The sequence below is a fragment of the Klebsiella sp. CN_Kp113 genome (assembly GCF_040064585.1).
In the GTDB taxonomy this organism is placed as follows: Bacteria; Pseudomonadota; Gammaproteobacteria; order Enterobacterales; family Enterobacteriaceae; genus Klebsiella; species Klebsiella michiganensis.
The window spans coordinates 1-56,633 of the sequence record NZ_JBEAID010000030.1 but is presented as its reverse complement, the minus strand read 5'-3'; the positions used below and the strand labels follow the sequence as shown (position 1 = coordinate 56,633).

Genomic DNA, 56,633 nt, shown 5'->3' with positions numbered 1-56,633 from the left:
TTATTAAACACCGCCACGCGATCGGACATCGACAGGGCTTCGCCCTGATCGTGGGTCACAAAAATAAAGGTAATGCCCAGCGCCTGCTGCAGTTTCTTTAGCTCCAGCTGCATCTGTTCACGCAGTTTTAAATCCAGCGCCCCGAGCGGCTCATCCAGCAGCAGGACGCGCGGCTGATTCACCAGCGCGCGGGCGATCGCCACCCGCTGGCGCTGGCCGCCGGAAAGCTGCGATGGCCTGCGCGCGTGGACAAACGCGAGCGCGACCTTCTCCAGCGCCTCCAGCGCGCGGGCATGCCGCGCTTTCTTACCGACGCCTTTGACCATCAGCCCGTAGGCGACGTTATCGAGGACCGACATATGAGGAAACAGCGCGTAATCCTGGAACACCGTATTCACGTCGCGCTGCCACGGCGGCAGTTCGCTGGTCGCTTTACCAAAAATGCGAATGGCGCCGCCCGAAAGCTGTTCAAACCCGGCAATCAGGCGCAGGCAGGTGGTTTTGCCGGAGCCGGAGGGCCCCAGCATGGAGAAAAATTCGCCATCGCGAATGGCGATGCTGACGCCGTCCACCGCCCGCACGTCGCCGTACAGCCGCGAAACATTATCGAACTCTACCGCGTGCATGTTCTTCGCCTCCGGCGACTTAACGACCGCCCATAATCGCAATGTAATCCTGGGTCCAGCGGCTATAGGGAACAAATTTCCCGCCTTCCGCTACCGGCGTTTTCCAGAACGCGATTTTGGCAAATTCGTTGTAACCATTGGTCTCGCAGCCTTTGCCCCCCAGCAGCGCGCTGGCTTTGCACCCCTCGGGTACCACCGGTAGCGAACCAAACCAGGCCGCGACATCCCCCTGCACTTTCGGCGTCAGCGACCAGTTCATCCATTTATAGGCGCAGACCGGGTGTTTCGCGTCGCTATGCAGCATGGTGGTATCCGCCCAGCCGGTGACGCCCTCTTTCGGGAAAACGGTCGCAATCGGCTGGCCTTCCGCCTTCAGACCGTTGGCCTGATAGGGCCAGGCGCTGGAGGCCACGACGCCTTCGTTTTTAAAATCGCTCATCTGTACGGTGGTATCGTGCCAGTAGCGATGAATCAGGGCGTGCTGATCGCGCAGCACCTTGAGTACCGCCTGATATTGCGCTTCGGTAAGCTGATAGGGGTCACTGATACCCAGCTGCGGCTGGGTGGCTTTGACGAACAGCGCGGCATCGGCAATATAAATCGGCCCGTCATAGGCCTGCACGCGGCCCAGGTTGGTTTTACCATCCGGCAGGTTTTGTTTGACGAACACCACGCTCCAGCTGTCCGGCGGCGTCGGGAAGGTTTTCGTGTTGTACATTAGCAGGTTCGGCCCCCACTGGTAGGGAGTGCCGTAAACCTTACCGTTGACGTTGAACCACGCGCCATTTTCCACGCGCGGGTCGAGGGATTTCCAGTTAGCGATCAGCGCGGTGTCAATCGGCTGCACGCGCTTGCCCATAATCAGGCGCAGCGAGGCGTCGCCGGACGCGGTGACCAGGTCATAACCGCCTTTCGCCATCAGGCTGACCATCTCGTCGGACGTGGCGGCGGTTTTGACGTTGACCTGACAGCCGGATTCTTTTTCAAACTGAGTTACCCAGTCGTAGCTTTTATCGGTCTGTCCCCGTTCGATATATCCCGGCCAGGCGATAATATCGAGACGGCCTTCGCCTTTATCGAGAGATGTCGGCGGCTCGGCGGCCTGCGCCGTCAGGCAAACCATACCCAGCACGCAAAGGCTGCCACGGGCAATTTTTTTGCTCATCGGGTCTTACTCCTGTCACAAGAAAATGAGCGGCAGCCATGCCGTAAAAATATCTCCCTTAATAACAGTAGACGGCGCGCTATGGCCTCCCGGGGAAATTTATTCAGGTTGTGACAAGGGGCGCATTACGCACAAAACGTGCGACACGGGCTGACTTTGCGGATTATAGACAAGCGGTTAGCGAGTTAATATGACTATGCAAATTTCATATGGTTTACCGCGAAACAATAATAACGGGCATGATATTCAGCCTGCGTCAGCGGCATATTTTTAAGGAAAGGGATAACCGCTGGATATAAACAAAACCCCGGATAAATGAAAAAACCGTTTTCTCTGCCGCCGCGGTTTTTTGCCGGGTGGCGGCCGGACCGGTCAGGGATATTCTGCGCTTGCCCGGGCGCCAATAAACTTCCCCTGCCCGGGCAAGCGGACCGCCATCCCAGCTACGCCAGCATCTCGCGAATCAGTTCGCCCAGCCGCTTAACCCCCTGCTCCTCTCTTTCGCCCCAGCCCCACGCGGTATTAAAGCGAAAAAATGCGGTCCAGCTGGCGGAGGTGGAAAACATTTTCCCCGGCGCAATGCTGATATTATACGCCAGCGCGCGGGCGCTCAGCTCCCCCGCGTCGCTCCCGGCGGGGAGCTCAAGCCAGAGAAAATAGCCGCTGTCGCTATGATGGATTTTCACCTCAGCGGGCAGATGGCGCAGCAGCGCCTGCCAGGCCAGCTGCTTGCGCTCGGCAAGCTGGCGGCGCAAACGCCGCAAATGGGCGTCATAGCGCTTGGTCGAGAGGTAATCCACCAGCGCCAGCTGCATGGGTGAACTGGTTGAGAGCGTGCTCATCAGCTGTAGCTGCTGAATGCGTCGGGCGTGCCTGCCCGCCGCCACCCAACCAATGCGGAACCCGGGCACCAGGCACTTGGAAAAAGAGCTGCAGTGCAGCGTCATATCGTCGCGATCCCAGTACTTTGCCGGCAGCGGTTTCTCGCGGCCGAAATAGAGCTCGCTGTAGACATCATCTTCAATCAGCATCACCTTGTAGCGCGCCAGCAGCGCGACCAGCTGCGTTTTTTTCTCCGCGCTGAGGGTAAAGCCGAGCGGATTTTGCCCGTTGGTCATCAGCCAGCAGGCTTTAACCGGGTAATTCTGCAACGCCTGCTCCAGCGCGTCGAGGTCAATGCCCTCTTTGACATCGGTCGCCACCGACAGCGCCTTCAGGCGCAGCCTCTCCAGCGCCTGCAGCGCCCCGTAGAAGCAGGGGTTTTCCACAACGACCCAATCGCCCGGTTCAGTGACGGCCTGCAGGCTAAGGTTCAACGCCTCCAGCGCTCCGGCGGTGATGACGATTTCATCCGGCGAGATATTCATTCCCTGCAGCGCGTAGCGGCGGGCAATGGCATGGCGGAGTTCATCATTCCCCGGCGGCAGGTTTTCAATCACGCTCATGGCGGTGGCGGTTTTGCTGACCTGCGCCAGAGAGCGGTTAAGCTGCGGCAGCGGAAACAGGCGCGGATCGGGAAAAGCGGAGGCAAAGGGCAGCATGGACGCCTGACGGCTGGCCTGCAGCACCTCGAAGATGTAGGTATTGATATCAACGGACTCATCGCGCGTCACCTGGGCGGGCGGCTCAGGCTGACGCTGTTTGATCGGCTGCGGCGCGACATAATAGCCGGACTGCGGGCGGGCAATGATCCGGCCCTGGCTTTCCAGCAGCTGGTAGGCGTGGCTGACGGTCATGAAACTCATCCCGCTGCTGACCACCTGTTCACGCAGTGAGGGCAGCCGGTCGCCGGGTAACCACACCCCAAGGCCAATCTGTTCGGTAATCTGCTGCGCCAGCTGCTGGTACTTTTTCATATAACAATCCGCAAGAAAATGTCAGCACAATTGTATATCAGTTTATAAAATAGGCCAGTATTTATATACTGACCTATTTACAAAGATTGGCATTGGCGATAGCACGAATTACTTACAGCTAAGCCATTCGTTTATTGCTCATATATCCACCTGATGCAGAATAAACTCAGGTGATTAAACGATAAGCTATTATTTAAAATAGCATAACCATCCCACTAACAACCAGTATCCAGAAAAAAGTCATAATTAACAAAACAGTACATAAGCCACGAAGTCCATTAGTCGACACAATCACATCCTCTGTAAAATATAATCAATAAATACACTATCCAATAACAACCCATAAAATTACGGGTATGTATTAAACATATCCTTAACTCAGCGCTCAAATCAGGCTGAGTTAAAATCCCAGATTAAAACCCACAGCATACGAAACCAGCGTTAATGAAGGCATACGTGCGTGCAGTAAAAACAATCAATTATTTTATTGTAGGATTGATACACAATTTATGAATTATTCAGCACATCTATATTTATAATAGATATATAAATATTGCTTACCCAAAGGAACGTTTAAATGCTGACTTGCAGCGCTAACGTCTAATTAAAATAACATACTATCCGCGGGTGTGAAATAGCTTGATTTTAGAAAAAAAGGATTTATCACAAGATAACCGAAACTCAAATCCATAACTGTTATAGATAAAAACAGGGTTTCTGTTCCTGCTAACCGCCATGGTGGAGGCCTAGAATTGCGCTGAATCAATTTTATTGCGGAGTTCTGCATGTTCGGTCTTGATGCATTCCACCTGGCGCGGATCCAGTTCGCCTTCACCGTGTCATTTCATATCATCTTCCCCGCCATCACCATCGGGTTAGCCAGCTACCTGGCGGTTCTCGAAGGCTTATGGTTAAAAACGAAAAACCCGACCTGGCGCTCGCTCTACCACTTCTGGTCGAAAATCTTCGCCGTCAACTTCGGCATGGGAGTGGTCTCAGGTCTGGTCATGGCCTACCAGTTTGGTACCAACTGGAGCGGATTCTCCGAGTTTGCCGGGAGCATAACCGGCCCGCTGCTGACCTACGAAGTTCTGACCGCCTTCTTCCTTGAAGCAGGATTCCTCGGCGTCATGCTGTTCGGCTGGAACCGCGTCGGGCCGGGCCTGCACTTCTTCGCCACCTGCATGGTGGCGCTGGGGACGATAATCTCCACCTTCTGGATCCTCGCGTCCAATAGCTGGATGCAAACGCCGCAGGGGTTTGAGATCGTCAATGGCCAGGTGGTGCCGGTGGACTGGTTCGCGGTTATCTTTAACCCGTCGTTTCCCTACCGTCTGCTGCATATGTCGGTGGCGGCCTTTCTCAGCAGCGCGCTGTTCGTCGGCGCATCGGCAGCCTGGCACCTGCTGCGCGGCAACAACACGCCCGCCGTTCGCGCGATGTTCTCCATGGCGCTGTGGATGACGCTGATTGTCGCCCCGGTTCAGGCCATGATTGGCGATATGCACGGGCTGAATACGCTCAAGCACCAGCCGGCGAAAATCGCCGCTATCGAGGGTCACTGGGAGAATATCCCCGGAGAACCCACCCCGCTGCTGCTGTTCGGCTGGCCGGATATGCAGCAGGAACGGACGCGCTATGGTCTGGAAATCCCGGCCCTCGGCAGCCTGATCCTCACCCACAGCCTGGATAAACAGGTTCCCGCGCTGAAAGAGTTCGCGGCGGAAGATCGCCCTAACGCCACCATCGTGTTCTGGTCCTTCCGTCTGATGGCCGGCCTCGGCATGCTGATGATCCTGCTCGGCGCGCTGGCCCTGTGGCTGCGCTATCGCGGTCGCCTCTATCACTCCCGACCCTTTTTACGCTTTGCGCTATGGATGGGGCCATCGGGGCTTATCGCTATCCTCGCGGGCTGGGTGACCACCGAGGTGGGCCGCCAGCCGTGGGTCGTCTACGGCGTACAGCGTACCGCAGATGCCGTCTCCGCTCATGGCGACCTGCATATGTCCATCAGTCTGCTGACGTTTATCGTCGTCTACGCTTCGGTATTCGGCGTCGGTTATAGCTATATGCTGCGTCTGATTCGCAAAGGGCCGCAGGACGCTCAGCCGCCTGGCGCCGGTACGCCTGCCCGCCCGCTTTCCGCCGCAACGGACCATGTACAGCAGAAGGAGTCCTGGTAATGGGTATCGATTTATCGGTTATTTGGTTTGTCATCATCGTCTTCGCCACCCTGATGTATATCGTGATGGACGGCTTCGACCTGGGCATTGGCATTTTATTCAGTACCACGCGGGACGCGGCGGATCGCGACGTCATGGTGAACAGCGTCGCGCCGGTCTGGGATGGCAATGAGACCTGGCTGGTACTCGGCGGCGCGGGCCTGTTTGGCGCTTTTCCGCTGGCCTATGCGGTAATTATCGACGCGCTGGCGATCCCCCTTACCCTGATGCTGATCGGGCTTATTTTCCGCGGCGTCGCTTTTGAATTCCGCTTTAACGCGACGCCATCGCACCGCCCGTTCTGGGATCGCGCCTTTATGGGCGGTTCGATTCTGGCCACCTTCACCCAGGGGATGGTCGTCGGCGCGGTGATCAACGGCTTCGCGGTCAGCGGCCGCAGCTTCAGCGGCGGGATGTTTGACTGGTTTACGCCGTTTACCCTGTTCTGCGGCCTGGGACTGTGCATTGCGTATGCGCTACTGGGCGCCAGCTGGCTGGTGATGAAGAGCGAGAATGCGCTCCACCGCAATATGCGCGTGACCGCGCGCGGTTTGCTGCTGGCGCTGCTGGCGGTAATTGTCGCCATCAGCATCTGGACCCCGCTGGCGCAGACGGCCATCGCCGAGCGCTGGTTTAGCTTGCCAAATCTCTTCTTCCTGCTGCCGGTACCGCTGCTGGTCGCGGCGATAAGCGCCTGGCTGTGGCGAGCGCTGCGCAACAGCGCCAGCCACCTGCTGCCGTTTGTCCTCACGCTGGGGCTGATCTTTCTCGGCTTTAGCGGGCTGGGGATCAGTATCTGGCCGTATATTATTCCACCGGGCATCACCCTCTGGCAGGCCGCCGCGCCGCCGCAAAGCCAGGGCTTTATGCTGGTTGGCGCGCTGCTTATTCTGCCGGTGATCCTCGGCTACACCTTCTGGAGCTACTACGTTTTTCGCGGCAAAGTTCAACACGGCGAGGGGTATCACTGATGCAACGAGTATGGCTTAAGCGCACGTTATGGATGGTGGTCCTGTGGGGAGGCAGCGTGCTGGCGCTGGCGGCGGTAAGCATGGGATTTCGGCTGCTGATGACGGCCGCCGGGCTGAAGGCCTGATCCGCCCGTCACGTAATGTTATTCGGCCCGATGGCGACACCATCGGGCTTTTTTTCGCCATCCGTCAGGCGATGCTGACAAAGCCTTTTCTCTTCTTTGCCAACCGACGTAATAAGCTCACCCAGCCCCTGGCATAGTAGCCTCATTCGCCGATAGCATGGAAAAAGAGATGTTCAGAAGAAGCGTTTCAACATTACTGCTGGCGTGCGCCCTGTTTTCCGGGCACGTGCTGGCCCGCCAGCACGGACACGATTTCTTCCCGGTACAGAGTCTCGAACAGCAGTTACAGCACGAAGCCGATAGCGACGAGCTGCGCAGCCAGGCGGAAGACGCCGCCTCCGACCTGCGCGAGCAGCACCACTGGCAGAATGCGCGGAAACCAAAAATGCATCACTACCAGTAGCGATTTCGTTATCAGGCGCCCTTGCGTTTCGGCAGGGTTTTCATCAGCTCATCGGGACTCACGGACGCCACGATGCTGCCCGGCAGCGGCATTTTCAGGATATGGTTTTTTATCTTGCCGACCACGTGCATTTCGCATGGGCGGCAGTCAAACTTCAGCGTCAGCACTTCATCGCCGTGGATCAGCTGCATTGGCGTCGCTTTCCAGCTTTTAATCGAACCTTTGGCCTGTTTCGGACACAGGTTGAAGGCAAAGCGCAGGCAGTGCTTGGTAATCATGACCGGCACGTCGCCCTTCTCTTCATGAGCTTCATAGGCGGCGTCGATCAGCTGGACGCCGTAACGTTGATAAAACTCGCGCGCTTTGTGGTTGTAGACGTTAGCCAGAAACGACAGATGCGTTTCCGGATAGACCGGCGGCGGCACCGAAACCGGCTTGCGGCTGCCGCGCACCACGGCCTTCAGACGCGCATCATCAAGCATTTCCGCCGTTTCACGGCGCAGCTGGTTCAGCAGACTGTTTGGCACGAACAGCGCGCCGGGCAGGTTAATCTCAACGTTGCGCGAATAGTAAAGGGTCTGGCCGAGCTTCGCCACGCCATCGCGCAGGTTCGCCAGCGCTTTCTCCGCCTGGGTCGCCTCGGCAAACTCGCCGTCCAGCGTGTGGGTGACGCTCACGCCCTCTTCGCTGGTCATCGTCAGGACCAGCTGCTCCTGCCAGCCGCTCAGTTCGATATCGACGGCGATGCGGCGCTCGCTGGAGGTTTTCAGCAGCGCCTGCTGCCAGTTATGATCGAGGTTGCGGTTTAACGGCTGATGCGGACGAACTTTGTGTAAATCCGCGGGCATCTCGTTCGGCCATACGCGATAGCGGTTTTCGCCGGTTTTCTCCACCGTGTTGGCGCGAAAGCCGACGATTTCACGTTTGATCATCACGTTCAGGCCGTCGCCGTTGGTCAGCGTTTCGCTCACCTCAACGTCGAGAAAATCTTTACCGACTTTCAGGACTTCCCCCACCGGCAGACCAATAAACTTCGGCGAGTCAAACGCGCCAATATCGCCTTTGCGCGCGTTGACAAAATAGTCGGTGCTGCCGCGATGGAAGGTCTTATCCGTTGACGGAACAAAGAAGTGTTCGGTACGCCCCGCCGAGGCGCGGGCCAGGTCGCCGCGATCGTCAATGATGGCGTCGAGCATCTGGCGATAGTGCGCGGTGATGTTCTTCACATAGCTCATATCTTTGTAGCGGCCTTCAATCTTGAAGGAACGTACCCCGGCATCGATCAGCGCGGCCAGGTTGGCGGTCTGATCGTTGTCTTTCATCGACAGCAGGTGCTTTTCATACGCCACCACGCGGCCCTGGTCATCTTTCAGGGTATAGGGCAGACGGCAGGCCTGCGAGCAGTCGCCGCGGTTGGCGCTGCGCCCGGTCTGAGCATGGGAAATATTGCACTGGCCGGAATAGGCCACGCACAGCGCGCCGTGGATGAAGAACTCAATGGTCGCGTCGGTGTTATCGTAAATCGCTTTGATCTGCTGAAGATTCAGCTCGCGGGCGAGCACGATTTGGCTGAAGCCGACGTCGGAGAGAAATTTCGCTTTCTCAACGCTGCGGATATCGCACTGGGTGCTGGCGTGCAGCTCAATCGGCGGAATATCCAGCTCCATGACCCCCATATCCTGGACAATCAGCGCGTCCACGCCGGTTTCATACAGGTCGGTTATCAGGCGCTGCGCCGGCTCCAGCTCATCATCATGAAGAATGGTGTTCAGGGTCACGAACACTTTCGCGCCGTAGCGATGGGCAAACGGTACCAGACCGGCGATATCGCTCAGGCTGTTGCTGGCGTTGTGGCGCGCGCCAAAGCCCGGCCCGCCGATGTAGACCGCATCCGCGCCGTGTAAAATCGCTTCACGGGCGATCCCGGCATCGCGGGCAGGACTCAGTAGTTCAAGATGATGGTTTTGCAGGCGCATACGCTCGTCGTTATCCATTATAGGGGGTCGAAATGGCGGCTATTGTAGTCAGAACCTGGCGCAGACCAAAACATTTTCCATCGCCGCCGCGGAAGGAATTTTCAGTTTTTAGCAAAGCATTGAAGGAAAAGATATTTCCCAGAAAAAGTGCCTAAGGATAGAGTCATCACGTATTCCGGATTTTCCTCGTCACGTTGTGATTTGTTGTCTCAGTCATTTGCCTGGCCGCGAGTTTACTCGCGGCTTTTTTATTTCGGGTAGTGGATCAGCGAATGAAAATGGGCAGTCTGCCCACCGCTATTGCGATAGGCGTGCGCTAAATCGCCGGCGAAACGCCGCCCTTCCCCTGGCTGCAGCGATTGCCAGCTGTCCTGCAGGCAAAGATCCAGCACGCCGCTAATCACCACCACATGTTCGATAACCCCTTGCTCATGCGGCGTTGACTCACTCAGCGCGCCCGGGGCCAGGGTGATGGAGAAGTGATCGAAGCGCAGCACCGGGTCCCAAGGGAATAGCGGCGTGACCACCATGGCCTGCTGCTGGGGATCAAATGCCGTCGGTTCACCGGCCTCATCGGCAACGATAAAGGCGGAAAACGGCACGTTAAGCCCGGTGGCGATTTTCCATAACGTCGCTACCGTCGGGCTGGATTCGTTGCGTTCAATCTGGCCCAGCATGGCCTTCGACACGCCGGTCTCTTCCGCCAGGCGCGACAGGCTCCAGCCGCGCTGCTGGCGCAGCGTTTTTAACGTTGCCGACAGGTGTTGCGCAATATCCATTCAACCTCCCAATAATATCTGAAGGAATTATACGCACATTCACCTGATTCTACAGGGAATTGACGTATAGCGCTCACCCGGGCTCCGCTATCCAGGTCTGGCGTTGCCGAAAAGCCAGTTGTGCGTTATAACGCACAATGCTACATTATACCGACCGTTATAACGCACAAGGCACCCCATGCGCTCTTTCACTCTCCCTTTTCCGAGTCTACTCGCCGGCTTCGTCGCCGTGCTGGTCGGCTATGCCAGCTCTGCCGCCATTATCTGGCAGGCAGCGGCGGCGGCAGGCGCCGATGCTGCGCAAATCGCTGGCTGGATGACCGCCTTAGGTCTGGGAATGGGCATCAGCACCCTGGCCCTCACCGTCTGGCGAAAGGTGCCCATCCTGACGGCCTGGTCAACGCCCGGCGCGGCGCTGCTGGTCAGCGGCCTGCAGGGGGTCACGCTCTCCCAGGCGGTTGGCGTCTTTATTTTTGCCAACGCCTTAATCGTGCTTTGCGGCATCACCGGCATATTTGCCCGGCTCATGAAGATTATTCCCCATTCGCTGGCGGCGGCGATGCTGGCCGGCATATTGCTGCGCTTTGGCATGCAGGCTTTCGCCAGCCTGCAGGCTAATCTGCTGTTATGCGGCAGTATGTTAGCCGTATGGTTACTGTGCAAAGCCTGGCTTCCCCGCTTCGCGGTTGTCGCCGCCCTGCTGACAGGAAGCGCGGTGGCCGGATTGAGCGGAGAGGTGACAACGTCACAAATAAGCTTCAGCATTGTCGCCCCTTCCTGGATCGCCCCTGAATTTACGCCGGCGCTGTTGATCAGCGTCGGTATACCGTTTTTCCTCGTCACCATGGCGTCGCAAAACGCCCCCGGCTTCGCCACCCTCCAGGCCTCGGGCTATCGGGTCCCCGCTTCAACGCTTATTGTCGCCACCGGCGGCCTGGCGCTGCTGCTGTCGCCTTTCGGGGTCTACTCGATCTGCATCGCCGCCATTACGGCCGCGATTTGCCAGAGCCCGGAAGCCCATCCGGACCCGCAAAAACGCTGGCTCGCGGCGGCGGCGGCGGGCGTGTTTTATCTGCTGGCGGGGATATTTGGCGGCTCAATCACCTCGTTGATGTCGGCGCTGCCGATAGCGTGGGTCCAGATGCTTGCCGGGCTGGCGCTGCTCGGTACCATCGGCGGCAGCCTGTTTCAGGCATTGAATCATGAGAGTGAGCGCGATGCGGCGGTAGTGACGTTTCTGGTCACCGCCAGCGGCGTGACGCTGGCCGGTATCGGCTCAGCGTTTTGGGGGCTGGTTCTCGGCGGCGTCAGCTACGTTTTGCTGTCAACGCTGCGCCGCGCGTAGCTGCGAGGGCGTCAGGCCGGTGGCGCTTTTCACCCGGTTGCTGAAGTGGCTGGCGCTGCTAAAACCGCAGGCCATGGCGATATCGGTTAACGGCAGCCGACTCTGGCTAATCAGCGACTGCGCTTTAACCATCCGGCGCTGCATAACGTACTGATGCGGCGCCATCTTCATCGACTGGCGAAACATCCGCGCAAAATGGTATTCGCTTAACGCCGCTTCCTGCGCCAGATCGGCAAGAGTGAGCGGCTGGTCGAGGTTCTCCTCAATCCATGCCAGCAGATTGCGCAAGACGTGCGGCGCCAGCCCGCCGGTCACCGTCGGTAAACGCCACTGAACGTTCGAATAGTGCTGAATCAGGTGAGTGAGCAGCAGCGTGCTGGCCGAACTCAACGTTAGCTGATTCGCCTGCTGCTGCCAGTCGTTGTCGAGGAGAAACTGGCGGTAGACGGCGGTGATTTTGTCATCGCTGGAAAACGTTTTCTCCTGCAGCGTGAACGAGGCCGGGCTGCGGTCCCAAATCTGCTCGCCTACCCGGCGCAGGTGCTCATCGGTGCAGTAAAGATGCACAAAAGAGAGATCGCCGCGGATATCCCAGGTGCTCTCATCGCCTTTCGGCATCAGGCAAAAACGATCCGGCCCGCCGCCGTTTTTCCAGCCGTGGGGCGTTTTTTGGTAGCTTTCGTAGCCATCGGCAATATAGAGGCTCAGGGTATGGTGGTCGCTTTGTACCGTGATGGTATCAAGATTGTTATACCACGCCGCCAGCTGAATACCGGAGTTGAGGTTCACCGTCCCCCGCAGCACGGCATTTTTTTGACGCAATGTTTCGAAAGTCCCGTAAGCCATAGCCTTCACAGTTCAGATTCCGCAGATCGCTAGTCTAAGAAGAGTCGCCGGCAGATACCAGCATTCCCCCGCCGCTAATGAAAAATAAGCGCAAGAATTTGCAAGTCGGCGACAAGCTGATGACAGCGCCGAATTCGCCCAAGCCGCACAATGACCGGTACAACACTCACAGGAGAGACATTTTGAACGCATTACTCTACGGGTTGGTCGTGGTTATCTGGGGCACCACCTGGATTGCTATCTTTTTGCAGCAGGGGCCGGTTGCCGCGCCGGTGTCTATTTTCTGGCGCTTCGCCGTCGCCAGCGTCGCGATGTTGACCATTCTGCTGGTTACCCGCCGCCTGCGCCCGCTGGCCGCGCGCGACCATCTCTTTTGCCTGCTACAGGGCTGCTGCGTTTTCTGCTTTAATTTCTGGTGTTTCTATACCGCCGCCGCGTATATCAATACCGGGCTGGAGTCGGTGATCTTCTCCATGGCGGTGTTGTTTAACGCCATCAATAGCTTTCTCTTCTATCGCCAGCAGCCTCCGGGCCGATTCTGGCTGGCCGCCGCGCTGGGGCTGGCGGGGATCGTGACGCTATTCTGGGATGATTTATGGGCCAGCGGCCTGAACGCCTCGCTCCTGCTGGGTATTGCCCTCAGCGCATTGGGCACCTATGGGTTTTCGCTCGGCAATATGCTCAGCATCCGCCACCAGCGCCGCGGTCTGGAGACGTTGACCACCAACAGCTGGGCCATGCTTTACGGCACCCTGGTCATGGGCGCAATCGCGCTGGTTCGCGGTGATAATTTCGCGCCGCAGTGGACCCTCAGCTATATGGGCGCGCTACTGTATCTCGCCGTGTTTGGCTCGGTGATTGCTTTTGGCGCCTATTTTACGCTGGTGGGGCGAATCGGCGCGGGTAAAGCGGCATACAGCACCCTGCTGTTTCCACTCGTCGCGCTGACCATTTCGACTTTTTATGAAGGTTACGTCTGGCACAGTAGCGCCGTGGCCGGACTGGCGCTGATCCTGGTCGGAAATCTGGTGATGTTCGCTCGCCCGGAGCAGTGGCTGCTGCGGCGCAGGCTGGCCTGGGTTCGCACGGATCGCTGCTGACGCTCTCGCTGCCGTCGAGGAGAAATGAAAAAGGCGCTATCAACCACTAGCGCCTTTATTCACGGCTACGCCTGATTAACGGTTATTGGGGTCGAATTTCACCGCGTCAATCGCCATATCATCAATGACCTGCTTCAGGGTCTCGACGGTGAGCGGCGTATTTTCGTTGGACAGGTTTTTACCTTCGCCCTTACGGACCACTTTGATAACCGGCTTTTTGGTCGCCGCATCAATCAGCTCCCCTTCAAAAAACAGGTTGGTGTCCATGGTACGGTGGCCCGTTGCCGCCTGCGTACCGGCGATAATCATCGCCACCGGAATCACTTCGTAGAACTGCAGCCCTTCTTTGCTGGAATCCACGCCGGTGATGGCGCCGCGGAAGATCAGGCTGCGCTTGCCCGGGGTGGTTGCCAGCGGTTTACGCTCGGAAATAGCCTGTTTCATCTCTTTATTGGTGTAATTCAGGATATCCCTGAGCGCCTTCTCGCCCACCTGGGTGGTGGGTTTTGGTACCGGGTAATAGGTGATCGGGTTATAGACGATATTGTCATAGTTGCTCGGATTGTAATCCGGCGAAATCCAGCGCAGTTCCGGTTTGCCGGACGCCGAGGTGGTTTCTTTTAAGTTAGAGTAATCTTTTAAAAATCCCGAATATTGTTCCGGCTGAGCGATTTTGGATGAGCAGCCGGCCAATGCTAACAGGCCAGCAAGCGCGGCGACTTTAAAAAATAACGGAGTACGCATATAGGTTAATCCCTGTGAATACCATTTATCGGCAAGAGTTATAGCAAATAACAGGGGTAAGTTTTGTGGCAAAAGCGGTGCTACGTCAAGTAGCTGGAAAAAATAAACCCGCCGTTACCGGCGGGCCGTGATTGGCTGTTTATCTGATATCAACCTGATAAAAAATATGCTTGCCAAAGGGGTCTATTTCGTAGCCTGACACGTTTTTACGCACCGGTTCAAATATTGTCGAGTGGGCAATCATGACTGCCGGCATCTGGTCATGCATCATCTGCTGCGCCTGGCGATAGAGCGCTTCGCGTTTTTGGCGATCGGTTATCGATTTTGCCTCGGCGATAATTTTATCAAACGGCTGATAGCACCATTTTGCCGAGTTTGACCCGCCGTTCGCCGACTGGCAGGTAAAGAGTGGGCCGAAGAAGTTATCCGGATCGCCGGTCGCGGTCGTCCAGCCCATCAGCGCCGCCTGATGTTCGCCATCCTTCACCCGCTTTAAGTATTCACCCCACTCATAGGTTGTGATTTTCGTTTGCACGCCAATTTTCGCCCAGTCGGCCTGGATCATTTCGGCCATGCGTTTGGCGTTCGGGTTATAGGGTCGCTGCACCGGCATCGCCCACAGATCGATGGTAATTGGCCCCGCAACGCCCGATTCCGCCAGCAGCGCTTTGGCTTTCTGCGGGTCGTAGTCATAATCCTTCAGCTGGCTATCCGCGCTCCATACGCCCGGCGGCAGCAGGTTTTTCGCCGCCGTACCGGTACCGTGGAACACCGCTTCAATGATCGCCGGTTTATTGATCGCCATCGCTAAGGCCTGACGCACCTTAACGTTGTCCAGCGGCGCTTTTTGGGTGTTAAACGCCAGGAAACCGGTGTTAAGGCCCGCTTTGCTCATCAGGTTGATCGCGTTGTTCTCTTTCATTCGCGGCAGGTCGGCCGGATTGGGGAACGGCATCACCTGACACTCGTTTTTCTCCAGCTTGGCGTAGCGCACCGAGGCGTCCGGCGTGATACTAAAAATGAGACGATCGATATGCGCCTTCCCCTGCCAGTATTCCGGGAACGCGGTGAAAAGAATTCGGGAATCTTTTTGATATTGCGCGAGTTTGAAAGGTCCGGTACCAATCGGGTCCATATCCACGCGCTCTGGCGTGCCGGCTTTTAGCATCGCATCGGCATATTCCGCCGATAAAATAGAAGCGAAATACCAGGCAAGATCGGCCACAAAGGGCGCTTCGGGATGGGCCAGCGTGAAACGCACCGTATATTCATCAGGCTTATCAATCGCGGTAATTAACTGGCCAAATTCGAGGCTTTCAAAATTGGAGTAATTGCCGCTGGAGATATTATGATAAGGATGGTGAGGATCTTTTTGCCGCATAAACGAAAAAATAACGTCGTCGGCATTAAAATCGCGGCTGGGTTTAAAATATTTATTACTCTGGAATTTAACGCCTTTGCGTAAATGAAAAGTATAAACTTTCCCATCTTCGCTGACTTCCCAGCTTTCGGCGAGGCTCGGCACCAGTTCTGTGGTGCCGGCTTTGAAATCGACCAGCCGGTTATAGACCGGCACCGCGCTGACGTCCACGCTGGTCCCGGAGGTGTAGAGCTGCGGGTTAAAGTTTTCCGGCGATCCTTCTGAACAGTAGACCAGCGTTTTTGCGCTAATGGCCGAGCTGGCCGTCAGGGCCGCTAACGCCAGAGCAAGCGTCGTGAATCTGCGTTGCATAGGTTTTCCTTTTTCATTTGTCAGCTAATGAATAGCTTGTTGTTTTCCCTTCCATACATAACACTAAAGCCTGATTGCAAACACCTGAAAACTCGAATAAAGAAGGAATCACTATGTCATCAGCCCTGGCCAGTCAATTAACCCAACGCTTCTTTCGCTACCTGGCGATAACCAGCCAAAGCGACCCGCGAGCCACGACGCTGCCTACCACCGCCGGGCAACACGCGATGGCGCAGGCCCTTGCGGATGAGCTACGCCAGCTGGGGCTGGATGAGATTGTGATTGACGAGCGCGCCACCGTCACGGCGGTGAAAAAGGGCAACGTCGCAGGCGCGCCGCGGATTGGCTTTATTACCCACATCGATACCGTTGACGTCGGTTTGTCGCCGGATATTCATCCACAAATTCTGCGTTTTACTGGTGAAGATCTCTGTTTGAACAGGGATAAAGATATCTGGCTGCGCGTTGCGGAACATCCGGAAATCCTCGCTTATCCCAATGAAGAGATTATTTTCAGCGACGGCACCAGCGTGCTCGGGGCGGATAACAAGTCCGCCGTTACGGTGGTGATGACGGTGCTGGAAAACCTGACGGCGGAACACCGCCACGGCGACATCGTGGTCGCGTTTGTGCCGGATGAAGAAGTGGGCCTGCGCGGCGCGAAGGCGCTGGATCTCGCGCGCTTTGCCGTCGATTTTGCCTGGACCATCGACTGCTGCGAGCTCGGCGAAATCGTCTATGAAAACTTTAACGCCGCCGCGGCGGAGATTCGCTTTACCGGCGTGACCGCTCACCCTATGTCGTCAAAGGGGGTGCTGGTGAACCCGCTGCTGATGGCCACCGATTACATGAGCCATTTCGATCGCCAGCAAACGCCGGAGCATACCGCCGGACGCGAGGGCTATGTTTGGTTTAACGGTATCCAGGGCGATCAAAACAGCACCCTGCTGCAGGCCAGCATTCGCGATTTCGACCTCGAAAGTTTTCATCGCCGTAAGCAGCAAATTAGCGAGGTGGCGCAGAAAATCGCCGCGCAGTATCCGACCGGTAAGGTGGAATTTCACATCAGCGATACCTATAGCAACATCAGCAATGCCATTGGCGAAGACCGTCGCGCCGTTGATCTGATGTTCGAAGCGATGGAAAGCTTAGGCATTACGCCGAAACCGACGCCGATGCGCGGCGGCACCGACGGCGCGGCCCTGTCGGCAAAAGGCGTATTAACGCCCAACTTCTTTACCGGCGCGCACAACTTCCACTCGAAATTTGAGTTTCTGCCGCTGCGCGCCTTTGAGGCCTCTTATCAGACCGCGTTACAGCTCTGCCTGTTAGCGGCGCGTTAAGCCGGTTTGCGCGCCAGCATCGTGGCGAAACGCAGCTTAATCCGGTTCCCGCTGGCGTCGGTGCGGTGGAGTTCACCGACGTCTTCGTTATATTTGAGTAACGTCCAGCCTTCATAATTATTGCGCAGCTCTCCCGGTTTAAACGCGAACGGGAAGCCGACGCTGCACGGATAATCGTCGGTATCCATAGCCGCAACAATCAGATTGTAGCCGCCGGGTCTGGTGCAGCGCTGCATGTTAGCAATCAGACCCGGGATGGTCTTCGCGTCGAGGAACATCATCACCACGGTCGAAAGAATAAAGTCATACTCGCCGTCAAAGCTGAGGGCGTTAAGGTCCTTAATCGCCGTCCGCAGATTCTCCAGCCCTTCCGCCTGACGAATGCGCTCAAGATTTCCGATGCTGGCCGGATTTTTATCCCACGCGGTGACATCAAACCCGTTGGCCGCGAGGTAGAGGCTATTGCGCCCGTTGCCGCAGCCCAGATCCAGCGCCTTGCCCGGCGCGATCAGGGTGGCGGCGTGCAGCACCTCAGAGTGGGTGCGGGTCATCCCGTATTTATCGGTGAAGTAATTTTCGTCACGAAGCGTCATGGTTAATCCTTATTTTTTAATAATGTGTCGCGCTCAACGCGAATCAGCAGTTTACCGCGCATCAGCAGCAGGAAGGTACGAATCAGCAGCAGCCCGACGATCAGATTGGTGAAGAGAAACAGCGGGAGCACGAGGGTATGGAAAAAGCCGTCCGGATGCTGATGACCGAGATGCAGGCCGGTGGTCGCCAGCGCGGAGATGCCGAACGAGAAGCTCCAGAACGAGGCGTTAAACGGCTGGCGCAGGTACCACGGCATCAGGCGCAGCATAAACAGCAGCTGCAGCAGACCATAGCCGAACAGCAGCTTAGCGAAGGTATCCGCCTCGCCGCCGTTCACGCTCAGCCAGGCGCTGCACGCCACCAGCGCCGGCGCCAGCTGAATGCCGAGGGCGGTGCGCATGGCCATCGGCAGTTCGCCGTCGCTGCGCAGGCGCTGCAGAATCACCGGTTCAAGGCTAAGCCAGGAGAATAAGCCGGCGCCCAGAAACACCAGTCCGGCGTCGGTAAAGCCCAGCGCGCCACAGGCCATGGCGCTGATAAAGTTATTCGCCACCGTCGGCAGATAGAGACCCGGGGTGGTCGCCTCATTGGGATGCTTCCCCCGCCATAGCCCGGCGCTCTGCCAGGCCGCATAGCTTAGCTGCAGCACTACGCCAATCGCGAATAACACCAGCGAGAGCGGCCGCAGCCAGGGAACAAAGCCGATGGCCACCAGCATGGTCGTCGCCGGAAACAGGCTGACAAAACTGCTGGCCACCGGATGGCGCATCTCCTGCAGTACGCTGTGCGGGAAACGGACCGCCCGGCTGATAAACGCCAGCGCCAGCAGCGCCCAGATGACCGTCGCCGTGACCACCAGACCGTCGCCGACGATCCGGCTCACCGGCCAGATGGTGCTGGCGTAGCGCCAGGCGAAGCCCATGCCGATAATGCCCAGAACCATACCAAAATAGCCCGCCGGGAGATTCAGCACCCGGCTTGTGCCCAGCTTTTTATTCATTTTGTTTAAATTTTCAATTTATCTTAAGTTGCATTCTAAAGGAACCTTCAAAAACGCGCTACGGCGTTTTTTGCTATGTTTATGTTAACCATACGTAATGAGAAAGGCAGATGCGCAAATATTACCTCAGCGAGAAGGTTCGCCAGTTTCACTATGAAGCCGACGGAAACAAACATAGCGTCAATCTGCGGCAAATTGTCGCCTTACGCGATTTCGCTGACGTGAAGCGCGGCGATGAAGGCGGCTGGCTGGACAATGAAGCAGCCCTGAGCCACGAAGGCGAGTGCTGGATTTATGACCCGAATAGCGCGGTGTTTGCCGGTGCGAAAATCGAGGGCAATGCCCGCTTAACCGGCGAGTGCATTATCAGCCATGGCGCCATCGTCAGCGATAACGCGCGACTGGACAGCGTGCAGGCAAGCCACTGCGCGCGTATAAGTGACAACGTCACCGTTTCGCATTCGCAGATTCGGGGTTATTGTCACCTGGCCGACAATGCGCAGATCCTCCCCCACTCGCTTATTATCGCCGCCCAGGGTCTGACCGCCGACAGCGACAAAATCCTGCGCATTTATCAGCGGGCAACGGTCAGCGCTTCGCGCATCGTTCACCAGGCGCAAGTTTACGGCGATGCGTTTGTCGAACACGTGTTTGTTGAGCATCGGGCGGAAATCTTCGATTGCGCGCGGCTGGAGGGTAACGACGAAAACGACGTCTGGGTCTGCGATAACGCGCGAGTTTATGGCCACGCGAGGATTATCGCCGGGCGGGGAGAGGACGCCATCCCCACCCTGCGCTACAGCTCGCAGGTGGCGGAGCACGCGGTGGTCGAAGGCAACTGCCTGCTGAAGCATCGGGTGATGGTCGGCGGGCATGCGCACCTGCGCGGCGGGCCGATTCTGCTGGACGATAGCGTGTTAATTGAAGGGCATGCGGTGATTTGCGGCGATGTGGTGATTGAACATCAGGTGACGATCGGCGACAGGGCGCGAATTGAAGCCAGCGCGGGCGACGCCATTTCGATCAGAGGGGAGAAAGTGATAAACGGCGACGAACTTTTTACCCGCACGCCCATTGTCGGCTTTCTATAACCTTTGCTCCCGACCGCGTGATTTATCAGCTTCAGGCCCCTGCGCGCTGTTCCCCGGGGGGGCGGCGCTCAATGCGCCTTGCCGGGGCTACATCTCAGCGCGGCCCATAGCCCGGGCAAGGCGTCAGCCGCGAGCCGGGAATTGCCCGGTGTCACAATCAATAATGCGCCCGTAGATATTCTGGTCATCGTACGAACCGTTCAGATACTCGGCCTGCTTCAGGCACCCTTCGAGGGTGAAACCGTTACGCAGGGCGACCTGATTGCTTCTCTGGTTTGCTACCCGACATTTAATCACGAAGCGGCGAACCGTCCCGCTGCGGGCAAAAGCGTCCATCAGCGCCTGCAGCGCCTGAGAAAGCAGCCCCTGCCCCTGGTGGCTTTCATCTATCCAGTAGCCGATGTATGCGGTCTTATTGATCGGCTCAATCTGGTTAAACGACAGCACGCCGACGATCTCTTCTCGCAGAAAGAGCAAAAACATTTTGGCGTAACCACGCTGATGCAGCATCACGTTGCCCTGCACGTGGCGGCGAGTTTCGTCTTCGTGACTGACGTCAGCGGGCCAGCTCAGCGAGTGCTGGAGCCAGCGCTGGTTCTTGATCACCAGCTGATGCAGCTCAGCGACGTGGCTTTCATCCACAGAGCGCAGAGAAAGCGACTCGGTGACGGGGATAGTTTCTCTCGCAGGCGCGTTTTCGTCAGTCATAATGGACTCTGATTAATAGTCTGATTAAAAAACAAACGCCCGCTAAGTTACCTTAACGGGCGGAATAAAGGGCAATTATTTCATTACCCGATCGTCAACATAGTTACGCTTGTCTGGCGCTGGCGGGAAGTACTGATACAGCCAGGTTTCGCTGATCGCTTCCCCCTGGCAGCGCAGGAACATGCGCATTTCGACCGGGTCGGTCGAATCCGAGGTCGGGTACCAGTCAAACTGGATGCGATAGCCATCAAACGGTTCCACGTAGAGAATTTCTATCTGTTTCGCTTCGCCGCTCGACAGGGTAATCACCGGCTCAATGCCTCTTGGCGCCGCGGCCTTCAGGTCGCCGCCGACAAAATCGATAGCAAAACGACGGGTCCATTTATCCGGGTAGTGCTCACCCGGCGCCCAGCCTTCAGGGAAACCGCCCATTCCGGTGCGCGTGGCCAATACCCGCGCCAGCGGCGAACGGATCGGCGGCTGCGCGCTCCAGTAGAGTCGATAGCGGAAGTCCAGCTCATCCCCGGTTTTAACCGGCTTCTCGGGCTGCCAGAAGCAAACGATATTGTCCAGCGTTTCACCGGTCGTCGGGATCTCCATCAGGTTGACGGCCCCTTTACCCCACTGGTTGCGCGGCTCCACCCACAGGCTCGGGCGCTTGTTATACCAGCCCATGATGTCCTGATAGTGGGAGAAGTCGCGATCCAGCTGCAGCAGGCCAAAACCGCGCGGATTTTTATCCTGGAAAGCGTTGAACTGCAGCTTCTGCGGGTTGTTCAGCGGGCGGCACACCCACTCGCCGTTGCCCAGCCACATCGACAGGCGGTCGGAGTCGTGGATCTGCGGATGGATAGTGTCGCACATCCGCCGTTCGTTATTGCCGCAGCTGAACATACTGGTCATCGGCGCGATGCCCAGCTGTTTGATGTCTTTACGCGCGTAGATGTGGTTTTCCACATCCATAATCACCTGCGTCTCCTGACAGTTAACCACGAACTTATAGGCGCCGGTGACGCTTGGGCTGTCGAGCAGCGCATAGACGGTAAATACCGTAGCCCCCGGTTTCACGGTCTCAAACCAGAAGGAGGTGAAGTCCGGGAACTCTTCCGGCGTATCGGTAAAGGTATCGATCGCCAGGCCGCGGGCGGAAAGACCGTACTGGTAAGTGCTGTCTACCGCGCGGAAGTAGCTCGCGCCGAGGAAGGCGACGATATCGCGGCGCGCCAGCTCCGGCGCCTTAAACACGCGGAACCCGGCAAAGCCGAGATCGCTCTGGCCTTCCAGCTGTTTGGTGTCGACGCCGGCGTCATTATATTTAAACAGCTCGGGACGGAAGTGAATTTCCCGCGCCTGCTGGGTTTGTGAATCAAGGGAGAACATCCGTACGCGGCGGCGGAACCCCATCCCGACGTGGAAGAACTGAATATCCAGCTTGCGCTCTTCGATATTACTCCACAGGGAGTGCGCAGCATCATACTGAATGCTGTTGTAGGCCTGCGGGGTCAGGTTTGCCAGGGTTGGCGGCAGATCGCGCGGCGCGCCGCCCCAGGGCTGACGCGCAAGATCGTGGGCCATCGACTGAAGTACGGAATAGTCAAAGCGACGGGTCTGGCCGTCGGCAATTCCCGAGTCCTCGGCGAAGGCCGCTTTCGAGAATAGAGAGGCAACTCCTGACGTTCCGCATACGGCGGCAACAGCCATGGAAGATTTGAGAAAACGTCTGCGGTTCATGCCTGAGAGAGCATCCTTCTTCATATGTGAATTGAGACGCGACGTAACAAACCCATGCGTCGTGAATGTCGCTCACTCTAGACAAAAATGATTGATAATCCAATTGTTGACGGCAGAAATGCGTGAAAAAAATATGTCCACCGGACCAGACCGAATTACCGATATCCGGGGGCGGCGATGATTTCGCCAACCGGCGGCGCTTCATGCTGAATCAGGAAGCGGCCAGACGAACGCTGGCCGCGCAGGCGATTATTTTTGCTGCAGAAGATTAAAACTGGTCATCAGGTTGCGATAATCCGGAATATGGTTGGAGAACAGCGTTCCCAGCCCTTCGATATCATTACGCCAGTCGCGGTGTAGTTCACAGGCAACGCCAAACCACGACATCAGCTGTACCCCGGCCTGCGACATACGATCCCAGGCGGCATCGCGGGTAATCGGGTTAAAGGTACCGGAAGCGTCGGTCACCACAAACACCTCAAACCCCTCTTCAATGGCCGAAAGCGCCGGAAAGGCCACGCAAACTTCCGTCACCACCCCGGCAATAATCAGCTGCTTTTTGCCCGTCGCTTTGACTGCTTTAACAAAATCTTCGTTATCCCAGGCGTTAATATTACCCGGGCGCGCGATATAGGGCGCATCGGGGAATTGCGCTTTCAGCTCCGGCACCAGCGGGCCATTGGGGCCGTTCTCAAAGCTGGTGGTTAAGATAGTCGGCAGACCGAAGTACTTCGCCAGGTCGCCAAGGGCAAGGACGTTGTTCTTGAATTTATCGGGATCGATATCGCGTACCAGAGAGAGTAATCCGGTCTGGTGATCGACCAGCAGCACGGCGGCATCACTTTTATCCAGACGAACATACGGTTTGGCCATGGTTTCTTCCTCATTTTAACGTCAGATCTTCCGTCAGAACGCAGGTTCTGCGGATGCAGGGTTAACAGAGCCGATCTTAGTGTAATCGCTGGCTGAGGATTAGCCGCCTAAAGTGGGACGCATTGTTCCATTTGCAGAACGTACCGCGGCAAACGGAGATCTTCCGGACAGCGTTAATCCAGCGTCACATGGTGCTTCATCACCCGCCGAAACAGCGCCAGACGCGCGCGCATAAAACGGTTTTCCACTTTAAAACCGGCCCGCTTGTGCAAACCGATACGCAACAGACGGTCCCGTCCGCGCACGCTGGCGGGCCAGCGCACCGGCCCGGAGAGCTCGTGGCAGCCGTTACCCGCTACACGGGCAAAGCTAGCCCAATAGTCGGCAACCCGGGCGGCAAAGGTCCGGTCGCGCTCGTTCGCATACTGTCGTACCGGCTCGGCAAGGTCGAGATTGTCAAAAACGTACGCCACTTCATTACCGTGCCACGCGCCGTGCGGATAGGTTTGGTGTTCCGCCTCGGCAACGTAGTCAAACCAGTATCGCCAGCACGGTTGCCCTACCCGCTGCTGCGCCTGCATCACCACGTAACCCAGGGTGGTAAAGGCCATATCGCGGCAGACTTCACGCCCTAATGCCTCATCGCCCTTGACGCCGGGATAGAGCAGCTTAATCAAACCGAGACCAAAACGGCGTTCGCGGCGAAGCTTCTGGATCTGCCCGGCGATATCGACGCCAAACACCGCCATGACGCTGGCCTCATCGCTGTTCGAGCCGATCATCACCGGCAGCGGGTGCTGACGCCCGCTAAAAAAAGTCTCCAGCATCGGCTGCGGCAGTACGGCATCGCCAACAATGGGCGCCGGGCCGATGGTAAGCGGCGCGGTCAGCGACCAGAACGCGTCCGCCGGAATCGCCCGCAGCTGTTCGGCGCTGGCCTGCGGTAAAGAGAAGTGCTCCGCGATGAGCTGCCCTTTGGCCAGCGCCTTTTCCCGCGGCAGATCCGGCAAGGTATAGCCGCTCTGAATAATCGCCTTATGGAACAGCCCTCTGGATTTTGGCGAAACCATGAGCGACAGCACGCTGCGCGCCCCGGCGGACTCGCCGAACAGCGTCACGTTGGCCGCATCGCCGCCGAAGGCATGAATGTTCTCCTGAACCCACTGCAGGGCGGCGATCTGATCGAGCAGCGCGAAATTATAGATGCGCTCCCCCTCTTCTTTCTCCAGCGCCGGATGGGCAAAAAAGCCCAGATGCCCCAGCCGGTAGTTAACCGTGACTACCACCACGTCACGGGAGGCTAAGGCTTTACCGTCATAGGGCGGTAAGCTTCCCGCGCCGATGGTATAGCCGCCGCCGTGTAGCCAGACCATCACCGGCAGCGGCTGCGCGCGCGAAGCGGGTGACCAGACGTTAAGGTACAGGCAATCCTCGGAAAAGCGGCCGGGATCGCCGCCGCCGAGCTCACGACAGTACTCAATATCCTGCCAGCTGGAGGCCGAGAAATTCTCCGCCCTGCGCACGCCCTGCCAGCGGGCGGCAGGCTGCGGCGCGCGCCAGCGGAGATCGCCGACGGGCGGCGCGGCATAGGGTATACCGCGCCAGATATGCATGTTCTCTTCAGCGGTGCCGGATAGGGTGCCCTGCCGGGTTTTCACCAGCGGGGTAGACGGATTCTGCATGACCTGCTTCCTTTAACGACTCATGCCAGCAGAGTACTGATTTTACAGCAGACCGCAACGTCGTTTACTGCGCTCTTCCGCCTGTTGATAAAGGGCAAACTCATCATAAACCGGACAGCCCAGCGCCTCCTCAAAGGCCTGGCGGCTGGCGTTGCCGTGGCTGCGGGTCTGTATCTCGTTGCCCAGGTTAGACTGAAAAATCCCGGCGGCGCTGACCGGCAAAAAGTCTTCATAAATAATCGGTTGTGCGATGACCCAGCCGCGTTCAATCAGCGGCTGCGGATCGTCGCCCGGACGAAACGCCTGACGGTGCGCTTCGCCGGCGGGCGTCAGGCGATAGCGAAAGTACGCCAGCCCCTGCTGACGCAGCAGGAATTCGCTGTCCGGGAACGGGCTAAACACCTCCTGCAGATGACGCTGATGGGTGAGATTATCTTTGCCTACCCCCGCCTCGCCAAGCAGTCGGTCGTACAGGGCGCGGCCCTTCGGCGTTAAGGCGATACCGCGCTGCTCGATTTCGCCAAAGCGAGCCGTATGCGTGCCTCTATGCTCTCCGGCAAACATCACCGGCTCCTCAAGGGCCTTAAAGCTGGTCTGGCGCAGTAAAATGGGCACATCGCGGCGCGGCGGCCCTTCTATCAACGCTTTTGGCGCGATACCGCACTCGGGCATTAACGCCTGCACCCGGTCAATATCCAGGGTGCGCGGCGTCAGATGATTAATGTGGCAGCCGGGGAAACAGACCACATCGGCAATCAGCCGGTGCTCTTCATGCAGCGCGTGATAGGTTTCCTCATCGACGGTGGCGTGTCGATGCCAGCGAAAGGTTTCCAGCGCCTGTTGCACAAACTCGCGCGCCTCTGCGGCGGTAAACTCCCCTTTCTGTTCATGTAACGCGATCAGTTCACGACAGCGCGACGTGAAGATATCGCGTCGGGAAAGGATATCCGCCGCCCGCTGACGCAAAGCTTCATTGGCGATAAGTTCAAGTCGCAGAAGCGAGGTAAAAACGCGAAACGGATTGCGCGCCAGCGCGGCGTCATCAATGGGGCGAAACGCGGTGGAGTGAACCGGTACGCCGGCCTGCGACAGATCGTAATAGCTGACGGGATACATTCCCATAATGGCAAACATGCGACGCAAGGTCGCCAGTTCCTCCGCCGTACCGACGCGGATCGCGCCGTGGCGTTCAACGTTCAGCCGCGCCAGTTCATCGGCGTTGGCCAGTTGTTCGTGCAGCGTCGGGTTATTCTCCAGTATGGCCAGGTTAACGTCGGCCACCAGCTCCAGTAGCGTCCCGTACTGCGGAACTTCCTGCTGGTACATCGCCGACATCGCCTGCGAAAAGCTTTCCCGAATCTCATCAGCCGTGATGGTGTTCGCCATGATGTCTTACCTCCAGTGAATTCTCCCTGGAGTGTAGGAAAGCTCTCTGCAGACGGCGGGAAGAATTTACAAACTGTGATGCCGGTAGCTGGCCGGTTTATTTTCACCCGCTCACTTCATAACCGCCAGTTATGTTAAACACCCTTTAATTTCACTTTAAATTAACAAAACATTTACACACACTGCGAGTGGCGACATTACAACAACATGCCTCTCTACCGATAATATGGAGTACCCTCATGAACGAAAAATGGTCACCGCGCGAGGTCCTGCACCGCGACTACAGCAGCCATCCTCCCGCTTACGCCCCGGGCTATAAAACCAGCGTGCTGCGCTCGCCGCGCAATGCGCTCATTTCCCTGCAGAATTCCCTTTCTGAAATCACCGGACCGGTGTTCAGCAGCGACGATCTCGGCGCGCTCGATAACGACCTGATCCTCAACTACGCCAAAGACGGCCTGCCGATTGGCGAAAGGATAATCGTCCACGGCTACGTTCGCGATGGATTTGGCCGACCAATGAAAAATACGCTGGTCGAAGTCTGGCAGGCCAACGCGGGCGGACGCTACCGGCATAAGAAAGATCAATATCTGGCGCCTATCGACCCGAACTTTGGCGGCTGCGGACGGGTGCTGACCGACGAAAACGGCTACTATTGTTTCCGCACCATCAAGCCCGGCCCCTATCCGTGGCGCAACCAGGTAAGCGACTGGCGTCCGGCGCATATTCACTTTTCGCTCTCCGGCGACGCCTGGGCACAGCGCCTGATCACGCAGATGTATTTCGAAGGCGATCCGCTGATTAAACAGTGTCCTATTGTCAAAACCATCAATAACGATGATGCCATCAGGACATTAATCGCCGAGCTGGATACCCATGCCGCCGTACCGCTGGACTCTCTGGCTTACCGTTTTGATCTCGTGCTGCGCGGCCATCGCGCAACGCTGTTTGAAAACCGCACGCAGGGGGCCGCCCGATGAAAGATTATTTACCTGAAACCGCGTCACAAACCGCCGGCCCTTATGTGCATATCGGCCTCGCGCCGGACGCCGCCGGTTTCCATATCTTTGAGAAAAATTTTGGCCCGACGCTGACAACGGCAGACACCGAGGGCGAACGTATTACTATCGAAGGCAGAGTCATCGACGGCTCCGGCACGCCGGTGCGCGATGTGCTACTGGAAATCTGGCAGGCCAACGCCGCCGGGCGCTATAACCATCCCGACGACCGACAGCAGGGCAAGAAGCTGGATGCGGCGTTTCGCGGCTGGGGACGCAGCTGCTCGGACTTCACCAGCGGCGTCTGGCGCTTCGAAACCATTAAACCCGGGGCCGTGGTAGGTCGCGACGGGCGCACCATGGCGCCGCACGTCAATCTGTGGGTGGTCGCCCGCGGGATTAATATTGGCCTCAACACGCGGATGTACTTTTCCGACGAGCAGGATGCCAACCAGGTCGACCCGGTGCTGAATCTGATTGAGTGGGAAGTGCGTCGCCAGACCCTCATCGCGCAGCGCGAGGTTCGCGGCGCGGAGATCGTGTATCGCTTCGATATTCACCTGCAGGGCGAAAACGAAACCGTCTTCTTCGATATCTGAGTTTTTTCTTCCTTTTTCCGCCCCTGCCGGTCAGGGGCGACGCTATATGGCAAACTCAATAAAATCAACTTGTAAAATAATAATATAAAATGTTAATAATATTTTGCTATGAAGTTAACAATTTTAATCGCCCTTACTTGTCACTGGGACGCCTCTGTTTTTAACATTGATTATGCAAAAAAATGGTCTTTTCAGTCAGCGCATTCGCTTGCGCCATCTACATACTTTCGTGGCCGTCGCTCAACAGGGAACTCTTGGGCGCGCGGCTGAAACCTTAAATCTGAGTCAACCGGCCTTATCCAAAACGCTAAACGAACTGGAGCAGCTGACCGGTACCCGGCTGTTTGAGCGTGGACGCCTCGGCGCGCAGCTCACGCTGGTCGGCGAACAGTTTCTCACCCACGCGGTTAAAGTGCTCGACGCGCTCAATACCGCGGGACAGGCGCTAAACCGTAAAGAAGGCCTCAACAGCGATATCGTGCGCATCGGGGCGCTCCCCACCGCCGCACTGGGGATCCTGCCCTCGGTGATCGGCCAGTTCCATCAGCAGCAAAAAGATATCACCCTGCAGGTGGCGACCATGAATAACACCATGCTGCTGGCCGGACTAAAATCGGGAGAAATCGATATCGGTATCGGACGGATGTCCGATCCGGAGTTGATGAGCGGGTTGAACTATGAACTGCTGTTTCTCGAATCCCTGAAGCTGGTGGTTCGTCCGGGGCATCCGCTGCTGCAGGAAACGGTTACGCTGAGTCGGGTCATGGAGTGGCCGGTGGTGGTTTCGCCCAAAGGTACGCTGCCGCGACAGAACGCCGAAACCCTGCTGCAAAGCCAGGGCTGCAAAATTCCGTCTGGCTGCATCGAGACGCTGTCGGCTTCCCTGTCGCGCCAGCTCACCGTCGATTACGACTACGTCTGGTTTGTCCCCTCCGGTGCGGTCAAAGACGACCTGCGCCGTGGGCTGCTGGCCGCGCTGCCGGTGCCCACCCAGGGCGCGGGCGAACCGATAGGTATTCTCACCCGGGTGGACGCCACGCTCACCGCGGGAACACAAACCCTGCTGAGCGCCATTCGTAAATCGATGCCCGTCTGATCGCCCTCTCCCCGACCGTTATCCGCGTCGGGGAGATCTGACCGCCTGATTTCCTTTTCGCACCCACCATATTCACCACAATAATCAATTAGTGCGAAATCATTCATTAACAATTGCGTAAATTTCTTTAACAGATCTATCATAGCCACGATTTCACCAAATGGTTCACTCGAAATCAATAACAGTAAAAAACCTGCTTTTATGAAGGTCAACATCGCTTCATTCAAAAGCCTTCACTTGAGAAATTGATTCATCTGGTTCACGCCTGTTCAGGGGTGGTTAAGGAGAAAAAATGGCAACTGGCAACGCGCCGCGAGGATTCCCCCGGGTCCTGCAGTGGCTTCTCGCCGGGCTGATGCTGATCATCGGCCTGGCTATCGGTATTCTTGGTGCAAAGCTCGCCTCCGTTGGCGGGACCTTCTATTTTGCGATTATGGGCCTGGTGATGGTTATCGCCGCGGTGCTCATTTTCCGCAGCCGTCGCGGCGGTATCATACTGTACGCGATAGCGTTTATCGCCTCGATCGTCTGGGCCATTAGCGATGCCGGCTGGACCTACTGGCCGCTGTTCTCGCGCCTGTTCGCGCTCGGCGTACTGGCCTTCCTTGCCGCGCTGGTCTGGCCGTATCTGTCCCGGCAGCCGGCGAAAAAAGGGCCGTCGTTTGGCCTGGCAGCGGTGCTGGCGGTGGTACTGTTGGTTAGTTTCGGCTGGATGTTTAAATCCCAGCCGCTGGTCAGCGCCAGCGAGGCGGTGCCGGTTAAACCGGTCGCCGCGGGCGAGCAGCAGAAAAACTGGGCGCACTGGGGCAACACCACCCACGGCGACCGTTTCGCCGCCCTCGACCAGATTAACAAACAGAACGTTGACCAGCTGCAGGTTGCCTGGGTCGCCCACACCGGGGATATCCCGCAGAGCAACGGCTCCGGCGCGGAAGACCAGAATACGCCGCTGCAAATTGGCGATACGCTTTACGTCTGTACGCCCTACAGCAAGGTGCTGGCGCTGGATGTCGATAGCGGTAAAGAGAAATGGCGCTATGATTCAAAAGCCACCGCGCCGAACTGGCAGCGCTGCCGCGGCTTAGGCTATTACGAAGAGAGCCAGGCCCAGGTTTCCCCTGCCGTCGACGCGCAGCCGGCCGCCTGCTCCCGCCGCCTGTTCCTGCCAACCACCGACGCCCGTCTGATCGCTATTGATGCCGATAACGGTAAACTGTGCGACGCCTTCGGCGACCACGGTATTGTGGACCTGAGCGTTGGCATGGGGGAAATCAAAGCGGGTTACTACCAGCAGACCTCCACGCCGCTGGTGGCGGGTAACGTGGTCGTGGTTGGCGGTCGCGTGGCGGATAACTTCTCCACCGGCGAGCCCCCGGGCGTCGTTCGCGCCTATGATGTTCATACCGGCAAACTGGCGTGGGCATGGGATCCGGGCAACCCGAACCTGACCGGCGAACCGCCGGCCGGACAGACCTACACCCGCGGTACGCCGAACGTCTGGTCGGCCATGTCCTATGACGCGAAGCTGAATCTGATTTATCTGCCGACCGGTAACGCGACGCCGGACTTCTTTGGCGGCGAACGTACCGCGCTGGACGATAAATACAGTTCCTCCATCGTGGCCGTTGACGCCACGACCGGCCAGGTACGCTGGCATTATCAGACCACCCATCACGATCTCTGGGATTTCGACCTGCCTTCCCAGCCGCTGCTGTACGATCTGCCTGACGGTAAAGGCGGCACCACGCCGGTGCTGGTGCAAACCAGCAAGCAGGGCATGATCTTTATGCTGAACCGCGCCACCGGTGAACCGGTCGCCAAGGTTGAGGAACGTCCAGTCCCGGCGGGCAACGTCAAGGGCGAGCGCTACTCGCCGACCCAGCCCTACTCCGTCGGCATGCCAATGATCGGCAACGAGACGCTGACCGAGTCGGATATGTGGGGCGCGACGCCTGTCGACCTGCTGCTGTGCCGCATCCAGTTTAAAGAGATGCGTCACCAGGGCGTCTTCACCCCGCCGGGCGAGGATCGTTCGCTGCAGTATCCCGGCTCGCTGGGCGGGATGAACTGGGGCAGCGTGTCGGTTGACCCGAACAACAGCCTGATGTTCGTCAATGATATGCGCCTTGGCCTCGCCAACTATATGGTGCCGCGCGCCAAAGTGGCTAAGGACGCCAGCGGTATCGAAATGGGGATTGTGCCGATGGAGGGCACGCCGTTCGGCGCCATGCGCGAACGCTTTCTGTCGCCGCTGGGCATTCCGTGCCAGAAACCACCGTTCGGCACTATGTCAGCGGTCGATCTGAAAACCGGCAAACTGGTGTGGCAGGTTCCGGTGGGCACCGTTGAGGACACCGGCCCGCTGGGGATCCGCATGCATATGCCAATCCCTATCGGTATGCCGACGCTGGGCGCCTCGTTATCAACCCAGTCCGGCCTGCTGTTCTTCGCGGGCACCCAGGACTTCTACCTGCGCGCGTTTGATACCGCCAACGGGAAAGAGATCTGGAAATCGCGTCTGCCGGTCGGCAGCCAGTCCGGCCCGATGACCTACGTATCGCCGAAAACCGGCAAGCAGTACATCATCATCAACGCGGGCGGCGCTCGCCAGTCGCCGGACCGCGGCGATTATATTATCGCCTACGCGCTTCCGCAGCAGAAGTAACCACCAGGGCCCCAAACGGGGCCCTTTTTGCGGCCCGGGAACCGCCCGGTGGCGGCTGGCGTGAAAGCAAAATCATCTTCAGCCCCCTAAGCAAGCCATTTTCATTCAGCTATGTTACTATTGCGAATGGTTATCAATAATAACAACTGAACAAGGATAATGGATGAAAAGTTCACCCTGCCGCCTGCTCGCAGGCACCTTCATGTTAGCCGCCGCCTCGGCTCAGGCGTTAAAAGCCCCGGAAGTGGACCTGCGCGATCCGACGATTTGGGAAGAGAAAGCGGCGTCTCCGCTCACCGCCAGCCCACAGCCCTGCGAGGTGTTCAGCGGCCCGCACTGCGCGGTCTGGGAAGATGAGAAATCGGATATTCAGCGTGAACGGGAGCGGCGGGAACAGCGGCGATGGCAGAATGGTTATGAAAACCTGCGGCGGGAGTAATCCCTCTTAAACGATAACCCGGGCATGCCCGGGTTATTTTTCACCAGGAAAATCAATTCTCGCCGAAATGAATGACGGTACGAATGGATTTACCTTCATGCATCAGATCAAACGCTTCGTTGATTTGATCCAGCGGCATACGGTGGGTAATAAACGGATCGAGGCGAATTTTCCCCGCCATCGCCTCTTCAACCATTCCCGGCAGCTGGGTACGCCCTTTCACGCCGCCGAACGCGGAGCCGCGCCAGACGCGCCCGGTGACCAGCTGGAATGGGCGGGTTTTAATCTCCTGGCCCGCGCCGGCAACGCCGATGATGACGCTTTCGCCCCAGCCTTTGTGGCAGCACTCCAGCGCCGCGCGCATCACGTTGACGTTACCGATACACTCGAAGCTAAAGTCGACGCCGCCGTCGGTGAGTTCAACAATCACATCCTGCACCGGCTTATCGTAATCATTCGGGTTGATAAAGTCGGTCGCGCCCATCTCTTTCGCGAGGGTGAATTTTTCCGGGTTGGTATCCACCGCCAGAATGCGCCCGGCTTTCGCCTGTACCGCGCCCTGGATCACCGCCAGGCCGATCCCGCCGAGGCCGAAGACGGCGACGGTATCGCCCTCTTTTACTTTCGCCGTATTGTGCACCGCGCCGATGCCGGTAGTGACGCCGCAGCCCAGCAGGCAGACTTTATCCAGCGGCGCCTGCGGGTTCACTTTTGCCAGCGAAATTTCGGCCACTACGGTGTATTCGCTGAAGGTGCTGGTCCCCATATAGTGATAAATCGGTTCACCGTTATAGGAGAAACGGGTGGTGCCGTCCGGCATCAGGCCTTTACCCTGAGTGGCGCGCACCGCCTGGCAGAGGTTAGTTTTGCCGGATTTACAGAACTTACACTCGCGGCATTCGGCGGTATACAGAGGAATAACGTGGTCGCCCGGCTGCAAGCTGGTCACGCCTTCCCCCACTTCGACGACAATCCCGCCGCCTTCATGGCCCAGTACCGCCGGGAAAACGCCTTCCGGATCGTCGCCTGAGAGGGTAAAGGCATCGGTGTGGCATACGCCGGTATGGGTGATTTTGACCAGCACTTCGCCTTTTTTCGGCGGCGCGACGTCAATCTCAACGATTGAAAGCGGCTGGCCTGGGCCAAACGCGACGGCTGCACGTGATTTCATATCTCTCTTCCTCGTGGTGATTTTATTTTAAATAGGACCGTAGCAGATGCCCGACTTCCGCCATTCTGGCGGCGCGCTGGTCTGGCGTCGTTTCGCCGCTGACCAGTTCATCCTGCAGATGAATTTCAACCATCTCTCCCATCAGGCCGTTGGCGGCGCCGCGAATTGAGGCGATTTGTTGCAGAATGGTCATACAGGGTTCGCCGGATTCCAGCGCCCGCTCGAGCGCTTCAACCTGGCCACGGATGCGCCTTACCCGACTGAGGGCACGCTTTTTATCTTCAGGTGAATGTGGCATGGTGACGCCCTCCATATCATATAGGGGGGTATACTATATTTATTGTTGCCATGAGGCAAATGGCTTCGCCGCTTTAACCGTAGCATAGCGGCGAGAATTTGCGCTTAGCAGAAGTTGAAGCCCCGAAGAATTAGACAAAAAAACCCGCCGAAGCGGGTTTATCGAGGTTTAACGCCTGCGCGGCATCATCCTCAGCAGCGTGTTATCTTTCCAGAAGTAGTGGTGCAACAGCGCCGCCAGCGCGTGCAGGCCAATGATAAAGTAGCCGGTATTGGCCAGCAGCTCGTGCCACGCTTTCAGGGTATCCACCAGCTCAAAGTTGCTTTCCGCCGCGTGCGGCATGGTCAGGCCAAACGCGAACCACGGGTTACCGCGGTAGTACATCATGACCATGCCGATGGCCGGCAGCGCGATAAACAGCAGATAGATAACCAGATGCCCCAGATGTGCGAAGCCGGTCATCATCGGCGACGGCTTAGGCACAATTGGCGGCGCCGGGGATTTGAGACGCACCAACAGGCGCACCACCATCAGAACAAAAATAGAAATCCCGCAGGAGACGTGAATCATATTGATGGCGGGTCGAGCGCTGCGGGGGAAAAAGCCCCGCAGCTCCATCGCCGCGTAAGCGCCTATCACTAAAAGAAACACCAGCCAGTGGATGCCAATTTGCAGGCCAGAATATTTATCGCGCATGAGAAACCCTTAATAAAACGGTGATATCGCCAACATAAACACCTTTTATTAAAAATTCATTAACTTTTACGTACTTATAAAAAAACAATTGTCGGTTTCACGCATTTAATGCAAAAGCGGCGAGTTATCCCCGGCGCAGGAATACGGGGAACGTATACCTCGGCCTTGACGCTGTATATAATCACAGTACAATACTCCCTGCTATTACCATCAACGGGATAAAAAATGTTCGTAGAGCTGATTTATGACAAAAGAAATTTCGAGGGATTGGCCGGCGCTAAAGAGATCATTCTTAATGAACTGACGAAGCGAGTGCATCGCATTTTTCCCGATGCCGACGTCCGCGTTAAGCCGATGATGACCCTGGCTTCCATCAATACTGACGCCAGCAAGCACGAGAAGGAGCAGATCAGCCGCGCCGTGCAGGAGATGTTCGAAGAAGCCGATATGTGGATGCAGGAAGATTAACGGACGAGTGTTGAGGAAACGATGAACACTTTCAGCATAATAGCCATCCCCCTCTTTGCCGCAGCGGTGGTGATGTTGACGTTGGGGGCGACCCGGAAAAACCGTGCCTGCGCTATCGTCGGCGGCGTTTTGATGGCCGCGACCGTGGTTAACGCGGTGACCGGCATGGCGCTACAGGGCGGGTAACAGAATGAGTTTTGTCTGGTACATGGCGCTGATATGCATTGTGATAGCGTATCTTATGATGACCTTCCTCCCCGTTTAATCCCGGGTTTTCGCCTACCCGGGCTTCTTCTACCGGCGGGATCATATCCCCTTGCGCACCAGCGTTGCCGCCTGCATAAAAATCTCGTCCTCGACGCCATCCCCCTTCTGTCTGCCCAGCCTCACCAGTTCTTCAACAATGCTTTCCCGGTTGATTGGCCTCTGGCCAGAGACCAGGCCAATAACCGCCGCGCCAATCGCAAGACCAATCAGCCCCGTTTGCTCTTCTTTGTTCTTCATCGTTCCGCTCCGTTATGCCCGAAAAAAGTTTAGCAGCCGCATCAGCGACTGCAACCCGGGCCTCCACGGGGGTTGATACCCGCGAAATCGTCTTCAAAAGCAGTACGGATTCCGGGTCAGGCAAAGCCTGCCTCCGGCTCGTTGGCCCGTTGAGGGACGCTAAAAAGTGTGAAGTTGATCAAAAACAACAAAATGACGGGCCGAGAGGCGTATTGGTATTACGTCCGCGCCGGGGGCAGCCCGGCGCGAGAAGCGATTGTTACCACCCGATGATTAAAAGGAGAAATCAGCATGATCACTTACGATCGTAACCGCAATCCTATTACTAACGGCAGCCAGGTGATGATTAACGGGACGGGTAAAACCGGTAAAATTATCGCTATCCACGCGACGGGCTTAACGCCAGCCCAGCTGCGCCGTAATAAGACAGTCGAAGTGGAAGGGACGGAAGGTAAGTTCGAGCCCGTTGAACTGATCCGCCTTGGTCTCCACTAAGGAAGCGCAAGCCGCCGCGGCATCAGCCAGACGCCGAATATCGGCTGGCGACGCCGGGCGGTTCCCTACCGGCGCTCGGCGCCATGGCTGGTCTTCGCCTGATACATGCGCCGGTCCGCCACCGCAACGATCTCATTGAGGCTATGATGCGTTGCAGGGTCGTATTCAACGCAGCCCCAGGAAAAGGCCAGCTGCCACGGATTGCCCGCCTGTTGATTATATTCAGCAACGTTATTGCTTAGCTGCGCCATCGCGATGCCCGCCGCCTGCTGGGCAGTATTAGCAAGCAGGATAATAAACTCATCTCCGCCCTGCCTGGCAATGATATCCGACTCCCGGAAGGTGGCTTTCATCAAATCAGCCATCGCCGTCAGGGCTTTATCCCCCTGTTCATGACCCCAGGTATCGTTAATCAGCTTAAAGCGATCGAGATCGATAAATACGAGGCTCGCCGGTTCATTGCGCCGCCTGGCCGTCAGCAGCGCGTACTCCGCTAACGACATAAAACCCCGGCGGTTGAACAGCCCCGTCAGCTCATCGGCGGTCGCCGCGTCGAGCACCTTGAATTCATCTTCAACGATGGCGGCCAGGTCGCTTAATATTTGTATCTCATGCACGGAAAAGGCGCGCGGCTTGTGGTCCATCAGGCAGAACGCGCCGACCGTCGCGCCGTCAGGCAGCTGTACCGGGTATCCGGCATAAAAGCGGATAAAAGGCGCTTCCGTGACCAGCGGGTTATCGTGAAAGCGCAGATCCTGCTGCAGGTCATTAACGATTAAAGGGTCGGTCTGCAGGATAGTATGCGCGCAGAACGTGATATCCCTCGGCAGGGTATCGACTTCAAGTCCGGCGCAGGATTTTACATGCAGGGTATTTTCTCCCACGAGGCTAACCGACGCCACCGGCAGATCGTAGAGCGTACGCGCAAGCCGGGTCAGGCGATCGAAACGCTCTTCTTTTCCGCTATTAAGTAATCCGGATGCCCGCAGCGATTGCAGGCGACGCAGTTCATCGGGATGGAGTCCGGCTAATTTCAATTTTTCTCTCTTACGTTATCAGGATAGATGACGCTGCGCTTATCACTGAAGCGCGCATCAGGCTGTTAACAGACGATTCACATTTGTTGTCTCATGAGTTAAGCATATTTCGCTGACTCGTCAAACGAGACATCAGGTTCGTTCCGTCGCGGCCCACTCCCTCAGCCTCTCTTTCAGCCACTGGCTCGCGCCGCGCTGCCCGCTCCGCTTGTGGGAATAGATTTTCACTTCAAACGGCGGAACCTCAAACGGTAATTCAAAGACCTTCAGCGTCGCCGCGTCAGTCATTTTTGCCGCGGCAGAGCGCGGTATCGCCATAAGCAGTTCACTTTGCGCAATAATAGCTGGCGCGCTCAGCATAGAGGGGGTTTTGATGGTGATATGCCGCGAGAAGCCCATTTTCGCAAGCTGCACGTCGAGAACGCCCTGGCTTTCATTCCACGGGGTGACTACCAGATGCTGTGCTGCCAGGTAGTCCGTCAGCGTGAGCCGGGATCGCCTGGCGCTGCTTATCGCAACATAATCATCTTTCAGCCAGCAAATCTCATCCAGCTCCGGATGCTCTGCTTCATCCAGCGCGCTAAATCCCAGCGCTAAATCCACCTCGCCGGCCAGCAGTTCCGTCAGCGCCGGGCAGTGCGGCAGATAGCGCAGTTCGAAACGCAGGCCTGGCGCCTGTTGCTGTAGCCTGGGCATCAGCGTCGGGAAAACGCACTGCGCGGTGAAGTCCGTGATCGCTATCTGTAGGCAGTCGGTACTGGCTGAGGCAACAAACTTCGGCTGCGGAGTAAGCTCCTGATCTAAAAACTTGAGCGCCGAAGCGATGGAAGGCGCGAGCTGGGTGGCGTATACGCTGGGGCACATACGATGACCTTCGCGATAGAAAAGCGGGTCGTTGAGCGCGGCGCGCAGTCTGGATAGCGCGTGGCTTAACGCTGATGTGCTCATCGCCAGCTCTTCCGCCGCCAGGCGCACCGAACGATAGCGGTAGACCGCCTCAAATACCGGCAGCAGATTCAAATCAAGACGGCGAAGCGCAGGATGCATAATATTCATCATTGGGTGATTTCATTGCACTTAATTCTTCTAACCTTAACGTTTATGCTTGGCGGTATCAAACTCACGATGGCACAACAGGTACTCCAATGAATATGACCATTCGTCAGGCCCGCCCGGCGGACGCAAAAGCAATTTATGACATGATTTACGAGCTTGCGGTTTATGAAAAAGCGCCGGAGCAGGTGGTCACCACGGTAGATGAAATCCAGGCATCGCTTTTCGCCAGCGACAGCAAAACGGAAGCGCTAATCTGCGAGATTGACAATAAGGTTGCCGGGTACGCGGTGTTCTTCACCAGCTATTCCACCTGGCTCGGTCGAAACGGCATCTATATGGAAGATCTGTACGTCACTCCCGAATTTCGCGGTCGCGGCGCTGGAAAAGCGCTATTGCGAACCATCGCTCAGCTGGCGGTAAAAAGAGAGTGCGGTCGCCTGGAGTGGAGCGTGCTCGACTGGAACCAGCCGGCCATTGATTTTTATCTGAGCATTGGCGCCGTTGCGCAAAGTGAGTGGGTTCGCTATCGCCTTGACGGCGCCGCGCTTGCCGCTTTTGCTGAACGGGGCGGGAACGCCGAATAATCGGCCACCCGGCGGGCCCTTCCCGGGCCCATCTTTTCAACCCCTTGCCAATATGCCCGCGGCGTATAAAGCTGAAACAAAAAATTATTAACCCTTAACGCCCCGCCCACAACCCGCCGAATTTATTCACTTTTCCGTACGCGTTTTTATCAGCATTTAACGGCGCCGGAAAAATCGTTGGTTGCCCTATTCCGCCAGCTGAACTAAGCCTGGAGAAGTTTTCACCTGACAGTTCAACTGACCTGGAGATTCTTCATGAGTAAACTCGGGATTAATGGATTTGGGCGTATTGGACGTTTAGTACTGCGCCGATTACTGGAGGTTAATAGTCCTTTAGAGGTCGTCGCCATCAACGACCTCACCTCCCCCAAGGTACTGGCCTACCTGCTTAAGCATGATTCTAACTACGGACCATTCCCGTGGAGCGTCGATTTTACTGAAGATGCGCTTATCGTTGACGGCAAAAAAATTACCGTTTATGCCGAAAAAGAGGCTCAGCATATTCCGTGGAAAGCGGTCGGTGCCGAGCTGATTGTCGAGTGTACGGGTTTTTATACCTCCGCGGAAAAAGCGCAAGCTCATCTGACCGCCGGCGCTAAAAAAGTGCTTATCTCCGCGCCCGCTGGCGATATGAAAACCATTGTCTATAACGTTAACGACGACACGCTGGAGGCAAACGATACGATTATTTCCGTGGCCTCCTGCACCACCAACTGCCTGGCGCCGATGGCGAAAGTGCTGAATGACGCCTTTGGTATTAAGGTGGGAACCATGACCACCATTCACGCCTATACCGGTACGCAATCGCTGGTTGACGGCCCGCGCGGCAAAGATCTACGCGCTTCCCGCGCGGCGGCGGAAAATATCATTCCGCATACAACCGGGGCGGCGAAAGCCATCGGGCTGGTTATTCCAGCGCTTAGCGGCAAGCTGAAGGGCCACGCCCAGCGCGTGCCGACGAAAACCGGGTCGGTGACTGAGCTGGTGTCGGTGCTGGAGAAAAAGGTCTCCGCCGAAGAAGTCAATCAGGCGATGAAAAACGCGGCGACGAACAACGAATCATTCGGTTACACCGAAGAGGAGATCGTCTCGTCGGACGTGATTGGCAGCCATTTCGGTTCCATTTATGACGCCACGCAGCTGGAGATTGCCGAGGTTGGCGATCTCCAGCTGGTGAAAACCGTCTCCTGGTACGATAACGAGTATGGCTTCGTTACCCAGCTTATCCGCGTACTGGATAAGTTCGCCAAATAAATCCCGGGGGCGGCTGACGCCTTGCCCAGGCTACAGGTACGTGCGGCCTGCGTTTGGGTAGCCCGGGTAAGGCGTCAGCCGCGACCCGGGAGGCGGTCTGCGGGCTGGGTAGCCCGGACAGATGCGCAGCATCGTCTCCGGGAAGCCCACCGGTTCTCTGCTGACTCAGGCCTGCAGATAGACCACCTGGGTTTGCAGATACTCATTCAGACCATGACGCCCGTCGGCGCCGCCGATGCCCGATTTACGCCATCCAGCATGGAAACCCTGCATCGCTTCGAAGTTCTCGCGGTTAATATAGGTTTCACCAAACTTCAACCCTTTGATCGCCTTCATCGCGACGTTCAAATCGCGGGTATAGATTGACGACGTCAGCCCGTAATCGCTATCGTTGGCCATCGCCAGCGCCTCTTCAAGGGTATCAAACGCCACCACCGGCAGCACCGGGCCGAACGTCTCTTCATGCACGATATCCATCTCCTGGCGCACGTCCAGCAGCAGCGTCGGCGGATAGAAATAGCCCTTACCCGTCACCGCTTTCCCACCCAGGACGACGCGCGCGCCCTGGGCCACCGCTTTCGCCACCTTCTGCTCCACGCGCTCCAGCGCGGCGGCGTTAATCAACGGTCCCATTGCGATATCGTCGCGTGACGCCGGATCGCCAAACTGCACCGCCTTCAGCGCTTCGCCCAGACGGTTAACGAAGCGATCGTAAATGCCCTTTTGCACATATACGCGCTCAACGCAGTTACACACCTGCCCGCTATTAATTACGCGAGAATCCACCACTGCCTTAACCGCCAGCTCAAGATCCGCATCGTCCATCACGATAGCGGGCGCTTTACCGCCCAGCTCCAGACACACTTTGGTGATGTTTTTCGCCGCCGCGGCCATAATCTTCTCGCCCGCGGCGACGCTGCCGGTCATGCTGACCATCGCCACTTTCGGATTGCTCGCCAGCTCCTGGCCCACGGTTTCGCCGCGCCCCAGCACCAGGTTAAAGACCCCTTTCGGCAGGCCGATATCATGGACGATTTGCGCAAAAGCGATGGCGTTATTCGGCGTAAATTCACTCGGTTTAATCACGATGGTATTACCGGTAATGAGCGCCGGCGCCAGCTTGCGGGCAATCAGGAAGAATGGAAAATTCCACGGCAGAATGCCGGTGGTCACGCCCAGCGCGCGCTTGAATACCAGAATATTTTCCCCCGGCCGGTCGCTCTGTACAATTTCACCTTCATAACGGCGCGCCCATTCGGCCATATAATCCAGATAATCGGCGGTAAAGGAGACCTCCACCGCGGCCAGCTGCTGTATTTTTCCGCCCTCGGCGACGATCAGCGCGGCGATCTCCTCGGCCCGCTCGCGGATACCGGCAGCGATTTTGCGCAGCCACCCCGCTCGTTCAATCGCCGGCAGGGCTTCCCAGCCCGGCTGCGCGCGCTCAGCGGCCAGAATCGCGCGCCGGGCATCTTCCGCGCTGCCGTCGGGAATACGCGAAATCAGCGCTTCCGTCGCCGGATTGATCACATCAATCCATGCATCACCGCGGCCGGGTTCAAACTGGCCGTCAATATACATAGGGTGTTGAACGGGTGCTGTCATGGTCTGCTCCTCAGGATTATTGTTTTTAACAGGTGAACTAGATGTTAAAAATTATCGCCCACCAGGCAAAGGGACAGCATGAGCGCTTGTTTTTGTGAGATATTTCATAAAAACGGAGCAATCCGGGGCGTAAAAAATCACAATTCAATAACAGATGATGCCCGTTTGCGATATCGCTAACGCAAACGGGCAGGATGAGAGTTACCGGCTAATAGGTCCTGCGTTCGAAGGGGAAATGCGGGCTGGCTATCATGGCATGCCGCGCCATTCCCTAAGCCAGCTGACGCGCGCTTAGCGCATCGGAGAGCAGGCGGTCGTCGCGCAGCGTCTGCCACGCCTGAGCGATGTGCGGCGGAATATCCACATGAGCGATAAATCCCTTACCCAGGGGGCCGTAGCCCTGCGGGTTATCCGCCAGCCGCGGCAGTTCACCGAGGATTAGCGCCAGATAGCGCCCCACCGGCCACAGACCCGCCTCTTCCCCGCTGAACGTGACGCCGTCACGCCCGTTACACAACACCGGTGAACAGCCCGGCGCGCTGTACCACGTCGGCGCACGCGGGTCGTCTTGCCAGACGCGGGCAAATGTCGCCATCGTTCGCCGCTGCATGGTCGGATCCTGAACCACCACGCCCGTACGGTGCGCAATGCCGTTGTGCTCCAGCATCTGCCGGGTAAAGCGCGCGTTCTCGCCGCAGTTGGTGGAACGATCCTCCACCACGATGTGCTCGCGCGGAATAGCCCAGAACTGATGGGCAATGTCGGCCAGAATATGCGCCTCAGCGCGATCGTCTACCGGAATGGTGCTGTAGCGCGGGTCATTCAACACCGACTGGTATAAAAACGAGGTGGAGTGGCCGATACCGCCGCTGATCAGCAGAGGAACGGCGTGATGCGCTGCCAGCCGGCAGGCGAAATCAATGGTCGGGATCACCGCATTGCCTGCCAGCACCACCAGCTCTATTTGCGGATCCTGCGGTAAATCATCCTGCGCCAGCCAGGCCCCCAGCTGGTTCGCCGCGGCCAGTACCGCCTCCGGCAGCGATGGAAAATGCTCTGACATGTTCTCTCCTTTTAGCGTTCTTAGCCTGACATTATCGGCCACCATCTTAGACGGTACAGCGTACTTTGGGGTAATAAAGTGCGAACAGAACACCCACGCCCGTTATGCAACAAAGTCAACACATATACATAGCGTTTTATTCACTTTTTGAAGAGGGTCAAGATTCTGATAAATAGAGATAAAGGGTCACAACTACGGCTTTAATGCACAAAGGTGCATATTCATCCATTGATGACCTTGTTTTCCGTTTTTTTATTCATAAAAAGCCGAACCCCAGCCGCAACGACAGCATATTCTGCATTTTTGCCAAATACCGTCCCATTAAATTGGTGATAACATTCTCGTTACAGAGTTTATAGCTGTACCTTTCCACGGTTAACAAAATAATTATCACTGCGAAACAGGACTCTTATGGAAAAGTTATCTTACGCTTCTGAAAGTAGTACATCTCCATGGACCACCTACCTGCGTCAAATCGATCGCGTTGCGCCCTATCTCGGCGATCTCGCCTACTGGATCGAAACCCTGCGCCATCCGAAACGCGCGCTGATCGTTGATATTCCGGTACAAATGGATGATGGCACTATCCGCCACTTCGAAGGCTACCGCGTCCAGCACAACCTCTCGCGTGGACCGGGTAAAGGCGGCGTGCGCTACCATCCGGATGTCGATTTGAATGAAGTGATGGCGCTTTCAGCCTGGATGACCATCAAGTGTGCGGCAGTCAATATTCCCTACGGCGGCGCCAAGGGCGGTATCCGCGTCGACCCGTTCTCACTATCAGAGGGTGAACTGGAACGTTTGACCCGTCGTTATACCAGCGAGATCGGCATTATCATCGGGCCGCAAAAAGATATTCCGGCGCCGGACGTTGGTACCAACGGTAAAGTGATGGCCTGGATGATGGATACTTACTCCATGAACCACGGCACCACCATCACCGGCGTGGTCACCGGCAAGCCTATTCACCTCGGCGGTTCGCTGGGCCGTGAAAAAGCCACCGGCCGCGGCGTATTCGTCACCGGTCGTGAAGTGGCTCGCCGCAGCGGTATCGAAATCGAGGGTGCCAAAGTCGCGCTGCAGGGTTTTGGTAACGTGGGCAGCGAAGCGGCCCGCCTGTTCGCGGGCGTCGGCGCGCGGATTGTGGTGATTCAGGACCACACCGCCACGCTGTATAACGAGGGCGGCATTGATATGGCCGCGCTGACCGCATGGCAGGCGGAGAACAAGCAAATTGCCGGCTTCCCGGGCGCCCGCGAAATTGACAAAGAAGCGTTCTGGACGACGCCGATGGATATTCTGATCCCGGCGGCGCTGGAAGGTCAGATTACGCGCGAGCGCGCGGAAACCCTCAGCTGCAAACTGGTGCTTGAAGGCGCTAACGGCCCGACCTATCCGGAAGCGGACGACGTGCTGGCCGAGCGCGGCATCGTGGTGGTGCCGGACGTTATTTGTAATGCCGGCGGCGTCACCGTGAGCTACTTCGAATGGGTGCAGGATATGGCCAGCTTCTTCTGGAGCGAAGAAGAGATCAACGCCAAAATGGACCGTATCATGACCGATGCGATCGTTCACGTTTACGAAAAAGCGGTGGAAAAAGCGTGCTCTTTACGTACCGCCGCCTATATCGTGGCCTGTGAGCGAATTCTGATGGCGCGTAAAGATCGCGGTATTTATCCGGGATAATCTCCCTTCTCAGCCCGGTTAATACCGGGCTGAGACCAGAACTCTCTTCCCCCCTCCCAAAGCTTCTTCCACAATAAACGCACATACCGTTAACCTGTTTTTATCAATCAGGCTTGAATTCTCGTTCTGGTCAGGCAAAAATCATTAGAGCTCTAACGATATTGCAGACTGACCTATGGATAACCGACAGCTTAACTTTTCCCATCTTTTATATCTGACCGCCCACCACTGGCGCCTGGCGGTCAACCGTCGGCTCAAGGACCTCGGCATGAGCCAGGCCAGCTGGGTCGCCGTTTCCGCCATCGCGCGCAACGAAAAGCCGCTATCGCAAAGCGAGCTGGCCCAGGAGCTCGGCGTCGAAAGCGCAACCCTCGTACCGCTGCTCAACCGGCTGGTCGATCTCGGTCTGGTCGAGCGGGTGAAAACCGAACGCGACAAGCGTAAACGACTGCTGATCGCTACCGCCAAAGGCCTTGAGGTGTATCAGCAGGTGAAAACGGTGGCCGATGATTTGCGGGAGGAGATCCTTACCGCCATTACCCCCGAAGAGCAGCGGCAGACGCAACGGGTACTGGAGAAGCTGCTGCGCGAGGTTGAGAAAAAATAATGCCGCGTCGTCACGCTAATCCCTATGTTCCTCACGACTGGGCCCCGCACGAAAAACCGGCGATCCTCGGCTCGCCGTCGACCCCCATCCACAGTACGCCAAAACGTATTGCCTACGGGATCGTCGGGCTGCTGGTCTGCCTGACGGGCGCGCTCGGCAACGCGGTGGTGACCGCCAATCTTCAGCTGTTACAGGGTACCTTTGCCGCCTGGTCAACCGAGATTGCCTGGCTCCCGGCGGTCTACGTGATGACCAACGTCTCCATCAACCTGCTGCTGGTGAAGTTTCGCCAGCAGTTCGGCCTGCGCGCTTTTACCGAGGGTTTTCTCGTTCTCTACGTGCTGGTGACCTTTTTCCACCTGTTCGTCAACGACCTCAGTTCAGCGCTGATGGTGCGCGCCGCCCACGGCATGGTGGCCGCAGCGCTAAGCTCGCTGGGGATTTATTATCAGGTGCAGGCCTGGCCCGCCCGCCATCGGCTCAAAGCGCTGACCATCGGCATCACCGGTTCATCCCTGGCGATCCCGCTGGCGCGCCTGTTCTCAACCGAGCTGCTGCAAATCGACGAGTGGCGCGGGCTGTACTTCTTTGAGCTGGGGCTGGCGCTGGTGTCGCTGGCCTGCGTGATTGCCCTCAAGCTGCCGCCAAGCGATCGTAAAAAGGTGTTTGAGAAGAAAGACTTCATCACCTTCTTCCTGCTGGCGCCGGGGATGGCGCTGGTCACCGCGGTGCTGTCGCTGGGACGGCTGGACTGGTGGTTTGAAGCGCCGTGGATCGGCTGGGCGCTGGCGGGCGCGGTGGTGCTGATTGTCTCCGCGATTGCCTTTGAGCATAACCGCAGCAACCCGCTGCTCAATATCAAATGGCTCTCCAGCGGCAGTATTCTGCGCCTCGGGCTGATTATGCTGCTGATCCGCATCGTGCTGGCGGAGCAGAATACCGGCGTTATCGGCTGGCTGCAGTACGTCGGTTTGCAGAATGAACAGATGACCAACCTGGCATGGTCGATTTTCGCCGGGATCGTCTGCGGCATCGTCGCCAGCTGCCTGACGCTCAACCCGCAGCGCCTCTACTGGCCCACCGCCACGGCGCTGGCGTTGATTATGGTTGCCTCGCTGCTCGACAGCCAGTCGACGATCCTCACGCGACCGGAGCAGCTGATGTTCAGCCAGTTTCTGCTGGGCTTCGGCAGCGCCTTTTTCCTCGCCCCGGCGATGCTGGCGGGGATTGGCGGCGTCATTGCCGACCAGCGCAACCTGGTGAGCTTCTCGGTGCTGTTCGGCATGAGCCAGAATATCGGCGGCCTGCTGGGTTCCGCTATTCTCGGCACCTTTCAGACCTGGCGGGAGAAGTTTCACTCCAGCCAGCTCGCCGACCAGCTCACCACGCTCAATCCGCTGATTACCGAGCGTTTGCAGCAGTACAGCCAGATGTATCAAAGCCAGATTGGCGACAGCACGTTGCTCAACGTTCAGGCCACCACGCTGCTGCAAAACGCCGCCACCCTGCAGGCCAATATTCTCGCTTACAATGATACCTATCTGCTGACGGCGGCGATTTCAGCCGCCACGCTGGTATGGGTTTTCTGGCGCTTAATAAGATTACGTATTACCGCTCGTATCGCGCTGAAGCGCGCGACGGGAAGCAAATAAAAATTTTCACTCTGGAGTTATTATGAGTCAGCAGGATGCGGCCAAACAGCAGGCCAATACCCGAAATAATATTCGCATCGTCTCTATTTTTACCGCCGCCGCCATTGGCATCGTTGGCGTACTGGTTATTCTCTACGCCTGGCAGCTGCCGCCGTTTACCCGAGAAAGCCAGTTTACCGATAACGCCTACGTTCGCGGGCAAACTACGTTTATCAGCCCGCAGGTCAACGGTTATATCACCGAGGTTAAGGTCCAGGATTTTAATCAGGTGAAAGCCGGCGACGTGCTGTTTCAAATCGACGACCGCATCTATAAGCAGCGCGTCCATCAGGCGGAAGCTCAGCTGGCGATGAAAGAGGCGGCGCTGAAGAACAATCAGCAGCAGCGTAAAAGCGCCGAAGCGGTCATCACCCGTAACGAAGCGGCGCTGCAAAACGCCCGCGCGCAGAATCTGAAAACCCAGGCGGATTTAAAACGCGTTCAGGAGCTGACCGCCGACGGCTCGTTATCGATTCGCGAACGCGATTCCGCCCGCGCCAGCGCGGCGCAGGGCACCGCGGATATCGAGCAGGCCAAAGCAACGCTGGAGATGTCGCGCCAGGATTTGCAATCAACCATCGTTAATCGTGACTCGCTGCTCGCCGACGTCGCCAATGCGAAAGCCGCGCTGGAGCTGGCGCAGATAGACCTGCAAAACACCCGTATTATCGCGCCGACGGACGGTCAGCTTGGGCAAATCTCCGTTCGCCTTGGCGCATACGTGACCGCCGGGACGCATTTGACCTCGCTGGTGCCGCCGCAGCACTGGCTGATCGCTAACCTGAAAGAGACCCAGTTGGCCCAGGTGCGCGTCGGACAGCCGGTGACCTTTACCGTGGATGCGCTGAACAGCGAGAAATTCACCGGTACGGTGCAGAGCATCTCCCCGGCGACCGGCGTGGAGTTCAGTGCTATTTCGCCGGATAACGCCACCGGTAACTTTGTCAAAATCGCCCAGCGCATTCCGGTACGCATCGCCGTTGATGAGGGGCAGAAAAACGGCCGGCGCCTGCGGCCGGGCATGTCGGTGCAGGTCACCATCGATACCCGCGCGGAGGAGCAGCAATGATCCGTCCGCTCGCTCTCGCCGTTATGCTTGCGCTGGCCGGCTGCCAGTCCGCCGACGTTCAACGGGCCGCGCCCGGGCTGCAGATCCCCGCCGCCTGGCGGGCGGATGTCGGCCCCTCCAGCCCGGTTGAGGGCGTGTGGTGGCGCAACTTCCACGACAGTACGCTCAATCTCTACGTTGACCAGGCGCTGCGCTACAACAGCGACGTGCTGATAGCCCGCGAACGGGTCAACGAGTACCAGGCGCGGGCTTACGCCGCCGATAGCAGCCTGTTTCCCTCCCTTGACGCCGGATTGACCGGCACCCGCGCGCGGTCACAGTCGGCCGCTACCGGCCTGCCGGTCCACAGTACGGTGTATAAAGGCGCGCTAACCGCCAGCTACGATGTTGATCTCTGGGGAGTAAACCGCAGCGCCGCCAGCGCGGCGCAAGCCAGCCTGGAGGCGCAAAAGGCGGCTGCCGCAGCGGCGAATCTGACCGTCGCCTCTTCGGTAGCGGCCGGCTATATCACCCTGCTCTCGCTGGATGAACAGCTGCGGGTGACGCAGCAAACGTTAAAATCGCGCGAAGATGCCTTCAACCTGGCGAAGCGCCAGTTTGAGACGGGCTATACCTCACGCCTGGAGCTGATGCAGGCGGACTCCGAACTGCGCTCCACGCGCGCGCAAATTCCGCCGCTGCGCCACCAAATCGCCCAGCAGGAAAATGCGCTCAGCCTTCTGCTCGGCGCCAATCCGGACGCCGTTAAGCGCAACGCGTTCGCGCAGCTGTCGCCGCTATCGCTACCTTCCCAGCTGCCGTCAACCCTGCTCAACCGCCGACCGGATATCGTTCAGGCCCAGCGTCAGCTGGTGGCCGCCGACGCCACCCTGGCGTCATCGCAGGCGCAGCTGCTGCCGTCCATTAACCTTACCGCCACCGGCAGCCTGCAGGATCGCACCCTGCCCGACCTGCTGGATAATCCGCTACGCTTATGGAGCCTCGGCGGCAGCATTCTGGCGCCGCTGCTCAACCGCCAGGCGCTGAATGCCCAGGTGGACGTTTCGATGGCCCAGCGCAATCAGGCGCTGTTTAGCTATGAGAAAACGGTACGCGGCGCGTTTAAAGAGGTGAATGACAGTCTCGATGCCATCGGCCGCTACGGCGAGCAGCTGGCGGAGCTGCAGGCGCAGGAGAAGGTGGCCCAGGAGACGCTGCGCATCGCGCAAAACCGCTATCGCAACGGCTACTCTTCCTATCTGGACGTGCTGGACGCCCAGCGCACGCTGTTTTCCACCCAGCTCAGCGTGGTACAGGTGAAAAACAACCTGCTGCTGGCGCAAGTTGATTTGTACCGGTCGCTGGGAGGCGGCTGGTCTGATTCATCAGGGATGTAATACGGGAAACCTGACATGCAACAACAGTGGTCGGCAGTAGATAATTATCTCGTGACAGCGTTAATCCCCACCGATCCGCTACTCAGCCAGGTTCTGGAGAATAACCAGCGCGCCGGGCTTCCGGCTATCGACGTTGCCGCTAATCAGGGGCAGTTTCTGGCCCTGCTGGTGCGCATGACGGGCGCCAGACGCATCCTCGAGATTGGCACGCTCGGCGGCTACAGCACCATCTGGATGGCCAGAGAATTGCCCGCCGATGGCGAATTACTTACCCTGGAGGCCGACGCGCACCATGCCGCCGTCGCCCGCGAGAACCTGCGCCTGGCGGGCGTGGACGATCGCGTTGCGGTGCTGGAAGGTCCGGCGCTGACCAGCCTCGAAACGCTGGGAGAGCGCCCGCCGTTCGATCTCATTTTTATCGATGCGGATAAGCCCAATAATCCCCACTATCTGCGCTGGGCGTTACGCTATTCCCGTCCGGGGACAGTGATTGTGGGCGATAACGTGGTGCGCGATGGCGAAGTGACGAATCCGGAGAGCGCGGATGAGCGGGTGCAGGGCGTCAGAGCGTTTATCGACATGATGGGCAGCGACCCGCGACTGACGGTCACGGCCCTGCAAACCGTGGGCAGCAAAGGCTGGGATGGGTTCACCCTCGCGTGGGTGAACGCCTGACGCTATCCGCCCTCCCCGGCAGCCTGCGCCACCGGGGAAAGCTTCGGCCTAGGCCGTAATCTGCTCCATTGCCTGCAGTACCCGCTTGTCGGAAATCGGATACGGCGTGCCGAGCTGCTGGGCGAACAGGCTGACGCGCAGCTCTTCAATCATCCAGCGGATCTCCTGCACGTCGTCATCCTGACGGCGCTGAGGCGGCAGCTTATTCAGCCACTGCTGCCACGCCTGCTGGATGCTCTCCACTTTAAGCATCTGCGCGCGGTCGCGGTGCGGATCGATGGCCATTTTCTCCAGCCGTTTTTCAATCGCCTGCAGATAGCGCAGCGTGTCTCCAAGGCGGCGGAAGCCGTTACCGGTGACGAAACCGCGATACACCAACCCGCTCATCTGCGATTTGATATCCGACAGCCCCAGCGCCATGGTCATATCCACGCGCCCTTTCAGGCGTTTGTTGACGTTAAAGACCGCGGTCAGGATCTGTTCGACCTGTTTGGCAATGTCCACAACCGTCTCGTTCAGCTCGGCGCGCACCTTTTCATGCAGCGCGGTAAAGCCCTCTTCGCTCCATACCGGGCCGCCCGCTTCGTCAATCAGCTTATCCACGCCGCAGGCGATGCAGTCATCGATCAGATCCAGCACTTTACCGTAGGGGTTGAAATAGAGCCCCAGCTTGGCTTTATTCGGCAGCTTTTCGTGCAGATACTTTATCGGCGACGGGATATTCAGCAGCAGCAGGCGGCGCAGGCCGCGCCACATCTCCTGCTGCTGCTCCAGCGGATTATCAAACAGCTTGATGGCCACGCTGTCGCGTTCGTCCACCAGCGCCGGCCAGGCCTTAACTTTGTAGTTGCCGCGCTTCTGCTCGTAGCTCTCCGGAAGCCGGCCAAAGCTCCAGATATGCAGCCCGCTCTGCTCGATACCGTCATCGGCGACCGCGGACAGCGTCTCCTGCACCTTACCTTTCAGCGCATCTTTCAGATCCTGCAGCGAACGCCCTTCCTGCAGCTTCTTGTTTTTCTCGTCCACCACCCGGAAAGTGATTTTCAGGTGATCGGGCACCTGATCCCATTGCCAGGCCTCGCGGTCGATAGTCACGCCGGTCATCCGCCGCAGCTCGCGCTCCAGTGAATCCAACAGCGGCAGCTCCAGCGGCGTCGCGCGACCGAGAAATGCTTCCGCGTAGTTTGGCGCCGGGACAAAATTGCGGCGCACCGGCTTCGGCAGCGATTTAATCAGGGCGATAACCAGCTCCCGGCGCAGCCCCGGGATCTGCCACTCAAACCCGGCCTCTTCCACCTGGTTGAGCAGCGGCAGCGGAATATGCACCGTCACGCCGTCGGCGTCGGCGCCCGGCTCGAACTGATAGGTCAGACGCAGCTTGAGGTTGCCCTGATGCCAGAAGTTCGGATAGTCGAGCTTGCTGACCTGCTCCGCGCCTTCCTTAATCAGCATGCTCTTTTCAAAGTTGAGCAGATCCGGCGTCTCGCGGCTGGCCTGCTTCCACCATTTATCAAAGTGGCGCGCGGAGATGACGTCATGGCTGATGCGCTGGTCGTAGAACTCAAACAGCGTTTCGTCATCGACGAGAATGTCGCGACGGCGCGATTTATGCTCCAGCTCTTCAATTTCGTTGCGCAGCTTCAGGTTTTCGCGGAAGAAAGCGTGGCGAGTCTGCCAGTCGCCCTCCACCAGCGCGTGGCGGATAAACAGTTCGCGGCACAGCGCCGGGTCAATCTGGCTGTAGTTGACCTTGCGGGCAGCGACAATCGGCAGGCCGTAAACGGTCACCTTCTCCGTCGCCATCACCGCGCCCTGCCCGCGCTCCCAGTGGGGTTCGCTGTACGAGCGTTTGATCAGATGCTGCGCCACCGGCTCGACCCACTCCGGCTCAATGCGCGCGGCGATGCGCCCCCACAGGCGGCTGGTTTCCACCAGTTCGGCGACCATCGTCCATTTCGGCGGCTTTTTAAACAGCCCCGATCCGGGGAAGATGGAGAAGCGGGCGTTGCGCGCGCCGGTAAACTCCTGCTTGTCGGCGTCTTTCATACCGATGTGCGACAGCAGACCGGTCAGCAGCGCGGTGTGAATTTCGCGATACTCCGCCGGCTCGCTATTGACCGGCAGGCCGAGCTCTTTGACCACCTGACGCAGCTGGGTGTAGATATCCTGCCACTCGCGCACGCGCAGGTAGTTGAGAAAATCGACCCGGCACTGGCGGCGGAACTGGTTCGAGGAGAGCGCTTTTTGCTGCTCGCCCAGGTAGTTCCACAGGTTGACGAACGCCAGGAAGTCGGACTCTTTGTCGTGGAAGCGGCGGTGTTTCTCGTCGGACGCCTGCTGCTTGTCCATTGGCCGCTCGCGCGGATCCTGAATAGAGAGCGCCGAGGTGATAATCATCGCCTCGCGCACGCAGCCGTGTTTTTGCGCTTCCAGCACCATGCGCGCCAGACGCGGGTCCACCGGTAGCTGGCTCAGCTGGCGGCCCATCGGCGTCAGCTTATAGGCGGTCTGCTGTTCGTCAGTAGTAATCGCTCCCAGCTCTTCCAGCAGGCGCACGCCGTCCTGAATATTGCGTTTGTCCGGCGCTTCAACGAACGGGAACGCGGCAATATCGCCGAGCCCGAGCGCGGTCATTTGCAGAATAACCGACGCCAGGTTGGTGCGCAGAATCTCCGGGTCGGTAAACTCCGGACGCGACAGGAAGTCGTCTTCAGAATAAAGACGAATACAGATCCCTTCGGAGACGCGGCCGCAGCGGCCCTTACGCTGGTTAGCCGACGCCTGGGAAACCGGCTCAATCGGCAGGCGCTGTACTTTGGTCCGGAAGCTGTAGCGGCTGATACGCGCGGTGCCTGGATCGATAACGTACTTGATGCCCGGCACGGTCAGCGAGGTTTCCGCGACGTTGGTGGCCAGCACTATCCGCCGCCCGCTGTGGGCCTGGAACACGCGATTCTGTTCGCTGTTGGACAGTCGCGCATACAGCGGCAGCACTTCGGTATGGCGCAGATTCAGCTTATTGAGCGCATCGGCGGTATCGCGAATTTCGCGCTCGCCGCTCATAAAAATGAGGATATCGCCGGGGCTTTCACGCCCGAGCTCATCAACGGCGTCGAAAATCGCCTGCAGCTGATCGCGCTCGGTGTCGTCGGCGTCTTCAACGATGGGTCGATAGCGCACTTCTACCGGGTAAGTGCGCCCGGACACTTCGATAATCGGGGCGTTGTTAAAGTGGCGCGAGAAGCGTTCCGGATCGATGGTCGCCGAGGTGATAATAATTTTCAGATCCGGGCGACGGGGCAGCAGTTCCCGCAAATAACCGAGCAGGAAGTCGATATTGAGGCTGCGTTCGTGCGCTTCATCGATAATGATGGTGTCATACTGCATCAGCAGCCGGTCCTGCTGGATTTCCGCCAGCAGAATACCGTCGGTCATCAGCTTAACCATGGTGTTATCGCTGACGTGGTCGCTAAAGCGAACTTTATAGCCGATGCAGCCGCCGGGCTCCGTTTGCAGCTCTTCGGCGATACGGTTGGCGACGGTACGCGCGGCCAGGCGACGCGGCTGCGTATGGCCAATTAAGCCTTTAACGCCGCGACCCAGCTCCATACAAATTTTTGGCAGCTGGGTGGTTTTCCCCGACCCGGTTTCCCCCGCCACAATCACCACCTGGTGATCGCGAACGGCTTCGAGAATCTCCTGTTTTTTCTGGCTAACCGGCAGGTTTTCCGGATAAGCGATCGCCGGCCGCGCGGCTTCGCGCAGCAGGACTCTCCCTGCCGCCTGTTCAATTTCTTGCGCCATCTCCTGAAGAATGGCCTGTTGGGCATCAGGATTTTTAACCTTCTTCACGCCGTGCAGGCGACGGGCGAAGCGCGACTTATCGCGCAGCATCAGGCCATCAAGCCGTTCAAAGAGCGATGAGAAGGTTATTTTTTGTTGTTCTGTCATAGCGTTATCGGGCAGCGCACTGCCGGGAAAAATCTCTTTTGAAGTATTGCGTTAGAGTACCACATCCGCGCATTTCGTGCCTTGTTCAAAAAAACTGAATACAGAGTTCGATTTATTGCGCTTTCTCTGTGGCATGATTGTGAATAGAGTGTCAACAAGCACCAGGGCATCGGCCCGTCAATCACATTAAAAAAGGAAACACCCATGAGCAAAGTATTAGTTCTGAAATCCAGTATTCTGGCAGGGTACTCGCAATCTGGTCAGCTGTCCGACTATTTTGTTGAACAATGGCGTGAAAAGCACGCGGAAGACGTTATCACCGTGCGCGACCTGGCTGCAAACCCAATTCCGGTACTGGACGGTGAGCTGGTTGGCGCTCTGCGTCCGAGCGACGCGCCGCTGACGCCGCGTCAGCAGGAAGCGCTGGCGCTTTCTGACGAACTGATCGCTGAACTGCAGGCGAACGATGTGATTGTTATCGCGGCGCCGATGTACAACTTCAACATCCCGACCCAGCTGAAAAACTACTTCGACCTGGTGGCGCGCGCTGGCGTGACCTTCCGCTACACCGAGAAAGGGCCGGAAGGTCTGGTGAAAGGTAAACGTGCGGTTGTCGTCACCAGCCGCGGCGGTATCCATAAAGATACCCCGACCGATCTGGTGACCCCTTACCTCTCCACCTTCCTCGGCTTTATCGGCATTACCGATGTGAACTTCGTGTTTGCTGAAGGCATCGCCTACGGCCCGGAAGTCGCAGCGAAAGCGCAGTCTGATGCGAAAGCCGCTATCGACAGCGTTGTAGCCGCGTAAGAGTTGACTCCTCCCGCTTCCCGGCGGGAGGAGAGTTTCATTTTTCCTCGTAGCGCAAATACCCCACCACGCCACCGCCGCCATCTTTCGGATGATTCACGCCGTCGTTGACCTCCACGCAGGGAAAATCGAAGGGCGACACGCCGTCAATGCAGGCCACATTCACGCCGTACTGCTGCGGGTTTGAACGCCGCTGATGAAAGGTGTAGATCCCGCATACCGAGCAGAAAAAGTGCACGGCTTGACCGGTATTAAAACGATACTCCGTGAGCTTATCCCGTCCGCGCACCACCTCTATTCCTGAAAGCGGCGCGGAGACCGCAACCGCCCCACGCATCCGGCAATATGAACAGTTACAGCGGCGAACGGTGTTGAAGCCATCGCTAAGCTCAACGGTAAACGCCACCGCGCCGCAGTGGCACTGAGCGGATAATTTCTCTGCCATGATTTTCCCCTCAGGATGATGATTTCGGCCGCAAATTCTCGTCAAAGATCAGCCGCTTTCTGTCCGACTCTGCTTCTTTGAGCGGTTCCACTTGATGCAGCGTCTGTTTGCAGCGCTCCACCAGCACCTGATACTCCCGCGTCCCCTGCTTCTTCCAGGCCAGCTCCTGTTCACTTAATGTACGAATGGCTTTTGCCGGACTGCCGACAATCAGATGGTTGGCGGGCATTTCGGCGTTGGCTTTCACAAAGGCCGAAGCGCCGACGATGCTGTTTTCCCCAATCCTGGCCCCGTCAATAATCACCGCGCTCATCCCCACCAGCGCGTTGCGGCCGATGGTGCAGCCGTGCAGAATCGCGCCGTGGCCGATATGTCCCTCTTCTTCCACCACCGTATCCTGGCCGGGAAAGCCGTGCATCACGCAGTTATCCTGGATGTTAGCGCCATCTTTCACCACGATACGGCCAAAATCGCCGCGCAGGCTGGCGTTAGGGCCGACGTAGACCCCTTTGCCGAGGATCACGTCGCCAATCAGCACGGCGGTGGGATGAACATAGCTTTCGTCCGGTACAACCGGCGTCATACCGTCAATCTGATAAATGGGCATGGTGCCTCCTTATACGCCCGACAGCCCGCCGAAGCGCTGGAAATAGAGCGGCCCCGGCGCGGGAAGTTCCCCCACCGAGCTTTCGCCCTTCTCGCCGACAAACGCCAGCGCGCCGGGCGCAACGCGTTGATAAATATTGATGCACAGCTGGCGCGCGGTTTGTCCGGCCCAGTGCGCGGGGAGCAGTTCTTCGGGCAGCAGCGGATCTTTCAGCACCACCCGGCGATAGAAGTGAATCAGCAGGAGCTGAATTTGAAAGCAGCGTTCAGGCGTCAGCTCCGCGGGCTCGCAGTCGCGAAGCAGCGGCAGCAGCGGTCGAAACAGGGTGATAAACGCTTCATACATTGCGTTCTGCTCGGTAAGATGCCAGCACTCTTCAACGCGAGCGCGCAGCGCCGCCCGGGAGAGCGCCAGCGGGGAATGCGCTTCGAAGCAGATAACGTTTTCCGCTACGCCCGCTTCGTGCAGCAGAGATTGCACGTCCGCCAGCTTCTGCGATGGCGAAGCCAGCAGGCTCGGCGCCAGCGCGCCAAATCCCTGCCACAGCAGCTGTTTTTTGACTTCCGCCAGAGTGCTCTTCTCCAGCCCTTCCGACAGCAGCAGTAGCCAGGTACCGTCCCACTCCGGGGCGCTGGCGCGATAGATTTTATGCTCCGCCCGGCGGGTCAGGCGCAGGCCTTTGTCGCTGAGGCGGTAGAAGCTGCGGCGGCCAATGCGCACCACATCGAGCCACTCTTCTTTATTCAGGCGGAACAGCGCGGTACGCACGAATCGTTCGCCGAATCCGAGCCCTTCCAGCAGCGCCGCCACGCTGCCGAGCCAGACCTCTCCGCCGCGCTGGAGCAAGGCGTCGCCGTATAAAGAAGCAATAAGCGAGGTCCCGCTAATGGGCATCGCGGCGACGGACTGTTGAATAAAGGTGTCGAGTTTACTCATCTGATTCATTCTGTTGTGATTTTTGTCCTTTTTGAATCATAGCACAGGAAATCCCGGAGGCGGTGCTGGCGCACCTGTCCGGGCGACCGGCCCGCAGACGACGGTGAATACGTAGCCCGGCTAAGCGCAGCGCGAGCCGGGAACAGGCAGAGCTGATACATGAACCCCGGCACACTCCCCGGGTCGCGGCGTAAACGCCTTACCCGGGCTACCGGCCCGCAGACGACGGTGAATTTGTAGCCCGGCTAAGCGCAGCGCGAGCCGGGAAGAAGCTGAGCTGATACATCAGCCCCGGCACACTCCCCGGGTCGCGGCGTAAACGCCTTACCCGGGCTACCGCCCCGCAGACGGCGGTGAATTCGTAGCCCGGCTAAGCGCAGCGCGAGCCGGGAAGAGGCAGAGCTGATACATCAGCCCCGGCACACTCCCCGGGTCGCGGCGTAAACGCCTTACC

General features: G+C 57.8%; 53 protein-coding genes (1 of these 53 running past the window's edge). 26 read left to right on the top strand and 27 right to left on the bottom strand.

What is annotated here, in order from left to right; all coding sequences use genetic code 11:
* The 3 genes from ABLV30_RS20150 to ABLV30_RS20140 form a co-directional block, all read right to left on the bottom strand.
* Positions 1-626 carry the 5' portion of an ABC transporter ATP-binding protein gene (locus ABLV30_RS20150; RefSeq protein ID WP_049084272.1) on the bottom strand. The gene continues 385 nt to the left of window position 1, outside the view, so only the first 626 of its 1,011 coding nucleotides appear in the window; its start codon is at positions 624-626; the stop codon falls past the left edge of the window.
* 19 nt (positions 627-645) lie between these two features.
* On the bottom strand, positions 646-1,791 hold the full coding sequence (ydcS, locus tag ABLV30_RS20145) for a putative ABC transporter substrate-binding protein YdcS (RefSeq protein ID WP_116280055.1): 1,146 nt from the start codon (positions 1,789-1,791) through the stop codon (positions 646-648).
* A gap of 443 nt (positions 1,792-2,234) precedes the next feature.
* Entirely contained in the window at positions 2,235-3,647 is a 1,413-nt protein-coding gene (locus ABLV30_RS20140) for a PLP-dependent aminotransferase family protein (RefSeq protein WP_004850592.1), read from the bottom strand.
* Positions 3,648-4,432: 785 nt separating this feature from the next.
* Between ABLV30_RS20140 and ABLV30_RS20135 the strand changes: the two genes are divergently transcribed.
* The 4 genes from ABLV30_RS20135 (at position 4,433) to ABLV30_RS20120 (ending at position 7,368) form a co-directional block, all read left to right on the top strand.
* Positions 4,433-5,830: a cytochrome ubiquinol oxidase subunit I gene (locus tag ABLV30_RS20135; protein WP_014229228.1), complete on the top strand. Its 1,398-nt coding sequence runs from the start codon at positions 4,433-4,435 to the stop codon at positions 5,828-5,830.
* The gene (gene cydB, locus ABLV30_RS20130) at positions 5,830-6,840 is read left to right on the top strand and encodes a cytochrome d ubiquinol oxidase subunit II (RefSeq protein WP_004850589.1); all 1,011 of its coding nucleotides are present in this window, start codon (positions 5,830-5,832) and stop codon (positions 6,838-6,840) included. The genes ABLV30_RS20135 and cydB overlap by 1 nt, the downstream gene beginning before the upstream one ends.
* The gene (locus tag ABLV30_RS20125) at positions 6,840-6,965 is read left to right on the top strand and encodes a DUF2474 domain-containing protein (RefSeq protein WP_004850587.1); all 126 of its coding nucleotides are present in this window, start codon (positions 6,840-6,842) and stop codon (positions 6,963-6,965) included. Before cydB ends, ABLV30_RS20125 begins: the two co-directional genes overlap by 1 nt.
* A gap of 169 nt (positions 6,966-7,134) precedes the next feature.
* Positions 7,135-7,368 (top strand): DUF2554 family protein, encoded by a 234-nt coding sequence (locus ABLV30_RS20120; protein WP_004850586.1) that lies wholly within the window; start codon positions 7,135-7,137, stop codon positions 7,366-7,368.
* A gap of 11 nt (positions 7,369-7,379) precedes the next feature.
* Here the strand turns inward: ABLV30_RS20120 and ABLV30_RS20115 are convergent, their stop codons facing one another.
* Both ABLV30_RS20115 and ABLV30_RS20110 read right to left on the bottom strand, forming a co-directional pair.
* Entirely contained in the window at positions 7,380-9,344 is a 1,965-nt protein-coding gene (locus ABLV30_RS20115) for a U32 family peptidase (protein ID WP_032693487.1), read from the bottom strand.
* Positions 9,345-9,592: 248 nt separating this feature from the next.
* Positions 9,593-10,123: an XRE family transcriptional regulator gene (locus tag ABLV30_RS20110; RefSeq protein WP_014229223.1), complete on the bottom strand. Its 531-nt coding sequence runs from the start codon at positions 10,121-10,123 to the stop codon at positions 9,593-9,595.
* 178 nt (positions 10,124-10,301) lie between these two features.
* Here ABLV30_RS20110 and ABLV30_RS20105 point away from each other — a divergent pair, with 178 nt between their 5' ends.
* Entirely contained in the window at positions 10,302-11,468 is a 1,167-nt protein-coding gene (locus tag ABLV30_RS20105) for a benzoate/H(+) symporter BenE family transporter (RefSeq protein ID WP_182157980.1), read from the top strand.
* Here ABLV30_RS20105 and ABLV30_RS20100 read toward each other — a convergent pair.
* Positions 11,448-12,314: an AraC family transcriptional regulator gene (locus tag ABLV30_RS20100; protein ID WP_064375246.1), complete on the bottom strand. Its 867-nt coding sequence runs from the start codon at positions 12,312-12,314 to the stop codon at positions 11,448-11,450. The genes ABLV30_RS20105 and ABLV30_RS20100 overlap by 21 nt on opposite strands.
* Before the next feature lie 182 nt (positions 12,315-12,496).
* On the opposite strand from ABLV30_RS20100, the gene ABLV30_RS20095 reads away from it, so the two are divergent.
* Entirely contained in the window at positions 12,497-13,414 is a 918-nt protein-coding gene (locus ABLV30_RS20095; protein ID WP_048263595.1) for an EamA family transporter, read from the top strand.
* A gap of 75 nt (positions 13,415-13,489) precedes the next feature.
* Here ABLV30_RS20095 and ABLV30_RS20090 read toward each other — a convergent pair whose 3' ends face one another.
* Together ABLV30_RS20090 and ABLV30_RS20085 are read right to left on the bottom strand one after the other, a co-directional pair.
* Positions 13,490-14,158: a DUF3313 domain-containing protein gene (locus ABLV30_RS20090; RefSeq protein ID WP_025107899.1), complete on the bottom strand. Its 669-nt coding sequence runs from the start codon at positions 14,156-14,158 to the stop codon at positions 13,490-13,492.
* 139 nt (positions 14,159-14,297) lie between these two features.
* On the bottom strand, positions 14,298-15,890 hold the full coding sequence (locus tag ABLV30_RS20085) for an ABC transporter substrate-binding protein (RefSeq protein ID WP_185219374.1): 1,593 nt from the start codon (positions 15,888-15,890) through the stop codon (positions 14,298-14,300).
* A 113-nt stretch (positions 15,891-16,003) separates the two neighbouring features.
* Between ABLV30_RS20085 and pepT the strand changes: the two genes are divergently transcribed.
* Positions 16,004-17,233, top strand: a complete 1,230-nt coding sequence (gene pepT / locus ABLV30_RS20080) for a peptidase T (protein ID WP_032749237.1) — start codon at positions 16,004-16,006, stop codon at positions 17,231-17,233.
* Here pepT and tehB read toward each other — a convergent pair.
* Together tehB and tehA are read right to left on the bottom strand one after the other, a co-directional pair.
* A complete protein-coding gene (tehB, locus tag ABLV30_RS20075; RefSeq protein ID WP_014229216.1) occupies positions 17,230-17,826 on the bottom strand; it encodes a tellurite resistance methyltransferase TehB in 597 nt (198 codons plus the stop codon). The two genes, pepT and tehB, sit on opposite strands and share 4 nt — an antisense overlap.
* 2 nt (positions 17,827-17,828) lie before the next feature.
* Complete coding sequence (gene tehA, locus ABLV30_RS20070) at positions 17,829-18,827, bottom strand: dicarboxylate transporter/tellurite-resistance protein TehA (protein ID WP_185219376.1); 999 nt, start codon at positions 18,825-18,827, stop codon at positions 17,829-17,831.
* A 110-nt stretch (positions 18,828-18,937) separates the two neighbouring features.
* On the opposite strand from tehA, the gene ydcK reads away from it, so the two are divergent.
* A complete protein-coding gene (gene ydcK / locus ABLV30_RS20065) occupies positions 18,938-19,918 on the top strand; it encodes a YdcK family protein (protein ID WP_265799799.1) in 981 nt (326 codons plus the stop codon).
* Between the two features lie 123 nt (positions 19,919-20,041).
* Here the strand turns inward: ydcK and rimL are convergent, their stop codons facing one another.
* Together rimL and ABLV30_RS20055 are read right to left on the bottom strand one after the other, a co-directional pair.
* Complete coding sequence (gene rimL, locus ABLV30_RS20060; RefSeq protein ID WP_049080416.1) at positions 20,042-20,626, bottom strand: 50S ribosomal protein L7/L12-serine acetyltransferase; 585 nt, start codon at positions 20,624-20,626, stop codon at positions 20,042-20,044.
* A gap of 75 nt (positions 20,627-20,701) precedes the next feature.
* A complete protein-coding gene (locus ABLV30_RS20055; RefSeq protein WP_348865648.1) occupies positions 20,702-22,357 on the bottom strand; it encodes a glucan biosynthesis protein in 1,656 nt (551 codons plus the stop codon).
* A gap of 122 nt (positions 22,358-22,479) precedes the next feature.
* Here ABLV30_RS20055 and ABLV30_RS20050 point away from each other — a divergent pair, with 122 nt between their 5' ends.
* Positions 22,480-22,629, top strand: coding sequence for a hypothetical protein (locus ABLV30_RS20050; protein WP_177342511.1), 150 nt, complete (start codon positions 22,480-22,482; stop codon positions 22,627-22,629).
* Here the strand turns inward: ABLV30_RS20050 and ycaC are convergent.
* From ycaC to ABLV30_RS20035, 3 genes are all read right to left on the bottom strand, one after another.
* Complete coding sequence (ycaC, locus tag ABLV30_RS20045) at positions 22,607-23,230, bottom strand: isochorismate family cysteine hydrolase YcaC (protein WP_004850558.1); 624 nt, start codon at positions 23,228-23,230, stop codon at positions 22,607-22,609. The two genes, ABLV30_RS20050 and ycaC, sit on opposite strands and share 23 nt — an antisense overlap.
* A 173-nt stretch (positions 23,231-23,403) precedes the next feature.
* Positions 23,404-24,912 carry a carboxylesterase/lipase family protein gene (locus ABLV30_RS20040; protein WP_048263587.1) on the bottom strand — a complete coding sequence of 503 codons (1,509 nt, stop codon included), beginning with the start codon at positions 24,910-24,912 and terminating at the stop codon, positions 23,404-23,406.
* 42 nt (positions 24,913-24,954) lie between these two features.
* Positions 24,955-26,298, bottom strand: coding sequence for a VOC family protein (locus ABLV30_RS20035; RefSeq protein WP_048263586.1), 1,344 nt, complete (start codon positions 26,296-26,298; stop codon positions 24,955-24,957).
* A gap of 239 nt (positions 26,299-26,537) precedes the next feature.
* On the opposite strand from ABLV30_RS20035, the gene pcaH reads away from it, so the two are divergent.
* The 5 genes from pcaH (at position 26,538) to ABLV30_RS20010 (ending at position 32,095) form a co-directional block, all read left to right on the top strand.
* Positions 26,538-27,278, top strand: coding sequence for a protocatechuate 3,4-dioxygenase subunit beta (pcaH, locus tag ABLV30_RS20030; protein WP_032749246.1), 741 nt, complete (start codon positions 26,538-26,540; stop codon positions 27,276-27,278).
* Positions 27,275-27,895 carry a protocatechuate 3,4-dioxygenase subunit alpha gene (gene pcaG, locus ABLV30_RS20025; protein ID WP_004850549.1) on the top strand — a complete coding sequence of 207 codons (621 nt, stop codon included), beginning with the start codon at positions 27,275-27,277 and terminating at the stop codon, positions 27,893-27,895. The genes pcaH and pcaG overlap by 4 nt, the downstream gene beginning before the upstream one ends.
* Positions 27,896-28,067: 172 nt before the next feature.
* On the top strand, positions 28,068-28,991 hold the full coding sequence (locus ABLV30_RS20020; RefSeq protein WP_004850547.1) for a LysR substrate-binding domain-containing protein: 924 nt from the start codon (positions 28,068-28,070) through the stop codon (positions 28,989-28,991).
* 292 nt (positions 28,992-29,283) lie between these two features.
* Complete coding sequence (locus tag ABLV30_RS20015; protein WP_049084349.1) at positions 29,284-31,656, top strand: membrane-bound PQQ-dependent dehydrogenase, glucose/quinate/shikimate family; 2,373 nt, start codon at positions 29,284-29,286, stop codon at positions 31,654-31,656.
* 163 nt (positions 31,657-31,819) lie between these two features.
* The gene (locus tag ABLV30_RS20010) at positions 31,820-32,095 is read left to right on the top strand and encodes a hypothetical protein (protein WP_025107907.1); all 276 of its coding nucleotides are present in this window, start codon (positions 31,820-31,822) and stop codon (positions 32,093-32,095) included.
* A gap of 52 nt (positions 32,096-32,147) precedes the next feature.
* Here the strand turns inward: ABLV30_RS20010 and ABLV30_RS20005 are convergent, their stop codons facing one another.
* The 3 genes from ABLV30_RS20005 to cybB all read right to left on the bottom strand — a co-directional run bounded on the left by ABLV30_RS20005 (position 32,148) and on the right by cybB (position 34,260).
* Positions 32,148-33,266 (bottom strand): S-(hydroxymethyl)glutathione dehydrogenase/class III alcohol dehydrogenase, encoded by a 1,119-nt coding sequence (locus ABLV30_RS20005; RefSeq protein ID WP_014229209.1) that lies wholly within the window; start codon positions 33,264-33,266, stop codon positions 32,148-32,150.
* A gap of 22 nt (positions 33,267-33,288) precedes the next feature.
* The gene (locus tag ABLV30_RS20000; protein WP_004101746.1) at positions 33,289-33,564 is read right to left on the bottom strand and encodes a metal/formaldehyde-sensitive transcriptional repressor; all 276 of its coding nucleotides are present in this window, start codon (positions 33,562-33,564) and stop codon (positions 33,289-33,291) included.
* A gap of 168 nt (positions 33,565-33,732) precedes the next feature.
* Positions 33,733-34,260 carry a cytochrome b561 gene (gene cybB / locus ABLV30_RS19995; protein WP_048263584.1) on the bottom strand — a complete coding sequence of 176 codons (528 nt, stop codon included), beginning with the start codon at positions 34,258-34,260 and terminating at the stop codon, positions 33,733-33,735.
* A 225-nt stretch (positions 34,261-34,485) separates the two neighbouring features.
* On the opposite strand from cybB, the gene ABLV30_RS19990 reads away from it, so the two are divergent.
* Positions 34,486-34,728, top strand: a complete 243-nt coding sequence (locus tag ABLV30_RS19990; RefSeq protein WP_004101739.1) for a DinI family protein — start codon at positions 34,486-34,488, stop codon at positions 34,726-34,728.
* 21 nt (positions 34,729-34,749) lie between these two features.
* Positions 34,750-34,914 (top strand): hypothetical protein, encoded by a 165-nt coding sequence (locus ABLV30_RS19985; protein ID WP_004850538.1) that lies wholly within the window; start codon positions 34,750-34,752, stop codon positions 34,912-34,914.
* Between the two features lie 120 nt (positions 34,915-35,034).
* On the opposite strand, the gene ABLV30_RS19980 is transcribed toward ABLV30_RS19985, so the two are convergent.
* A complete protein-coding gene (locus ABLV30_RS19980; RefSeq protein WP_048263583.1) occupies positions 35,035-35,232 on the bottom strand; it encodes a hypothetical protein in 198 nt (65 codons plus the stop codon).
* A gap of 291 nt (positions 35,233-35,523) precedes the next feature.
* Between ABLV30_RS19980 and ydfZ the strand changes: the two genes are divergently transcribed.
* Positions 35,524-35,727 (top strand): putative selenium delivery protein YdfZ, encoded by a 204-nt coding sequence (gene ydfZ, locus ABLV30_RS19975; RefSeq protein ID WP_004850536.1) that lies wholly within the window; start codon positions 35,524-35,526, stop codon positions 35,725-35,727.
* Between the two features lie 65 nt (positions 35,728-35,792).
* On the opposite strand, the gene ABLV30_RS19970 is transcribed toward ydfZ, so the two are convergent.
* The gene (locus tag ABLV30_RS19970) at positions 35,793-36,764 is read right to left on the bottom strand and encodes a sensor domain-containing diguanylate cyclase (protein ID WP_014229205.1); all 972 of its coding nucleotides are present in this window, start codon (positions 36,762-36,764) and stop codon (positions 35,793-35,795) included.
* Positions 36,765-36,896: 132 nt separating this feature from the next.
* Positions 36,897-37,820, bottom strand: coding sequence for a LysR family transcriptional regulator (locus ABLV30_RS19965; RefSeq protein WP_348865650.1), 924 nt, complete (start codon positions 37,818-37,820; stop codon positions 36,897-36,899).
* 89 nt (positions 37,821-37,909) lie between these two features.
* Between ABLV30_RS19965 and ABLV30_RS19960 the strand changes: the two genes are divergently transcribed.
* Together ABLV30_RS19960 and gap are read left to right on the top strand one after the other, a co-directional pair.
* Complete coding sequence (locus ABLV30_RS19960) at positions 37,910-38,404, top strand: GNAT family N-acetyltransferase (RefSeq protein ID WP_014838362.1); 495 nt, start codon at positions 37,910-37,912, stop codon at positions 38,402-38,404.
* 255 nt (positions 38,405-38,659) lie between these two features.
* Complete coding sequence (gene gap / locus ABLV30_RS19955; RefSeq protein WP_004850532.1) at positions 38,660-39,658, top strand: type I glyceraldehyde-3-phosphate dehydrogenase; 999 nt, start codon at positions 38,660-38,662, stop codon at positions 39,656-39,658.
* Between the two features lie 165 nt (positions 39,659-39,823).
* On the opposite strand, the gene aldA is transcribed toward gap, so the two are convergent.
* Complete coding sequence (gene aldA, locus ABLV30_RS19950) at positions 39,824-41,263, bottom strand: aldehyde dehydrogenase (RefSeq protein WP_032719013.1); 1,440 nt, start codon at positions 41,261-41,263, stop codon at positions 39,824-39,826.
* A gap of 271 nt (positions 41,264-41,534) precedes the next feature.
* The gene (locus tag ABLV30_RS19945; protein WP_049084345.1) at positions 41,535-42,326 is read right to left on the bottom strand and encodes a YdcF family protein; all 792 of its coding nucleotides are present in this window, start codon (positions 42,324-42,326) and stop codon (positions 41,535-41,537) included.
* 411 nt (positions 42,327-42,737) lie between these two features.
* On the opposite strand from ABLV30_RS19945, the gene ABLV30_RS19940 reads away from it, so the two are divergent.
* From ABLV30_RS19940 to ABLV30_RS19915, 6 genes are all read left to right on the top strand, one after another.
* Positions 42,738-44,012: a Glu/Leu/Phe/Val dehydrogenase gene (locus ABLV30_RS19940; protein ID WP_014229200.1), complete on the top strand. Its 1,275-nt coding sequence runs from the start codon at positions 42,738-42,740 to the stop codon at positions 44,010-44,012.
* Between the two features lie 175 nt (positions 44,013-44,187).
* Positions 44,188-44,619, top strand: coding sequence for a MarR family transcriptional regulator (locus tag ABLV30_RS19935; RefSeq protein WP_014229199.1), 432 nt, complete (start codon positions 44,188-44,190; stop codon positions 44,617-44,619).
* Complete coding sequence (locus ABLV30_RS19930; RefSeq protein ID WP_014229198.1) at positions 44,619-46,271, top strand: MFS transporter; 1,653 nt, start codon at positions 44,619-44,621, stop codon at positions 46,269-46,271. The genes ABLV30_RS19935 and ABLV30_RS19930 overlap by 1 nt, the downstream gene beginning before the upstream one ends.
* 22 nt (positions 46,272-46,293) lie before the next feature.
* A complete protein-coding gene (locus tag ABLV30_RS19925; RefSeq protein ID WP_348865647.1) occupies positions 46,294-47,379 on the top strand; it encodes an HlyD family secretion protein in 1,086 nt (361 codons plus the stop codon).
* The gene (locus tag ABLV30_RS19920; RefSeq protein ID WP_025107915.1) at positions 47,376-48,755 is read left to right on the top strand and encodes an efflux transporter outer membrane subunit; all 1,380 of its coding nucleotides are present in this window, start codon (positions 47,376-47,378) and stop codon (positions 48,753-48,755) included. The genes ABLV30_RS19925 and ABLV30_RS19920 overlap by 4 nt, the downstream gene beginning before the upstream one ends.
* 15 nt (positions 48,756-48,770) lie before the next feature.
* Positions 48,771-49,430, top strand: coding sequence for an O-methyltransferase (locus tag ABLV30_RS19915; RefSeq protein ID WP_048263580.1), 660 nt, complete (start codon positions 48,771-48,773; stop codon positions 49,428-49,430).
* A gap of 48 nt (positions 49,431-49,478) precedes the next feature.
* On the opposite strand, the gene hrpA is transcribed toward ABLV30_RS19915, so the two are convergent.
* The gene (gene hrpA, locus ABLV30_RS19910) at positions 49,479-53,381 is read right to left on the bottom strand and encodes an ATP-dependent RNA helicase HrpA (RefSeq protein ID WP_048263579.1); all 3,903 of its coding nucleotides are present in this window, start codon (positions 53,379-53,381) and stop codon (positions 49,479-49,481) included.
* A 204-nt stretch (positions 53,382-53,585) separates the two neighbouring features.
* Here hrpA and azoR point away from each other — a divergent pair, with 204 nt between their 5' ends.
* Complete coding sequence (gene azoR / locus ABLV30_RS19905; RefSeq protein WP_014229193.1) at positions 53,586-54,191, top strand: FMN-dependent NADH-azoreductase; 606 nt, start codon at positions 53,586-53,588, stop codon at positions 54,189-54,191.
* A 37-nt stretch (positions 54,192-54,228) separates the two neighbouring features.
* On the opposite strand, the gene ABLV30_RS19900 is transcribed toward azoR, so the two are convergent.
* The 3 genes from ABLV30_RS19900 to paaX are packed head-to-tail and all read right to left on the bottom strand — an operon-like array spanning position 54,229 to position 56,179.
* The gene (locus ABLV30_RS19900; RefSeq protein WP_086544292.1) at positions 54,229-54,639 is read right to left on the bottom strand and encodes a GFA family protein; all 411 of its coding nucleotides are present in this window, start codon (positions 54,637-54,639) and stop codon (positions 54,229-54,231) included.
* A 7-nt stretch (positions 54,640-54,646) separates the two neighbouring features.
* A complete protein-coding gene (paaY, locus tag ABLV30_RS19895; protein WP_014838356.1) occupies positions 54,647-55,243 on the bottom strand; it encodes a phenylacetic acid degradation protein PaaY in 597 nt (198 codons plus the stop codon).
* A gap of 9 nt (positions 55,244-55,252) precedes the next feature.
* Positions 55,253-56,179 carry a phenylacetic acid degradation operon negative regulatory protein PaaX gene (paaX, locus tag ABLV30_RS19890; protein ID WP_221842370.1) on the bottom strand — a complete coding sequence of 309 codons (927 nt, stop codon included), beginning with the start codon at positions 56,177-56,179 and terminating at the stop codon, positions 55,253-55,255.
* Positions 56,180-56,633 lie beyond the last annotated feature (454 nt).

Bases quoted from the DNA above. Each gene is read 5' to 3' on its own strand.
- ydcS (WP_116280055.1), bottom strand. From the start codon at position 1,791: ATGAGCAAAAAAATTGCCCGTGGCAGCCTTTGCGTGCTGGGTATGGTT.
- ABLV30_RS20140 (WP_004850592.1), bottom strand. From the start codon at position 3,647: ATGAAAAAGTACCAGCAGCTGGCGCAGCAGATTACCGAACAGATTGGC.
- ABLV30_RS20135 (WP_014229228.1), top strand. From the start codon at position 4,433: ATGTTCGGTCTTGATGCATTCCACCTGGCGCGGATCCAGTTCGCCTTC.
- cydB (WP_004850589.1), top strand. From the start codon at position 5,830: ATGGGTATCGATTTATCGGTTATTTGGTTTGTCATCATCGTCTTCGCC.
- ABLV30_RS20125 (WP_004850587.1), top strand. From the start codon at position 6,840: ATGCAACGAGTATGGCTTAAGCGCACGTTATGGATGGTGGTCCTGTGG.
- ABLV30_RS20120 (WP_004850586.1), top strand. From the start codon at position 7,135: ATGTTCAGAAGAAGCGTTTCAACATTACTGCTGGCGTGCGCCCTGTTT.
- ABLV30_RS20115 (WP_032693487.1), bottom strand. From the start codon at position 9,344: ATGCGCCTGCAAAACCATCATCTTGAACTACTGAGTCCTGCCCGCGAT.
- ABLV30_RS20110 (WP_014229223.1), bottom strand. From the start codon at position 10,123: ATGGATATTGCGCAACACCTGTCGGCAACGTTAAAAACGCTGCGCCAG.
- ABLV30_RS20105 (WP_182157980.1), top strand. From the start codon at position 10,302: ATGCGCTCTTTCACTCTCCCTTTTCCGAGTCTACTCGCCGGCTTCGTC.
- ABLV30_RS20100 (WP_064375246.1), bottom strand. From the start codon at position 12,314: ATGGCTTACGGGACTTTCGAAACATTGCGTCAAAAAAATGCCGTGCTG.
- ABLV30_RS20090 (WP_025107899.1), bottom strand. From the start codon at position 14,158: ATGCGTACTCCGTTATTTTTTAAAGTCGCCGCGCTTGCTGGCCTGTTA.
- ABLV30_RS20085 (WP_185219374.1), bottom strand. From the start codon at position 15,890: ATGCAACGCAGATTCACGACGCTTGCTCTGGCGTTAGCGGCCCTGACG.
- pepT (WP_032749237.1), top strand. From the start codon at position 16,004: ATGTCATCAGCCCTGGCCAGTCAATTAACCCAACGCTTCTTTCGCTAC.
- tehB (WP_014229216.1), bottom strand. From the start codon at position 17,826: ATGACGCTTCGTGACGAAAATTACTTCACCGATAAATACGGGATGACC.
- tehA (WP_185219376.1), bottom strand. From the start codon at position 18,827: ATGAATAAAAAGCTGGGCACAAGCCGGGTGCTGAATCTCCCGGCGGGC.
- ydcK (WP_265799799.1), top strand. From the start codon at position 18,938: ATGCGCAAATATTACCTCAGCGAGAAGGTTCGCCAGTTTCACTATGAA.
- rimL (WP_049080416.1), bottom strand. From the start codon at position 20,626: ATGACTGACGAAAACGCGCCTGCGAGAGAAACTATCCCCGTCACCGAG.
- ABLV30_RS20055 (WP_348865648.1), bottom strand. From the start codon at position 22,357: ATGAACCGCAGACGTTTTCTCAAATCTTCCATGGCTGTTGCCGCCGTA.
- ycaC (WP_004850558.1), bottom strand. From the start codon at position 23,230: ATGGCCAAACCGTATGTTCGTCTGGATAAAAGTGATGCCGCCGTGCTG.
- ABLV30_RS20040 (WP_048263587.1), bottom strand. From the start codon at position 24,912: ATGCAGAATCCGTCTACCCCGCTGGTGAAAACCCGGCAGGGCACCCTA.
- ABLV30_RS20035 (WP_048263586.1), bottom strand. From the start codon at position 26,298: ATGGCGAACACCATCACGGCTGATGAGATTCGGGAAAGCTTTTCGCAG.
- pcaH (WP_032749246.1), top strand. From the start codon at position 26,538: ATGAACGAAAAATGGTCACCGCGCGAGGTCCTGCACCGCGACTACAGC.
- pcaG (WP_004850549.1), top strand. From the start codon at position 27,275: ATGAAAGATTATTTACCTGAAACCGCGTCACAAACCGCCGGCCCTTAT.
- ABLV30_RS20020 (WP_004850547.1), top strand. From the start codon at position 28,068: ATGCAAAAAAATGGTCTTTTCAGTCAGCGCATTCGCTTGCGCCATCTA.
- ABLV30_RS20015 (WP_049084349.1), top strand. From the start codon at position 29,284: ATGGCAACTGGCAACGCGCCGCGAGGATTCCCCCGGGTCCTGCAGTGG.
- ABLV30_RS20010 (WP_025107907.1), top strand. From the start codon at position 31,820: ATGAAAAGTTCACCCTGCCGCCTGCTCGCAGGCACCTTCATGTTAGCC.
- ABLV30_RS20005 (WP_014229209.1), bottom strand. From the start codon at position 33,266: ATGAAATCACGTGCAGCCGTCGCGTTTGGCCCAGGCCAGCCGCTTTCA.
- ABLV30_RS20000 (WP_004101746.1), bottom strand. From the start codon at position 33,564: ATGCCACATTCACCTGAAGATAAAAAGCGTGCCCTCAGTCGGGTAAGG.
- cybB (WP_048263584.1), bottom strand. From the start codon at position 34,260: ATGCGCGATAAATATTCTGGCCTGCAAATTGGCATCCACTGGCTGGTG.
- ABLV30_RS19990 (WP_004101739.1), top strand. From the start codon at position 34,486: ATGTTCGTAGAGCTGATTTATGACAAAAGAAATTTCGAGGGATTGGCC.
- ABLV30_RS19985 (WP_004850538.1), top strand. From the start codon at position 34,750: ATGAACACTTTCAGCATAATAGCCATCCCCCTCTTTGCCGCAGCGGTG.
- ABLV30_RS19980 (WP_048263583.1), bottom strand. From the start codon at position 35,232: ATGAAGAACAAAGAAGAGCAAACGGGGCTGATTGGTCTTGCGATTGGC.
- ydfZ (WP_004850536.1), top strand. From the start codon at position 35,524: ATGATCACTTACGATCGTAACCGCAATCCTATTACTAACGGCAGCCAG.
- ABLV30_RS19965 (WP_348865650.1), bottom strand. From the start codon at position 37,820: ATGAATATTATGCATCCTGCGCTTCGCCGTCTTGATTTGAATCTGCTG.
- ABLV30_RS19960 (WP_014838362.1), top strand. From the start codon at position 37,910: ATGAATATGACCATTCGTCAGGCCCGCCCGGCGGACGCAAAAGCAATT.
- gap (WP_004850532.1), top strand. From the start codon at position 38,660: ATGAGTAAACTCGGGATTAATGGATTTGGGCGTATTGGACGTTTAGTA.
- aldA (WP_032719013.1), bottom strand. From the start codon at position 41,263: ATGACAGCACCCGTTCAACACCCTATGTATATTGACGGCCAGTTTGAA.
- ABLV30_RS19945 (WP_049084345.1), bottom strand. From the start codon at position 42,326: ATGTCAGAGCATTTTCCATCGCTGCCGGAGGCGGTACTGGCCGCGGCG.
- ABLV30_RS19940 (WP_014229200.1), top strand. From the start codon at position 42,738: ATGGAAAAGTTATCTTACGCTTCTGAAAGTAGTACATCTCCATGGACC.
- ABLV30_RS19935 (WP_014229199.1), top strand. From the start codon at position 44,188: ATGGATAACCGACAGCTTAACTTTTCCCATCTTTTATATCTGACCGCC.
- ABLV30_RS19930 (WP_014229198.1), top strand. From the start codon at position 44,619: ATGCCGCGTCGTCACGCTAATCCCTATGTTCCTCACGACTGGGCCCCG.
- ABLV30_RS19925 (WP_348865647.1), top strand. From the start codon at position 46,294: ATGAGTCAGCAGGATGCGGCCAAACAGCAGGCCAATACCCGAAATAAT.
- ABLV30_RS19920 (WP_025107915.1), top strand. From the start codon at position 47,376: ATGATCCGTCCGCTCGCTCTCGCCGTTATGCTTGCGCTGGCCGGCTGC.
- ABLV30_RS19915 (WP_048263580.1), top strand. From the start codon at position 48,771: ATGCAACAACAGTGGTCGGCAGTAGATAATTATCTCGTGACAGCGTTA.
- hrpA (WP_048263579.1), bottom strand. From the start codon at position 53,381: ATGACAGAACAACAAAAAATAACCTTCTCATCGCTCTTTGAACGGCTT.
- azoR (WP_014229193.1), top strand. From the start codon at position 53,586: ATGAGCAAAGTATTAGTTCTGAAATCCAGTATTCTGGCAGGGTACTCG.
- paaY (WP_014838356.1), bottom strand. From the start codon at position 55,243: ATGCCCATTTATCAGATTGACGGTATGACGCCGGTTGTACCGGACGAA.
- paaX (WP_221842370.1), bottom strand. From the start codon at position 56,179: ATGAGTAAACTCGACACCTTTATTCAACAGTCCGTCGCCGCGATGCCC.